Here is a 57671-nt window from a genome sequence, read left to right as displayed (position 1 = left end):
GTGCTAATGGCTTAATCACGATCGATCGGTAGCCCGTGGAACCTAGTGTTTTACGGGCTTTTTTGTTGGTCGTGATTGGCTCTGATTCGTCGCTTACGGCAGAGATGACACCGCCAGTGACACCGCCGGACACCGCCACGCCTTTTATCGCCTCGGTGACAGCTCGCTCCCAGTGTGCGTCGGTCGTCTGTAGATAGTGACGCTCAGCGATCCGGCTCGACTGCCCAAGCCAGGAGTTCACGCAGTGATCGGGGAACCGGTCAGACAAATCAGTACGGCACGATGCACGAAGATTGACAAAGCACTTCTGCCAAGGCACGAGTCCTGCCGCTTCGACGATTCGGTGAAGCTGCGTCCGCAGATTGCTCTCGCTGTCGCGGTGAGTCTGGACACATCGGTGATTGTGCATCAACGCCTGCTCTCCGGCCTCGGTGGCTGCCGTCTCAAGGATTGGGCGAAGCTCCGGGAAAAGCGGGCAGAACCGCAGCCCGGTTTTCGGCGAATCGATCCGAAGTCGGTTGTCGTCCCACTGGATGTCCGACCACCGCAGTGTCGTAACCTCGCTGGGGCACCGGAAACCTGCATATCGACATAGCCCGAAGATCAACGCCCACTCTGTGTCGCACTTCTGGAGAATCTTGACGGCATCTGCACGGCTGACGTAGTGGTCCCGATCTCGGTTCACTTCACCACCGATCTTGGTTTCCGCGCCTGGGTTCGTGGCGATGATCTTTCGCCGCACCGCTTCTTTTAGCATGGTGCGAACCATCTTGGCTCGCTTGTTGGCGGTCGACTGGGCCAAACCATCCTGAGGCATCCAGCGATGCCACTTTTCGAAATCAATCGGGGTAACAGATGCCAGCGTCCGCTCGGCACCGAAGTATTCAACAAATGACTTCGCGCCTTGTCGGTAATTTCGCGCCGTCCGTCCTTCCCACTTATCCTGAATCAATCGTTCAAAGAAGGTGCCGCAGAAGCGGTCCTCGGACTCGACAACAATTCGCGTCTCAACAAGCCCCCACTTCACAAGGGACTGGTGAATGCGTTCGTCGACACCGTTCGCCCACTTAGCTGCCTCGGCTGCGGGTGCGACGTTCGCTGCACTCGCTCTAACAAGCTCATCGATATGTCTCGCAACCGCATCAGCGGCTCTTTTGGACATGGGACCAAGCCATAGCGACCGGCGTTTTTTCTGATGCCTGAACTGCAACCGCCAACCAGTACGCCCGCGGTCAGACTCTTTTCGCAAACTCGCCATCGTGTCACCTCTCACGTCACCCATAAGAAGAAAGAGCAACGGCGGACCGGTGGGTGATGACCGGTTTTCGGGAGCTTACCCCTAGCCGTTGCGAAGTCAGTCTAGCAATCTCGATGCCTGCGTGTATGTAGATTTATCAGGCCCAGTCGGAAGGCCCCTACGCGCACGCGCGCACGCGCGAGCAACATATTTCACGCTTCGGGGCTCCCATCAGGCCCAAAAACGCCTTGTTCGTTGTCGGATTTCACGGGCCTCGGTATCACAGCGAGAGCACCGCCAATCGTCATCCATGCGCTGGGTGTCGCAAACTCTCCGGCATCGTGGACACGTTGGGACGTCGGCCGGATCCATCTCATCCATCGCCAAGTGTCGCTCTGCGTCATCGTCGGCGGCCATGCCCCAAGCAAGCCTACGTGTGCGTTCGTCTGTCGCTGTGATGTCCACCGTCGCACCGGGAACGATGGGGGCGTGAGTGCTGGCTATTGCGTCCATTAGTTGACCTCCCGCGATTGAAACATGGTGTACTTGCCGAGTAGCTCCACCGGGAAAATGCCCTCCGAGTCGTTTCTCATCTTGGCCACGATCATCTCGTAGTCTGTAGAGTGCTCACAGAGCTGATGCAGCATGATGACACCGTCAGCGTCCTGCTCGATCGACCCGCTATCTCGCAGGTCTGACAGCCTCGGGCGTCTTGCCTTGCTAGCTTTCTCGACATCTCGGTTTAGCTGCGACAAAGCGATCACCACGACGCCAAGCTCTCGGGCCAGTTGCTTGAAGGCTTTCGAGTTCGCTGTCACAAACTCGTAATCTGTTTGTCGTGGCGATGACTTGCTCATGAGCTGCAGGTAGTCCACCGCCAACACGTCGATGCCCCACTTTGCTTTGGCGAGTCTCGCTTGCGCTGCAATGGCTTCAATCGTTGCTGCTTTGCCCCTGGGCGCTCCGATGTGTATCACGCTGTGCTGTGTGTCGGTGACGACTTGCCGCAGGCGGGCCAACTCGCCATCGTCCAGCAATCTTTCGCCGCTGTCATCGACCTCCAGCAGCTTGCCATCGATTTGGGCCCGCTCACTCAGTATCCGCGACGCAAACTCATTTGCATCCATCTCCAGCGAGATGCACAGCGATGGCTTTTCTCGGATGTCGAGCGAGTTGAGAATTTGCTTCATTAGCGCCGACTTTCCTCGCCCAGGTCTCGCGGCAATCACGTATGACCCACCGCGTCGCAGACCTCCATACGTCTCATCCAGGCAGGGTATGCCGGTCGGGATCAGCTTGCCGACGTCGGACGTCTCGGGATGCTCTATCAGCGCTAGACGCTGCAGTGCCGCCTGATGCAGACTCATCGTGTCCGTAGTCGTCGATCCGTACGCTACCACGTCATCGATCTTGGCTCGGATGATGTTGGCCGCCTCGATCGGATCGTCGGCCGCCTCGATGTCGTCGGCGAATTGCTTGGCGATGGCTCTGAGCTGTCGGCGTGCCGAGTGCCGCCTGACGTCCGTAGCGTACGCTGTCGCGTTAGCGGATACCTCTTTGTCCGTGTATCGCTTGGTGAATTCACTCTTGCCACCGAGAGCCTCCATCAGCCCTGCATCTCGGATGTGAGCCAATAGCCGCCCAATGTCGCGAGTCGACTCATTAGCGCAGTCCATCGATGTGACGATCTCCCACAGCCGACGATGGTGATCGCTCGCGAAGTCGCTGGCATCGACGATAGCGGACGTCTCCCAAATCGTGTCGGGATCGGAAATGACGGCAGCGAGTAGGCACTGCTCAGTCTCGGTCACGCGTTCTCGGTCGGTCGGACGGTCATGATTGGTCATTGGGGGGTCTCCGTCGTTTGATTGGTTGTGGTGGTGTCGGTGGCTTGTATTGAGCGGCTCCGCTTCTCGATGGCCTTCGCATTTGCGCGTCGAGCTCTGCGAATTTATTGCGTAGCTTGGCGGGGCACAGAATGTTCGCCGACCAGAACCTATCCGCGTTAGCCCAGCCGAATACCTCTCGGATCTCATCGAGCGTCAGAGAGTCCTGCTCTCGCATCAGTCGGATGGTGTCGGCCCAGTTGTTAAGATTGGGCTCTTTGGTTCTGGGCGCGACGTCTTTGATCTTGGTGAGCATCCACCTTGCAAAGTCCAAATCGGAATCGTCGAAGCGCAGCTTGGACTCCGAGGTTTTCTTCCCCTTCTTTACCCTTCTTCTATCCGTGTTAGCTATCGTATCAGCGACCGTATCAAAGTTTGATACGCTCACCCCGGTTACCGTGTCAGAATTTGATACGCTCGACTGCTGATTTTCCCAGTCCAGGATCGTCAGGAGGGTGTACCGAGGCGTGCTCTCGACAGACACGACTCCGAAAGCAGCAAGCGAGTCTATGCGCTTTCGTAGGGTGGTCACGCTCTGCGGTTTGGCCATTGGGCCACGTAGCCGCTCGGGCAGCTCTCGCCACGCGAATACCATTTGCCCAGGCTGGATAATTCGGCCTTTGAATTTGGCGCTTTTCCAATTGACAGAGAGCATCAGCATCACATACGTGTGGAATAGCCCCTCATCAGACATCACGTCTGAATCGAGCACCTCGCGGTAAAGGCGTATGTATCCGGTCCTCATGCCCCACCCCCAGTCAGTCGCTGATAGACGACCGCAGCTAGACTACATTTGCGACCATCAGGCACGCGGTTGTATCGACTCAGCCGCTTGACAAAGTGTCCGGCTCGCGAGCCCTCGACGTGCAGCATGCCGTCATCGATCCAGAGACGTGAGCACTGCCCCATGGCGCACAGCACGTGATAGCTGGCGCCCAAACGCAGGTCCTCGATGCGGTCGATCTCATCGTCCGTACAGCCCTGCTCGGTCAGTAGCTGGCGTCGGCGTCGATGTTCAGCCAGTCGTATCGCCAGACGGTCGGCCGCCGCCATCTCGGCTACCTGTCGTGCGATCTCACCCACGCGTCCGGCGATCTTGTTCGAGCTTGCTCCATTTTCGGACTGGGCTCGGTCTGATCGTCCGCTATGATGTGAGTGTTGTCGCCTGCCAGAGCGATTTTGCTTGGGGGTGTGGTCAGTCAGCATGGCCATCACCCCCTTTTTCGCTTGCGGCGGCGAGTGCCGCGATAACGGCATCAGGCTGATTTAGCCGCCGACTCCCAATCGTGATGCTGGGGATCTCTCCGGCTGCTCTTTTACGATCGACGGTCGGCCTCGACACACCCAGCAGGGCGGCCATGCCGTCACCGTCCTCCAGCGATGGCTTGGACGACTTGGACAGTAGGGGCTGCAGGGCCTCGACGACGCTGGCAGAGATAGCCGCTATCAGCTCATGGAGGTCGACGGATTCGATCACTGTCGCGCGTTTTGGATTAGACATCGTGGGCCACCTCCTTCGACTCGGGGGTGTGTGCCTCTATCTCGATGCGTTCAAGCTCTGCCGCAGTCCTAATCAGTAGCTCAAGCCGCTTTGCCTCGGCGACTATGATCCTGAGTCTGGATCGGAGCGTCTGCTCGCTTGGGATCGATACGATATCGCATCCGGTTTTCTGATTTTTCGCCATTGGTTTCCTCCATTTGTGGCGTGATGGGGGAATGCTATGGCGAGCGAGTTATCAGAATCATCCCATAGAGTTATCAGGACTTTCTTTTCGTTGCTTTTTTCTTCTGATAGCCATGATAGAGCCTCACATCATTCGCGCCGTCTTTGTCGATGTGCATGTTCTTTTTGTTCTCTCGCAGCGCATCGTTGATGACGTTCTTGACGGCAACAAATCGCCTTGTTTGGGCTGATCGATCGACACCCGGGATTAACACATCCAGGATATCGCCGTAGTCAGTCACACCATTCGCTACTGAATTCGCCAGCCGATGGTTGTCTGTACCGACCGACCATTTGTGCCTTGCAAAATCGCGCAATGCGACCAGCCTCTTCTCTTCTGGCGTTTCTGGTGTGGCCTCATCCGGGTCATCGCCGATCGACTCATCCGCCTTGGGCGGCACTTCGCGCTTCGGTCGCATGTCGTACACCGGATCCGTGGCAGGCGGGGGTAGCTCACCAGCCAGCCCGATGGCAAAGCTCTTTCTGATTAGAGCCTGCTCTTTTCGCAGCCTATCGAGAATCAGCTTCTTGATATGGGGGTGGAATGGATTGTTAGATTGGCGGTCTCGGTATCGCTGCAATCGGTCGATCTCTTGCGGTGTTCGCTCTGACTCCGGCTTCTCGGCGATGTAGCTTGCCTCACGATAGTGGTCGGGGGCCAGCAGGTTCCAAAACGCAATGCGACTCTCTACGTCGGCGATTGCCTGCCATGCGGCTCGATATTCCGACTCAGGGACGATGAAGTTTTCCATCCCTGGGTACCAAGAGTAGTAAACGGGGTGGGCCGGAATAGTGAATTCGTCCATGTCGTCTAGCAGTGGTCCCATGCGACCAAACATGCTCTGAAAGTAAGCGTACTGGCATTCCAGCCGATCCAGTTGCTCTTGGAATAGCTCAGCCATCTCGTCGATCGACAACGGCTTACCGTCTCGCGTGCACCTGACATTGGGCTCCAGCATGCAGTTTTTCGACAGCGAGCTCACGACGCGTTCCGCAGTTTTATATGCGTCGGCAGCGAGGTCTCGCCAAGTTAACTGGCGAAGCTCCAAATCTACAGATTTGTCATCAGCCATCAGAATCACCTTGCTTGCTTGAAGGGCCAATCTAACCGAGTGAGCGCAAGGTGTCGCACCACTCGGCTAGATCGCTCGGCCGGGATCAGCGGCTTACCCACATTCGCCGTCGGATCAGGACAGCAATTCGTTTAGATGTGGAGATCAGTCCACAGAGGCAATTGTCTTGACAAAAGAGCCACTGTCCAGGGCATTTTCCCGTTTGATTGGTCCTGATACGTCCTGTCGGCGATTTAACGTATCGGATAGCCAACTCGATAGATTACGCCCGATTGGCCTTTTGTCGCGTCTCGATCGATGACAGAGGTCATCCCGTCGATATGAATATCACGGGGCAATCGCAATGTAACCTGATTTGCGCAGCGGTAAGCTATTGCGATTATTTAATGTCACTGTTTTCCAGGGCTTCTTCGGGGAGCAGATGCCCAAATTTTTCACGAAGATATTCCATACCTTCAGAGTTGTCGCTGACGGTAAGTTCGAGCTTGTCCTGAATCCAGGCGAGCCTGACCTTTGCAGCCTGAATGACCTGTGCCCACGTCAATGCCCAAATTTCATAGTCGGGCGAACTGGTCACGAGTCCTGGTTCACGATTGTGTTGATGGACGTCAGCTTTGGCGTCCTCGGCAATTCCATCGCTGAGAACAACAAACTTCCAGCTTGTCTTATTTTTGTCGAAGTACTTATTGTTGACCACTTTGCTTGCGTATCGCTTAACCTGACCAATTTCGGTCTGTGAAACATTTACGAGCGGTCGCTTTAGCTCTATCACAAAATGCTCGAATTCCTCTTTTCCTCGTCGAAGGTACTGTTGCCAAAGGAGGAGATCAGGAACATCGGCCAACTCGGTAATTCCCTGCTTTGTCTGCTTGTCTAGTGGCGCCAAACCAAGAACGTCACGGTGGGTGTCCAATACTGTTTTTAAGCTGACATCATCGCCGCCGAGTGTGTATTGGTCTCCGAAAAGCCAAAGTTCCTCAACAAGAATTCGATGAAGTTGAGTGCGTTCTTTCAGGCGGGTTCGGATGGTCTTTTTGTGAAGTATCTGCTCTAGACCATTGATGAAGGCAAGTCGATCCGAGACTGTATTGGCGGCGGTAATAATCGCTCCAAGACTGGTCTTTTTCAGCAGCTGGGCCAAATGCTCCTGCTGTTCCTCGGATAGCTTTAACACCTCTTTAAATATGAGGTTTAAATTGGATGGATTGTTCTCTAATGCCTCCTTCAGCAAACGATACGTGAACTGCCGGGAATTCTTGTCCGCATTGTCAAACTGAGGAAGGAATTCGTGAACAGTTGCGGCGCAGATGTCGAATACTTGCTGCTCAACCTTCTCGACGGGATTCTTGGGAACATGGGAATAAGGGTAAATCCCTTCACCACGGATTCTATCGGCTACGTGTTGGGCCTCCTCTGCCTGACGTGTCCGGAAATAGTTCTTCAGATTTCCCCGCGCAAGATCTTTGAATCGACGAACTGTCGGGCTGAGATCCCCCAGCGCCAAACCACCACCATCGCTAAGACTGCGGATCTCGTCTGAAAGAATATAGGCAGTGAATGGAAAACGGACGCCTTTCATTTCGAGAGGGGTTTCATCAAGAGCTACTCCATGTTCATCGCACCAAAAAAGGCTTCCCTTTCTCGCTTTATTCCATTCGAGAATTCGCAATTTAAAGTCCAATGGAGCTTCATCCCCGGTTCCCTTGTCTTTGATTTCCAGTAACTCGTTTCGAGTAACGGCATTTCCAATATCAAGCGACTCGCCGTCGTACTTGATACGGATGCCGGAATTAGCCATCAAAAAAGGCGCTAGCCGGTGCGTGAGACTCGACAGCCTTGACTGATTGTCTAGGCCAGAAACCGCGTTGTGAACTTGTCTGATGACTACTTCGCAACCTGTTTGACCATCCACACTGACAGGCTGGCCTATCCTGGCAGACTTCAATTGTCCCTTCTCAAGAATAACTGAAAATGCTTGCACACTCCCATTCCGCAACGTGCGACTCTTCCACTCAATCTGCCCCCCAAGCGAGAAAGCCTTGTATCTTCCTTGTCCTTCCTTTCCATGGTATGGGCGGTCAAGTTTCGGACTTCGACGTCGCAACCGTTTAGAAGATCCACCTATGCTTCCGAAGATTGCTTCGGTGTCATCGACTGCAATCCCGTGTCCGTCATCAGACACGATGATTTCGGTGATACCGTCTATTTCATTACGGGTAAAAGCGACGTCGATTTTTGACGCCTCTGCATCAATCGCATTCCAAATCAGCTCCTCGAGAGCCAAGTCTACCGAAACCCTTGTGATTTTCTCCAAAGCATCCGGTTCGATCCCTACTTCGATCGTTTTCAGCGGTACATTCATTTAGTGTACCCAATCGAGTAAATTCCCTGTCCCTCGCCCTGATAACTGTCGTAGATGTGTTGGTATACGGTGTCGCATTTCTGCTCATACAGCTCTGGTGTGTAGGCTCGCGGCAGTTCGTCGAGGATCGTTTTGACAGTCGTGTAGACGTCGGCTCGGGTCCGCTGCTTCTTTCGCCAATCGAGCACGAGCTTGGCTTCCTTCAAGGTTTGCAGCAGCATCCGAGCTACCTTTTTCACTTCCGCCTTTTCCTTTGGCGTGATATCGAATTCAGGCTTGGTCAGAAGGTCAAATAGAGCCAACTCTTCCTCGGATAATTGCTCTGCAACGCCACGCTGCTCTTCCATGCTAAGCTCCTTCACAAAGTCGGTCAGCTTCGCGAAGAAACCATTGACGTCGAGTCCCTTGTTGTACTCGTCGATCAGCTTCTTGAACTTCTCCATCAAGTCCGTGCGGGTCCTGTTTAGCGTGACCATATTAGTCAACTTGGCACCGACGGCGCGTTTCAGATTCTCGGCTTCGGTCCGCTTTCGGCCTTTTTCAAAGTGAGCTTTCAGCGCATCAAAATCAATCTGGCTCAGGTCGAGCAATGACGTGGCTTCCGTCGCATGGATGACATAGCCCTTGGTGGCAATCGAATCGTCCAGCAGATCCCCCACCGCTCCCATGATGTCATCAATATTGGCTTCCTCGCTGAAGCTGCGAATCTTCTCCGCCAGTACGGCCAGACACGTCTTGATCGGCGAGAACTCATTTGCCGATGGATCCGGTAAGATCGCCTTGAAAAGTCGGATGACCTGATTGGCGAGCGACAGGTACTTTTTCTTTAAATCATCATTCACGATGACCTGTTCCACCGCGTCGTCGATGGCATCGGCAACCTTTCGGTCAACCAAGCTCGTCGCCGCCTCATCCAGGAACGCGATTTTCTGGAAGCCTTCTGCTTTGAGAATCGCTTCGAGATCCACGCCTCGTTCTTTGCAGAAATCGACCGCTTCGGCGATGGCGAGTCGCAAGTCTTCGACCAGTTCCTCTTTCTTCTCGATCGGGCATTCTCCGGGCTCCACGCCTCCACCTGAGGTCGAACCGTAGATTGCCAACGCCTTTTCCAGATTGCGGAACACCCCCACATAATCGACGATCAAACCATTGTGTTTGTCTTTGAAGACGCGATTTGCACGTGCGATTGTCTGCATCAGCGTGTGGTTCTTCATCGGCTTGTCAAGATAGATCGTCGAGACCGATGGCGAATCAAACCCCGTTAACCACATCGCACAGACAAAGACCAATCGGAACGGATCGTCGGGTTCTTTGAACTTAGTCTCCATGTCCTCTTTGACCATCCGTGTTCGGTGCGGCTCGATGTCGAGCCCCTTCGCCTTGAAGTCCTCAATCTCGTTCTGCTGCGACGACACGATCACGGCCATGTCGGTCTCTTCCATGAAATCAATTTGTCGCTGCAACTCCTGACGCTTGGCGGCGTTGAAATCGGCAGGGTGTTCCGCGGCCAGCGAAAGCCCCTCGCTTCGTCCCGTGACGGTCGCTCCGGAGGCGGTGCTGGCTAGACCGGGCATTGCTGCTAGCTGGGCCTTCAGTCCGCCAAGATACGCCTTCCAGTACTTCTGCACCTTGTCGTACATCTTCACGGCGGTCACCTTATCGATGCAGATCACCATGCCCTTGCCGCTTTGTTTGCGGCCCATGAAGTGCGACACCAGATCTTCGGCAACCTTTTCGAGTCGGTCGTCGCGAGTGATTAGGTGATACTCGCGGGCAAATTCTCGTTCCAGCTTCTTCTGTTGTGATTCGTCCAGTTCCGCCTTCTCGACCAACGTCTCCAATTCCTCCTTGAAATTCTCGTTGGCCAGCTGTAGTTCGGGTATCCGGTTTTCGTAGAACAGCGGTACCGTCGCACCGTCCTCGATGGACTGTTGGAAGTTGTAGATGCTTACGTAGTCACCGAAGACTTCTTTGGTTTTCTCTTCGCCCGCCATCAAGGGTGTTCCAGTGAAGCCAATGAACGCGGCGTTGGGTAACGCGTTCCGCATGTTCAGCGCCAGTGTGTCGTACTGGCTACGATGGGCTTCGTCCGTCATCACGATAATGTCGCTGCGGTCCGACAGCTTCGGGAACTTCTCGCCCGGCTTTACTCCGAACTTTTGAATCAGCGTGAAGATGAAGCGATGATCTTCACTGAGAAGCTGTTTCAGGTGGGCGCCGCTTTCGGCTTGGCAGTCTTCGGTCACGACGCCTGTACTGGCAAAGTTCTTGTAGATCTGTTTGTCGAGGTCCTGCCTATCGGTGATGACCACGAACGTCCAATTGCCGGTGAGCTTGCGTAAGACCTTCTGAGCAAAGAACGCCATCGAAAAACTCTTGCCGCTACCCTGGGTGTGCCAGAACACGCCCAGTCGGCCTTGGTTTTCTTTGATCTCCGCCAGCGCATCGACAGCATTGTTCACCCCGAGGAACTGGTGGTTCTTGGCGGTGACTTTCGTTACGCCCCCCTTGGATTCGTCGAACAGCGTAAAGTTCTCGGCCAGATCAATCAGTTGCTGTTTGCCGCAGGTGCCTCGGATCAGCGTCTCCAGCGAGATGACGCCGTGTTCGCCCTCGGAGTTGATGCGTTTCCAATCGGCAAAATGTTCCCAGCCTGCCGTCATGCTGCCGACCTTGGCCTGCGAGCCGTTGGACAGGATGACCAGCGCGTTGTACCAGAAGACCTGCGGAATCGTGGTCTTGTAGTCTTTCAGGTTGTGTTTGTAGGCATGTTCGATCTTGCCGTGGCTCTTCTTGAGTTCGATGAAGATCAGGGGCAGACCGTTGACGAAGCCGATCAGGTCGGGACGTTTCTTGTAGATGCCGCTCGGTGATGAGATCCAGAACTGCGAGGCGAGAAAGAAGTCGTTGTTCTCGGGATCGTTCCAGTCGATGACGCGTACCGTCTCGTCGGTCTCTTCGCCCTCGTCGTTCTCGAAAGTGACTTTCACGCCATCTTTGAGCAGCTTGTAAACCTCACGATTCGCCTGCACCAGACTCATCGCCCCGCGATCACGGGTCAGTTCCTCGATGGCTAGATTGAGCGCCTCGCTGTCCAGATCGGGATTCAGCTTCTGCAAGGCACTTCGCAGCTTCGGAACCAGCACGACCTCTTCGGTGGTTTCCCGTCCCAGCGTCGACTCGCTGGCGCCGACTTTTTCGTAGAAACAGTTAGCCGTTTCGTAGCCGAGTTCTGAGAACAGGGCGATGGCCGGTTGTTCGACGAGCGTGTCTTCGGAGTAGTCGGTACTCATAGTCACCCAAACCTTAATTTCGCTTTCGGATTCTGATTACTCAAAACCGCCAGAATAAAACCACTTGTTGGAAGACAGCTCGCAATAAAGTGCAGTTTGCCAAGAGTTTGTCCGTGCGTTGAGTCGGCTTTCCCATTCTTCGTGTAGATGTGTCTTAACTCCGCATGTTCCCGCGATGCGTTTAATGTTCTTGAGTCGAGGGATAATTCCCTCGATTTCAACAGCAGCATGCGACGAATACAGAACGCCCAATTCGAAAGTCTGGAAGTGTTTCTGAAGTCTCTTCTTCGCTATGCTCGTCCATTTATCCGGCGGGTCAGTCGAAAAGCGCACTGTGTACGGATCATCCTCTTTATGCGAAGCAACCAACCATCTGTCATCCTCGAAATTGTCGAAATACGGATGAATTGTTTGCTCGCTTGCTTTTCTGGGTACTTCGTCCGACTTTAGTTTGTTGCAGTCGATACAAGCTGGAATTAGGTTGATTGGTAACACCGAATAGATGGGAAACTCAGCTTTCGGTAGGTAGTGGTCCAACGTCCCAACGGTTCGCTGCCAACACAACGGGCACCGCCCGTGTGCCGGTGCATTCTTTAATCGGTCGTAGATATGCCTACCTGGCGATCCTTTCAAGGCGAATCGTGATGTGTAAACGCTTGTAAGTTCGTCTTTTTTTACATCGCCCGCACAGTGCATAGGTTTTAGCCTAAAGAGCTTGGTTGCTTCCGCTTTCTTGCGATACTCCGCTGCGGTTTTGGCAATCAGATATTCGATTTCTGACAAGCGATTTTTAAGGTCTTTGTCACGCACTTTGCTGATACACGTCCGAAAGACGTCAATCGCGTCGTCATCTGGAATTGCGAGCGTTGTCAACTTAATCTTCCTTAGAATCACGTAGAGCCGTTAAGGACATTGCGATTGCTCTCGCCTCACCACCAAGTGAATCATCAAATTTCCGAAGTATTGCCTTGTAACTAAGCCCTTTATCAACAGCTTCGCGAAGCATTTTGTGAAAACCAGAGTGCGTAACTTCGAGTCCGAAAACTTCACTTGTTAACACTCCTACATTCTCACCAAATGTTTCGCATTCCGGTCTTTCAGCTTTTAGGGCGAATCCAGTGCGTTGTAGCTTCCAAACACAGTTGCTTGGAACTTCCTGAAGGATAACTGGTGAGTGAGTCGCAATAATTGCGACGCCATTTTGATTAGTCAAAAGATCAGACAACGCTCGGATAAAAGCCGATAGAAGCGGAGGATGCAGATGCGCCTCTGGTTCGTCCAGTAAGATGAGTGTGCATTCACTGACAGTTTCAACGAGTCTCGTCATAGTCAATAAGACGATTTTGTGACCCGAACTTAGTTTTTCAAACAGTTTTTCGGCCAGACTCTTGAAAGACTCCTGGTCTTCGCTAAAAGTAGCGAGAGACGCGACATCTGCTTCTTTGAAGATTGGGTCTGCTTCAAGTGTTTGGAGTGCATTTTGCCAACGCTCCTGCCTTGCACCCGTCATGCATTCAAAGATCGCTTTGACAAATTCGTTTGTAAGCATCTGCGGACTCTTCGGACGACCTGAGTACTTCCCTCCAGTCGATCTCTTGAGCCCAATGTAACAATATTCAGTCTCACTCTCTTTTTCCTGCGCGTTCGTTGGTGGGATAAACGAATCGAAGGCACTGAATGAAACTGAAACTAAGTTTGCAAAGCTGTTTGAATATGAACCAAAGTCTTCATTGAATATAAATGCACCCGAAGATTTGCCAGATGAATTCCCAACAAGACAACTCGTCATTTGCGAGAGCGTGTGCGTCTTGCCAACGCCGTTTCTGCCAATCAATACGTGGATATTGCTCGGAGGATTTGATTCAGGAACTACATTAAATTGCAAAGCAACTGGCAATGGTCTGGTTCCTGCTCTCGTGGCGGGCGTGTATGCAAAATCGTATCTTGTAAGTCGGGCCCCTCCCTTTGTCATGCGGTGAAATTGGTTCCTTACAGTTGCAACTGGGATGGACCGAAGCAACGACCTAGTTGTGACTCTTTCTCGTTTTGCCCGATTAATTTCTGTGGGATTCAAGGCTAAGTCGTTCAAATCGATTAGAATTTTGGTCCGAACTTCTGGCTTGAGCGTGTTTAGATTTTCGTAATAACTTGCATCTTGACCAAGTGAAAAGAACCGTTTGTCAAGGCTGTCAAATTTCGAGCTGATATTGGGACGCCGTTGATCTTCTTTCATTCGGTATTGACCGATCTTGACGTCCCCAATTTGATGACGTTCTGATTTAGAATCGAAGACATACAATCCGTATTGAGTCGAAAACTCGAACCAGTCATCCCATGTGTCTTCTACAAGGTAAGCGTAATTAGGCTTTGGCTTGATGCCTTTGAATGAACTTATGACTTGATATTTCATTGCTAATTGCCTAACTACTTACTGCAAATTCCCATCGTTTTTCCCGGTTCACCGTTACGACGCAACTAGTCCGGCGTGGAGTCGACGCCCACGTCGATGTCGAGGTCTTCCACGTCCAGCTTGCCGGAGATCAGTTTGGGGAGCAGCAGGTCACGGGTCGTGCGGAGGTTTTCGTTCTTTCGGTGCAAGATTTCCCGCTCATCAAACATCTCGCCTACAATCTTGCCGAATGCTGCAACTATTTTTGCAGTGGGAAGGACCAACTCGAAATTCTGTATTGTTGATTTCGTTAGTGCTTCCCGTGTTGCTCCGCCCTGAGCAACCGAGAGGAGTTGCTTCTTGTGCCGGTCAGAGTTAATAGCGGTTAACACGTAAAATGGATCGGCAATTTCTTTGTCAGTACGAATGATCGCAACGTGTTGATTGACCCTTGCCGGAAGTAGGTGAAAAGGCACCATGCAGCAACGTGCGACGGACGCACCGGTGATGTTCAGCAGGATGTCGTGTTTCTCGACGGCAACATTGTCAAGTTGTGCAGCTTGGTCGTCGTCGATGAATGCCAGCCCGTTTTCTTGGAAGTTGTAGTCATACACATTCAAGCTGCGGATGAGAGTCATTCCGCTGTCCTTGTAAGCGTTTTTTCCGCCCCTCGGTGTCGCCCCACTACCGATCTTTGTCGTGATGTCCTTTAGCTTCGTTGGTTCCCATCCCTCAGGAATCTGGCCGAGTGGTGAATCGACGAGCTTGACGTTTTCGTGGCCGGGGAAGCGGAAGTTGACGAACCATTCCCGGTAAATCGCCTGAGCCATCTCTTCCAGAATGGCAATCCGACGAGTGTTGTTCTCAATCAGATCGTCGTACGCCGACAGGATCGAAGCGATCTTCCGTTGAATGCGAATGGGCGGAACAGGGACGGGTATGGTTGCGATCGACTGAGTATTCAGCACACCTTGTGCAGAGCCAGTCGTTAACGAACTGAGAAGCGACTGTCCAAAACCACTATTGAAGTAGAACCCCAGAAATGGGTTCGGTATCAAAGGTCGTGCGAATACAATGTTCGCACAGTTTAGTGAGCCAACGCCGTCCGGCACGACACAACAATCGCCACGGTTCGCTCCCACTCGCACGATTAGAATGTCCCCAGATTTAAGCTGGGACTTCTTTAGCTTGTCATGAAAAGGCTCGACGACGTGAGCAACGTTGGCCAACGTGAGTTTACCCGGACGCACATCTTGAGAACGGATAAACGGAATGCCATCAGGGGGTTCACAAAAGAACTCTGACGTTGGACCAACATGCCCGACCGACACTCGCTCACAGAGCGAGGACAAGCTCGTCCACGTCCACGACTCTGGCAGGTCGGGCAAATCCAAAGGCATCATCGGGACGGGCTTCTGAACTTTGCGGCCCGTTATCCCCTGCCGCAGTTCGTGACATGAATCAATGAATTCTTGCCCTGTCGCCATCACGTCGCCTCCTCCAACAACTTGGCGACGTTGTTCGCAATTCGCTCTTCCAGTTCCCCCGCTTCGCTGTTCAAAACCTCCAACTCTTCGTTCAGTTCTTCCAGTCGCTCGGCAAAGACAAAATCGTCTTCCTCACGATCCGCTACGCCGACATACCGACCGGGATTCAGACTCCAGCCCTGTTCTTCGATCTCCGCCAGCGTGGCGACTTTGCAAAGTCCCGCCACGTCCGCGTACTTCAGCTTCGGGAAGGTGGCTTTCAAATCCGGGTCGTCGCCGGGAATGTCTTCATCTTCACCCGCCACGAACTCCGGCTTCTCACCCCGATACAGCCGCACGATGTTGGCCAGATACTCGATCTGTTTGGGGCTGAACTTGCGGTGTGCCCGGTCCACCTGCCGAAACGTGTGCCGGGCGTCGATGAACAGCACTTGGTCCTTTCGCTTGGTCTTCGCTTTGCCTTTGTCAAAGAACCAGAGCGTGCAAGGGAGCGTCACCGTGTAGAAGAAGTTCGGACCAATGGCAACCATTACATCGACGGCGTGCGACTGGAGTAGTTGCTTGCGAATCTCCATCTCCGACTGGCGAGCATCGGTGGCAGAGTTCGCCATGACAAAACCGGCTCGGCCCGTGTCGCTGAGGCTGCTGTAAAACCGTTGGATCCAGAGGTAGTTAGCGTTGTCGGCCCGTGGCATCCCGAACGGGTAGCGGGGATCGTCTTTGATCTTCTCCTTATCCACCTTGTCCACGTTGAACGGGGGATTGGCCATCACGAAGTCGAATTTGCCGAGACTGTCGTGGGGGTCTTCGTAGTAGCTGTTCCCCAAGCGAATGTCGCCGGACAGCGAATGCACGGCGAGGTTCATCATGCACAGTTGCCGCGTCTCCCCGACTCGCTCCTGACCGTAGCAGGAGATTTCCACCGAGGGATTGTTCTGGTGGGCTTTGATGAACTCGGCACTCTGAGCGAACATACCGCCCGATCCACACGCCGGGTCGTAGATGCGTCCGTGGTACGGCTCGATGATCTCGACGATCAGCTTGACCAGCGAGGTCGGCGTGAAGAACTCACCACCCCGTTGTCCTTCGGCACGGGCGAAGTTGCCGAGGAAGTATTCGTAAATCTTGCCGAACGTGTCGCCTTCGGCATCCATCGCGATCTGCGAGAAGTTCTTCAGCAGCGAGACAAGAATGGCGTTGTCAATCTTGGTGTAGGTTCGCGGCAGGACGCCCTTGAGGTCGACGTTCTCGGCCTCGACCGCCTTCATCGCTTCGTTGATCGCCTTGCCAATGTTCTCCCCTTCCGGCAAGGAGAGCAGGTGCGAGAACCGAGCCTCCGGCGGCACGAACATCACGCCTTTGGCCTGATAGTCTTCCTTGCCGATCTTGCGGCGCCCGGTGCCTTTGCCCTTGAGTTCCTTTTCGGCGATCGTGAATCGATGATCGGCATATCGCAGGAAGATCAACCCAAGGACGGGGACCGCGTATTCCGAAGACTTGAGATTGGAGTTGGCACGAAATTCGTCGGCGGCCTCCCAAAGTCGTTTTTCGGTGTCGGTGTGGTTGTTTGCCATGTTATCTTGCTAGTTCCATCGGTCACACATTCCGCAATTCTGCGGGGCTTGTTGCCTAAATACAGCAAACAGTCTACGACCGGTGAAATCGACCAGCAAGCAGAGGGAGATACAAACGATGACATTCGGGCAAAGAGTGCGAGAACTACGTAAAATCCAGGGTTTCACACTTCGAGAGCTAGCGCCCGAGGCAGGAGTTAGCTATACATATTTGAGCAAAGTGGAAAACGAACGGCTCGATTTCGGAGAATATCCCTCCGAGGCACTGATTCGTCGCTTAGCATCGGCCCTGAAAGCCGATGAAGAGGAGCTAATGCTTTTGGCTGACAAAGTCCCAGCGTCGATCCGAAAGCGGTTACGCGAGCGTCCAGACGCCTTCCGCAGGCTCGCAGAACTCAACGACCAGACCCTGGATCAACTGATCGCCTCTTTGTGACCTCAATAGGCTATTCCCTACTAATGGGGACGGCAAAGGGAGCCTGATGCGGGCGTATTGCTTCCAGAAGCGTTGCGTTGAGTAACTCTAGTTCGATCGACTCGCCAGTTCTCTCGCCACCTCCATCAAGTTGTCGCGTGATGGTACGTCCAAACCTTTCCAGATGGCTAATAGCTCGTTCGATTTTTCGCCGTCCCCGTGCGTGAATGACACCGCCACGGACACCGCCGAGACGCCGGACTGCGTTTTTCCCCGTGTTTTAGGCGATTGTTCTACGCCTACTGGGCGTGCTCCCTGTTCCCTCGTCGTGCCGGTAGTGGCCTTCCGCTACCGAATTCACCCGCCCGGCGAAGCGGGGAGGGTCGGAAAACGAGCTTACCGCGAGTTTTCCGGGGAGGGCTTCGTGGCAGCTAGATTGAACCTTGTATCTTAAACACCCCGAGCAAGCTGTCGCTCGCGCGGACCTCGCCAAGACATGTTTGCGAATTAGCGAAACGCAGCGTCAATGTCGTTTCAAAACGTCGCCTGCGAGACCCGGCCGCTTACGCGTCGCGGCTCAGGACGCGACGAAAGTCTTGACGACTTCCGCTACCGATTTTATCCGCCCGGCGAAGCGGGGAGGGTCGGAAAACGAGCCTTCAGCAAGTTTTCCGGGGAGGGCTTCGTGGCGGCTAGATTGAACGTTGTATCTCAAACCCCGAGCAAGCTGTCGCTCGCGCGGACCTCGCCAAAACATGTTTGCGAATTAGGGAAACGCAGCGTCAATGTCGTTGCAAGGCGTCGCCTAAGAGACCCGGCCGCTTACGCGTCACGGCTCAGGACGCGACGAAAGTCTTGACGAATTCCGCTACCGAATTCACCCGCCCGGCGAAGCGGGGAGGGTCGGAAAACGAGCCTTCAGCAAGTTTTCCGGGGAGGGCTTCGTGGCGGCTAGTTTGAACGTTGTATCTTAAACCCCGAACTATCTGTCGCTCGCGCGGACCTCGCCATATCATGTTTGCGAATTAGGGAAACGCAGCGTCCATGTCGTTTCAAGGCGTCGCCTGCGAGACCCGGCCGCTTACGCGTCACGGCTCAGGACGCAACGAAAGTCTTGACGACTTCCGCTACCGAATTCACCCGCCCGGCGAAGCGGGGAGGGTCGGAAAACGAGCTTACCGCGAGTTTTCCGGGGAGGGCTTCGTGGCGGCTGGATTGAACGTTGTATCTTAAACACCCCGAGCTATCTGTCGCTCGCGCGGACCTCGCCATATCATGTTTGCGAATTTGGGAAACGCAGCGTCAATGTCGTTTCAAAACGTCGCCTGCGAGACCCGGCCGCTTACGCGTCACGGCTCAGGACGCATCGAAAGTCTTGACGACTTCCGCTACCGAATTCACCCGCCCGGCGAAGCGGGGAGGGTCGGAAAGCGAGCCTTCAGCAAGTTTTCCGGGGAGGGCTTCGTGGCGGCTGGATTGAACGTTGTATCTTAAACACCCCGAGCAAACTGTAGCTCGCGCGGACCTCGCCAAAAGATGTTCTCAAATTTGCGAAACGCAGCTTCAATGTCGTTTCAAGGCGTCGCCTGCGAGACCCGGCCGCTCACGCGTCACGGCTCAGGACGCAACGAAAGTCTTGACGACTTCCGCTACCGAATTCACCCGCCCGGCGAAGCGGGGAGGGTCGGAAAACGAGCCTTCAGCGAGTTTTCCGGGGAGGGCTTCGTGGCGGCTGGATTGAACGTTGTATCTTAAACACCCCGAGCTATCTGTCGCTCGCGCGGACCTCGCCATATCATGTTTGCGAATTTGGGAAACGCAGCGTCAATGTCGTTTCAAAACGTCGCCTGCGAGACCCGGCCGCTTACGCGTCGCGGCTCAGGACGCAACGAAAGTCTTGACGACTTCCGCTACCGAATTCACCCGCCCGGCGGAGCGGGGAGGGTCTGAAAACGAGCCTTCAGCGAGTTTTCCGGGGAGGGCTTCGTGGCGGCTAGTTTCAACGTTGTATCTCAAACCCCCGAGCAAGCTGTCGCTCCCGCGGACCTGGCCATATTATGTTTGCGAATTAGGGAAACGCAGCGTCAATGTCGTTTCAAGACGTCGCCTGCGAGACCCGGCCGCTTACGCGTCACGGCTCAGGACGCGACGAAAGTCTTGACGACTTCCGCTACCGAATTCACCCGCCCGGCGAAGCGGGGAGGGTCGGAAAATGAGCCTTCAGCGAGTTTTCCGGTGAGGGCTTCGTGGCGGCTAGATTGAACGTTGGATCTCAAACCCCCGAGCAAGCTGTCGCTCGCGCGGACCTCGCCAAAACAAGCTAGGAAGGAGAAAAACGCAGCGTCAACGTCGTTTCAAGACGTCACCTGCGAGACCCGGCCGCTTACGCGTCACGGCTCAGGACGCAACGAAAGTCTTGACGACTTCCGCTACCGAATTGCCTGCCCGGCGAAGCGTCAAGTTCCTGACTTCATCGCTGCGCACGGCCGGATTGCAGTAGGTGAAGCGGTTCGGCCAACCCGGTTTTGAACGCAGGCCACAATGCGGCCAAAACGCACAGCGTGATCGTCATGGCGAACCCGATCGACAACTGACCCCATGGGATCAAGAACGAAGGCGGCCCGGCAAACCATCCGCCGAATTGTGCCATGCCGACGCCACACCATCCCGCGATCAGTCCAAAGGTCAAACTCAGACAACAAGCCGCCAACGCGATCAGCAGGCTTTCTGCCAACACCAGCCGCATCAATTGCCCACGGGTAACGCCAATCGAACGCATCACGCCAAATTCCCAGGTGCGTGAACGAACCGATGCGATGATGGTGTTGACGATCGCCAGTGACATGATGGCTAACGTCACCAACGGCAGGTAGCTCATCCCCCAAATCATCCCGTCGGCTCGCATCTTGATCGCTCGCTCGACGTTCTCCGTCACAGTCATTCGAGCAAACGGCCGATAGGCTTTGACGTCGCCAACCGCGTCCGCAGTAAAAGTTTCTCCGCTGCGTCGCTCGGCAATCGCTTGGAACTGGCGTTCGACCGCGGCCAGCTTGGCTCCTGGCTCGAGGTTCACCCAAAAGAATTCACTGCGATTCAGATGAAAGTCGCGATGAACGTCACTGTAATTCGCAAACAACAGCGTTCCCGTGCGGACAAAGTGCCGACGCACTCCGGAAAACTTAGTCACCCATTGCCAACCGGGCAGCGAGACGACGCCCGCGATTCGATAGGCCACGCGTTCTGTTTCCGCCGCAGGCGGGATAAAGGTCACGACGTCGCCGAAATGCAGCCCGGTGGCCATCGAAAAATCTTCCGAAACGACGCAGCCTCGTCCACTGGCGATAGCTTCGATCGCCGCAGCTTTGTCACCCGCGACGAAGGTGACCGGTAACATTGGATTGGCGGTGGCAAATGCTTTATGCGGATCAAGCCCGCAGATGATTCCGTTGTCGCCAAACCGTAAACGGCTCGGCGGTTGGTCGTCACCCCAGTCGAATTGTGCTTGTTCGATCGCAAGTCGCATCACCTGGTCAGACTTTACCCCCTCGACTTTTGCGACCATGGGTTCATCTTCCGCTGCCAAACCAAGGGGATGAAACGCGACAATCGCGTCAGGCAACCAATCACCAGGAGTGAACGGGACCAACATGGAATAGCCCCAGGTTTGTGTCGAGGCATACAGCCCCAAGCCGACCGACAATGCCAGCGTCGCGCCGACGCTGCGCCATAGATTGCTGGACAATTGCGTCTTCAACATTCGCCCATCCAACCTGAGTATCATCGTGATGAAGCGGCCGAAGACGTGTTCCGATCCGACCACGATCGCGGGCGCTAGCAGGATCATGCCCAGTAGCAGCATCGGGTAAGTGACGAACGAATAACACCAACTTCGCCACGAGTCTGACATTGGCAATGCAAACACCGTGATCGGCGTCGCGGCCGACAGTGCGACTCCGATGATGTCCATCGTAACGCACCAACGATAGCGAGGCAGTTCCCTAAGCGTTGCCATCGCACCGAGTGGTTCGATTCGGATCGCACGCCACAACGGTAGGATCGCCGCGGCAAAGCCGCCGACCACCACCGTCAATCCGGTCAAACCGACCGTCGTCCACCCCAACACCGCTCCTGAGCTGAACAGTCCTGGCAAAATGCGGCTGCCCACCATCACCATCACCCCACCGGCAAACAACCCGCCGACCCAGCCGATCATTGCCAACAACACACATTCGACTGCGATGACGCCAGCAACCTGGATGCGGGTCAACGCGACCGCACGAAGCATTGCAAGCTCGCGAGCCCGCTCGGTCACCCCCATGCTGAGCGTCGAAAAGATGATAAAGATCGCGGCCAAGGTGGCCATCCCGGTGGCGGCCCAGGCCTGCGATTGCTGTCCCGACACCGAGCGACTCGAAGCCATCCCGCGACGCACCGCTTCGAAGTCAACCAATCGTAGCGGAGGATACTGCAAGGCCAATCTCTCGCTCCAAACCTCTCGAAATTGCGAGATCGTGACGGCATCACGCAAGGCGACTTGCAGCACCCGCGGATCCGCCGGATAACCATTGATCTTCTCTGCGATCTCGGGGCGAACGTAGATGGCATTGGTGGCGACGCCCATGCCAAATCCGCTGGGGATTCCGATTTGGTTCTGCGGATCGGGTTGCGTTCGGCTGGACGTCGCCGTGTCACGGGGCGGGCGTAACGATACCAATCCCGATTCCACCTCATCGGACTCGCTTCGCCCACGTTTGTTGCCATCACGTCCGCCGCCGAGCGCTGGCATCTCGGTAACTTGCTGGACAATGCCAACGACACGCAATCGCACTTGATTGCCAAACGTGGTGATTTGGACCTCGTCGCCGACCGACAGCTGCATCTCTTTGGCAACCTGTTTCGCGACCACCGCTGATTCGGTCTCGTGATCCGCCCCAAGCCACCGTCCGCTGGTCATTTCGTACGGCGATTCGGCTGCGGGCGTGCTGACGAGGGTCGGTCCGATCGGGGGTGCGCCATTGACCGGCGGCCGATCGCCGACCAACAACCCCAGCGACGTTTTGGCAACCTCGGCATCGGAGTCACGCGAAACCCGAGTCGCTGTCACTCGATAATTGCTGACCGGGTTCACTTCCAAAACACCCGCGTCCTGCTCGAGGGCTTTGATCAATTCACGATCAATCACGGTCGCAGGTGCCCCCGGCGGACCATCGCTGGCGATTACCAATACGTCGTAACGCCCGAGATACTTGTCGGCATTCTCATCAAAGTTCGAGACGAGCGCGTCGTAGCCGCTGACCACCCACACGACGGCGCAAGTCGCTGCGATCACGCCGAGTGCGGTGACGATCGCTCGACCAGGAGAACGTCGCATCGGTGCGACGACAAGTTTGACAATCAGCCGAAAACTGCTCATTCGGTTGCTTTTCGTATTGTGCGGTGCTTGAAAAAAAGTGCGTCGATATCGTGATCATGATCACTGCGTCGCAGGTTTCGCTTGCGAAACATCGCCGCTGGACACGACGATTACCGCGGCAATGCAAACGCCGGGCCGCGCCATCGATGACGGCTGGACTCCGTGTAAACGGCGTTCAATCCATCGCGCCGAGGCTGCCTCGCCGGTGAATTTACCACCGTGCCTGGCGAATCTTTCGTCGCTTGTTGATGCGTTCCCTTGCTGCGTCTATGTTCTCACGCTTCGCCAAACAAACCCCAACTATTTTCAGGTCGGTGGATCCATGAACCACGATTGCCAATCGGCTCCGTTGCTTGTCGAGCGCGTCTCAAAGACGTATCGTCAGAGTGCAGCGGAGGTGCATGCCCTTCGCGATGTCAGCCTCTGTGTCGAGTCCGGCAAATTCGTAGCCATCATGGGAGCAAGCGGTTCAGGCAAAAGCACCTTGCTGCATCTGATGAGCGGACTGACTCGGCCGACCAGCGGTTCCATTCGTATCGACGGCCAAGACCTTGCGTCGCTTTCGGATCGTCGCCTGACACACTTTCGTCGCCAGCGGATTGGGATCGTTTTTCAAGCATTCAACCTGATCCCGTCGCTCACCGCGTATGACAACATCCTGTTCCCACTGTACGCCGCCGGCATCAAATCCATCGATGACGCGGCGGTGTGTGAGTTGGCGGACCAGCTGGGGCTGTCCGACCGACTCGGCCAGCGACCCGATGCGCTTAGCGGCGGCGAACAGCAACGTGTCGCGATTGCCCGATCGCTGATCACAAATCCCGCCATCCTGTTTGCGGATGAACCGACCGGCAGTCTCGATTCTGTCACCGGCGAATCGCTTTGCAAGCTGCTGCGTGATTTGTGCGACCAACAGCAACGGACGATGGTCATCGTGACCCACGAGCCGAGCGTGGCGGTATGGGCCGACGAGGTTGTCGTATTGAAGGATGGGATGTTGGTTCAACGGTTTGCGACGAGTGGTCACGAGGATGCCCAGTCGTTGGCAGCCCACTACCAAGAAATCGTCCGTCAGCCACCCCTGCTGGTCGAAACAGGGGGCACTGTATAGACCAGAGACGAAACGACCGCCAATAAGTAAGTACGCAGGTGTTTTTCGGCGTGTTAGCCGTTTTGGCTAACGCGATGAAGGATTATGGAGTCGAGTCTTGCCAGGAGATCACAACCCGAACGCGTCAGTTTTGAAGTTACGCATATGTATTTAGGGGCAAAGCCCCGGAAGTTTACCTAGCCCAGCCCAACGGTCTGGGACCAGGAGTATTAATGAATGGTAGGGCTAACGCCCGGCCGCCGGCTCGGACTTAATGAGGACGGCTGGCAACCCGGGGAACGACTAAAAGTGCAACTTCAAAGCGTTCGCATCGGGTTGTGAAAAACGCTTCACCGCGTTGGCCACAGCGGCTAATGGGATCTCCCGTTTTAATTCCCATCGACCCGCTCCGCTGAATTCAACAGCAAAGTGTCGCCCGGCCAGGCTTAGCCCGGGGGCCCCCGTTTGAAACAAAATTTTTGAACCGCTTCAACACATCCCCACTTGAACTTCCGCGAATCGGCCGCTACCGTACTGAGAATGATTCGCATTAGCAGCAGATCATTTCGACGAAGCAAGCGATGGGCATTGAATGCTCGCTAGCCAGCCACGGTCGATCCATCCCTGAGAAACGCGTTGCCATGGTGGCAATCCAGACGGTTTTCAGGGCCGATCCTTCACACGTGAGCCATTGGGCTGGAGAAATTTCATGTTATTTCGCTCTCAACGTCACTCGATCCACCGCATCGATATGCAGGCCAATCGTTTCCAGCGCCGCGGATCGCATCCCGCCTCTTCGATCCCCAAACGGGATGCGTTCACACTTGTCGAGCTGTTGGTGGTGATCGCGATCATTGGCGTATTGGTCGGGCTGCTATTGCCTGCGGTTCAAGCCGCTCGCGAAGCCGCACGTTCGATGCAGTGCAGCAACAACTTGAAACAGATTGGGCTGGGGCTGCACAACTACGCGTCCACCTACAACGGTGTGTTTCCGAACAACGGCTACTCGTGGCCCAATGGCTATCCAAGCGATTACTCGCCGTTTGCTAAAGTGCTGCCGTTCCTCGAGCAAGCGAGCTTGCAAGATTTGATCGATTTCGACATCTACATGGGGCACCCAGCGGTGGCCGACTTGCCAGCGGGACTTCACGAAGCGGCCAGCACCCGTGTGCCGACCTACGAATGCCCCAGCGACATCAATGCGACTGAGCATGGATTGACGATGCCCTCGGGTGCATCGATTCAGATCGCCGGCACCAGCTATGCAATGAATCAAGGCAGCGGACTCGATGGCATCTTTCACCCAGGCAACGGTACAAAGTCAGACGGATTGTGCTGGATCGATGCCAAGGTGGGATTCCGAGACATCTTGGATGGAACCAGCAACACGATCGTGTTCGCTGAAACGCTGATGGGCGGTGGGATTGATCAAGCCACTGCGACTCCGCTGATGGATCCCGACTTTTACCGCGCAGCCACATCGGCGGCGGACACCACCGTGGCGGAGCTTTCTGATTCGGGAAACATCGCCGACGTGCAAAGCTACATCACCGCATGGAACGGCGACCGGAATCATTATTGGCTGCGAGGCAGCGTTCCCAACGGACCGGTCATTAACGGCCGGTTGAGTCCCAATAGTCCAATCCCAGATATGGTCCGCGGTTCGTCAAAGATCACGGCCGCTCGCAGCAACCACACCGGATTGGTGAAGGTTTGTTTGGCCGATGGCAGCGTTCGCACCGTCACCGATTCCATCGATCGCACCGTCTGGCACGCCAGCTGGACGCGCTATGGCCGCGAAGTCAAAACGGTTTCCTCGGAATGAATATCGCAACAACGGATCGACCGCCTACGGACGTGGTGCTGAAGCAGCCACCTCGCAAGAAACGAAGCCGACGCTCAGCGTGGCTGCGGTTGCTGATCCATTCGCATTGGATGAGTTCGGCCATCAGCTTGGTCGGGATGGTGTTGTTCGCCATCACCGGCATCACGCTGAATCACGCCTCGCAGATTGAAACCGAGCCGAAGATCCGAAACGAATTGTTAGAGCTGCCACCGCGATTGCAATCCATCCTTCGCGCTGTCCCGGATACCGAATTAGCCGCGTCGGAATCTGCAGTGCTTCCCGCTGAAGTCGCCGATTGGTTGAGCGATCGGTTCACGGTGTCCGTCGCTAACCGCGAGGCCGAGTGGTCCGGCGACGAGGTTTACCTTTCGATGCAGGGCCCGGGATCGGACGCATGGATCGCGATCGATCGCGACAGCGGCGAAGTCGAGTTTCAATCGACCAGCCGTGGATGGATCGCCTACTTCAACGATTTACACAAGGGCCGGCATACCGGCACGGCTTGGATGTGGTTTTTGGACGTGTTTGCGATCGCGACGCTGGTGTTCTGTATCACCGGCTTGCTGTTGTTGTATGAACGCGCTGGAAACCGCCGGTCGACTTGGCCGCTGGTCGCGTTTGGTTTGATTGCCCCTTGGATTCTGATCCTGTTGTTCATTCACTGAGAATTTCGATGAAGCCCCGATACTTGTTCTTCCGTCTGACTGTCGCCGTGATGCTCGTCATCCTACTGCTGGCCGTACAATTGCTTGTCGGCGTGGACGCCGTAACCGCCAGCGAACCAGATTCGGCCAAGCTTGAAGTCCGCGTCCAGATTCCGCAGCTGAGTGTGTCCGAGTACCACCGCCCCTACGTTGCCGTGTGGGTTCAAGATAGCCAACGCAACGTCGCGGCGAATCTAGCCGTGTGGTACCAGATCAAAGGCAAACAAGAAGGCGAGGGCACAAAGTGGCTTCCCGATCTGCGTCAATGGTGGCGACGTTCCGGCCGCAGCCTTGAAATGCCCGTCGATGGCGTGTGCGGGGCAACCCGTCCAGCCGGAGAGCACACGCTGCAGTTCTCTGGAGACGACAATCGATTGGCCTCGCTAAAACCAGGCGACTACGAGCTTGTCGTCGAAGCGGCCCGCGAAGTGGGAGGACGTGAACTGCTGCAAATCCCATTCACATGGCCTGTCGAATCTCGGTTCCAAAAGAGCGTCACTGGCGAAACCGAGCTTGGTGAAGTGTCACTCACGATCCATCCGTAGCCGCAAGAAATTACAAACCACTCAGGAAACGAATGAGGCCTCCCCGAATTTGCGTGGCTTGTGTCAATTCCGTTCTAAGTCCGATTCCTTAGCCCAAGTCCTCAGTGCGAGTTCAAGCTCGCAGAACAAAATCTGCCCTCACCTTCTTTGGAGAAACCAAAATGTTCCGTTTGTTGCTTTCGACCGCGTTCATCCTCACGCTGGCGGTGCCCAGTTTCGCGCATAAAGTCTGGCTGCGTCCTTCGCAAACCGTATTGTCTGGTGCCGAACCATGGGTCACTGTCGACGCAGCCGTTTCGAACGACCTGTTCTATTTCAATCACTTCCCATTGAAGCTTGATGGACTGGTCATCACCGCTCCCGATGGACAAACGGTACAAAGCCAAAATCAATCGGTGGGCAAGTATCGCAGTGTTTTCGACTTGCCGCTGACGCAACAAGGCACGTATCGAATTGCGGTGGTCAATCACGGTGCGTTTGCCAGTTATGAACAAGCGGGCGAGCGTCATCGGTTGCGAGGCAGCGCGGCATCGATCGACAAGGAACTTCCGGCCGACGCCACGAATGTGCAAATCACCGAAAGCCTCGGACGCATTGAAACGTTTGTCACCAATGGCGCTCCTTCGACCGAGTCATTGCAACCGACGGGAAAAGGCATCGAATTAATCCCGATCACCCATCCCAATGATCTGTTCACGGGAGAAGAAGCGAAGTTTCGCTTGTTGGTCAATGGAAAACCGGTGAAGGGTTTGGCGATCGAAGTGATTCGCGGCGAGACACGCTACCGCAATTCGCAGGACGAGCAGCAACTATCGACCGATGCTAACGGTGAATTCACCGTGACGTGGTCCGAACCGGGAATGTATTGGCTGGAAACCAGCACCACCGACGAGCAAACGAGCATCCCCCGCGCGAAAACACGTCGGCTGAGCTACGCGGCCACGCTCGAGGTTTTGCCCGAGTAAGCATCCCCGTTCGGCAAATCCCAAAAAGCCGCGTCCGTCGCTTCAGAAACCACTTGCCGCCGAGGCAACACGGCAAGTGGCCCGGGGCTGGATTGCATAAACGAGCAGACGGGAACTTGCGATGATAGCTGCCTCTTCGATCTGCAGATCCGAAGATCGGTTCGGATGGTGTGAAAGCGTCCTTCCCTTTCAGTCGTTACAGGGGGCGGCAATGGTTAACGGTTTGTTGAATTAATGAGCCGTGACGCGTCAGCGGCCGGGTCCCGCGCACGCCCCGGTGCCTCACGGCCCACCATTGCGAATTACCTTTGGATTAAATCAACAAGCCGTTGAGCTATTTTTCATCCGGCGAGAATGCGTTTCGCGGTCCTCGCACGTATTGCGAAGTTCGATTCGGGCCTGGGAGGCTCGCTTGCGGCTCGCGTTGATCTACTTGACTAGCTTGGTCGACTCGCCTTCAAGCGGTTCGATTGGGACGCACTCCATCACGTAGCCTTCGGCGGCGGGCCAGCAGTTCGACATCGTGGCGACGGCCCGCAAATCGCGTCCGTTCGTTGTCGGCCAATACGATTATGGTGTTGTCGGCTTTGGCGGTTCGTGATCATTTCAATTAAACATGTCAAATTCACAGTGGCTCGTGTGCAGCTTGGGGTGGACCTTGATCCAAGTACGTTTATCGGGCTCGTAGATCGCCTTGTAACCGGGCGTAACCGGTTGCAATCCAGCATCGAAGCGGCACGAATCGTCTGCGTGTCGGTAGTTTCGCAACTGAAATGCCGCCAGCCTTCAACTGTGATCTGAGCCGCCCAGCACGCCTGCGCGTTTTGGATGCATCAATTGGATGGTCCGGCCGAAACAGACAAACGTGTTGGTCTGCACCGACTATGGATGCCGGTTGGTTGACTCTCATCCAAAAGCGATCCGGGGCTGGGAATCAAATACAGCAGCCATCCGGAGAATTTCGCCGCGTCATCATGTGGCAACATTGCCACAAACTGTTGACACAGAGTATTGCCCCGGCAATAATCGCACCTTCGCAAGTCCTCAGCAAACGGTGAGAACACCCTATTGCGACACTCATTGCGGGAGCAACCGGCGATAATTGCCTCGTTATGCGGTCGATGCGCAGCATGCACGCACGGCAAAACTCTACACAGTCCCAGGAACCAGTCGCGATGTTACGAGTTGCTCAATTGTCCGCAATCGTGTTGGCACTCTACGTTGGTACCGCACACGGATTAACCGTCGACGAAGTCGTTACCCCGCAATATGTTAACAACCACAAGGATACGATCTCTGTCAGCGCAACTCCCTCTGATGACCTTATTGAATTCTCGGTAACGCTCATACTAAAAGACTATCAGTATGCCGTATTGAATACGGTCGTCAGCGACGGAAAACGCACGCTGTCCAAGAACCACACAAGTGTCTTCTCTAGGATCCCTAAGGCTACTTTTCGCCTCTCCGTTCCGCGAGACTTGGTCGCAACGTCAACGTTTTCGGTTGCAGCTTGCACATTTGTTCAAAGGGAGAATGGAATGCGAACTCCTATTCCGGGAACAATCAACTACATGATTCAAATCCAAGAGTTCGTTCCACGCCTAAGTCCCGATAGACAGTAACGCATAACCATGTGATGGTACGGCGTGTCGGTGGTCGCCGAATTTACATGGTCGGTCAACTGCCGACACCAGCACATCACAACCGTCATCCGACTGGCCCCCGCAAACCGACGTCTGTTTACTTAACTCAAAAATTGAAAAGCCGAAGAGGATAACAATGGAAGGGATATTCGCCGTCGCTGGCTTCATTGCATTTGTCGTGATTGTGCTTCCGCTATTGTTCAAGTTAAAACGCAAGTACATCGAGAAGGCCATCAGGCAATACAACGAAATCAATGGAACCACGGTGACTGTTGAAAAGACGGGGATGCCACCACTCAAATACTGGTTAAAAAATCGCAAAGGCGATTGCTGGGCTCGCGTTATCTTTCCCGACGGATCAAGAAAATGGGCTCGTCTCCGCGGTGGCTTGTACACGGGCAATCAGCCGCTGACGTTTCTGGATGCCTAAACCTGATGCAGTCCTGACACCCGAGGTCAATCCAAAACGGTTGGATCAAAGGTCTGTGCAGACGGAACACGGCAGGCCCATGCTACTTCAGCTCCATTCGCTAGCCCGACGCTTCGGTGATGCCGAACGTGGGTTGTGCTGACTCATGCTCCCTCTCGAAATGGAAAAACCGCTAATGGTTTGCCATTAGTCTCGATCGGAGAATTGGGATCCGCCCGGTTCGTTCTGGGTTCACCATTTTTCTAGAATTTCCACTAGCAACGGCTCGGTTTCTCCCGCCGCAGTTTCCGCGTCGGGAGGTCATCGTCGGCCAGTTCGATGACGACATCCGCTACGTCTGAGAATGACCGTGCCAGCGTTGCCAGGAGCGTTCGGCTAAGCCGAGTGACATCGTCATGCCTGCGCCGCCAGTGCCGACGAACACATGGACGCCTTCGTCGGGTTGCGATTCAAATACTGGCAACGTCGGATGCTTGGCGTACACGCCGTGCCAGCGTTGGCAAACGGTCCAATGCGGCAGACAAATCAACTTGCGTAACTCGCGAAGCATCAACTCGTCGATCTCGCGTTTGTCAAACGGCGTGATCGCGTCACCGTATTCGTGCGAATCGCCCATGATGATCCGTCCCGAGCGAAACGGAGATGCCATCACGTGGATCCCATAGCGATCCAGTTCGGGATGGTTCGTGGCGATTCGGTCTTGCAGTGCCGCAAGCGAATGACACTGGGTGAACGACGCGTAGTGCCGCAGCGTCAATCCGCCCGCGAGGTGCGGCGACATCCTCGAGATCGGTTCCTGTTGGACTTTCATCATCTGCAATTTGCAAAGTTTAAGATCGGCTTCCGCCAAACACTTGGGGTACAGCGTTTGCAAATCGCTGCCACTACAAACCACGATGCGGTCCGCAACCCATCGATCGCCAGCCGAACTGAGTAGATGTCCCTCTTTGACATGGGTGATGGTGGTGCCGAAATGGCACTCGGCTCGCCCGCTGGCTTGCAACCACGCCGCGATCCGAGCGGATGCCGTTCGCGGATCCACCCGCAGTTCAGTCGGGCTGTACATCCCGCCCAGCAAACCGTCACTGTTGACGATTCCGGCACGTTTGAGCACCTCGGCCGGTTTTAACATTTGCACTTGATGCGTTCCCAGCTCGCTGAATTCTTCGAGGACATCCAGTTCATCGTGGTGCTTGGCCACGTGGATCGAGCCACACGGTTCGAGATCAAGCACCCCTTGTTGCTGCAGTTCGAGCCACAGTTCACGCGAACGAAGGGCCAGCTCGTACCATTCGCCTGCGGGTTGTCCAATCGGCCAAATCATGCCGAAGTTGCGAACCGAAGCCGCCTGGGCAACATGAGACCGTTCAAACAAAGCGACACTCAAACCGCGACGCGATGCTGCAATCGCATGAGCCAACCCCGCGATCCCAGCGCCAATGACGGCGACATCAAACTGTTTTGTCATGATCGGTTCCTAAGCATCAAAGTGGAATCGTTCGCTGCAGCGTCGGTGAACACGCGGCGGAAATACTGGTAAGCGATGGCCAAGGCCACCATGGATGCGGCGGCGACGATCGTGAGCGTCACCGTGAAAAACGACAACGCCGCTCCGGATTGCTGCATCGATTCGTGCAGCGTTGTTTGCATGATCATCACGACCGCATAGCCGAGGTATCCCATCGCGTCGGCAAAGTACATCAGGAACCCTAGATTGCTGGGTAGTTTCGACGATGCAATCAAACGCTCGAACACCGTGGTGTGAAAGGCGACGTAGGGGATGTATAGCCCCACACCGCAGGCGACCATGAACACGAAGGGAGACAACATCCCGCCGCTTTGTCCCAAAGCCGAGGCGACCAGCAATGCAAACGCGATACCCATCCCAACAAGCGTGATTCGCATCGCAACCACGTTGTTGCGAAACGTGATGGCCAGTGCGTTCAGCGCGGTCACCAACAGCGCGACCGCAATTTCGCAGCTGGCAAAAACCGAGGGGGTTTCGTTAACGCCCATGTCTCGCCAAATTTCGACCGCAAAGTCGTCTCGAATGGTGCGGACAATCGTCAAGACGACATAGACAAAGACCAAGCACGCCAATCCCGGCCAATACTTGACCAGAAAGTCGCGTCGGTCGGTTCGATTCATCGATTTGCGTTCTTGCCGCAACCGACGATCCTCGTCACTTGGCGGTGGCGTTTTTTGAAGCGCCCACACGGCCACCAACAACGGTGGAAAGAAGATCAATCCGACCATCATCGGCATTTGGAATTCGCTGATTCCATAGTCTTGAATCAGCCATCGGCCAACCGATTTCACGACGCCCGAAGCGATAATAAAACTGGCGCACAACGCCGCCGATAACGCTTCGGTTTGTTTGCGTCCTTCCAAATAGCCCAGCACCAGCCCGAACACCATCCCCAGCGGCAATCCGTTTAGAAACAGTGATATCGGTTTGATCTCCGGCGGCAGGAACGCGAAACCGACAAGCGACAGCTCGGCGAATGCGATCAGCCCGATGATGGTGATCGTGCGATATTCGCTTCGCATTTCTGAGACAACTTTGATGCCAATGAATTTCGACAACATGTATCCGAGCAACTGCGACACCACCAGCGTGGTTTTCAGCCCGAGTCCGTACACCGTTTGCCCTTCGAATGTCCCCGCGGTGAACGGTTTGCGAAACGCGTACATGCAAAAATAGACACTGAACGCCGCACAAGCGGCCACGCACAATCGAGCTCGAGGACTCCAATCGGTCCAAGAGTGGCTGGAGATTGGTGCTTCGGAAAAGGATTCAAAATCCGACGTCGTTTGCTTCATCACGTGCCGCTGCGTCTAGACAAACCGACCGTGACGACTCGTACCGAGAGCGTCGAACAAGAAGCGGCCAGGGAAAGGGCACGTTTGTCGCACGGTAACGTTAGCAACACCGTGTCGCTACGATTAAGTTTCCGTGAAAACGCATGCGGACTGTGTTGATCTAATGAGCCGATGGTGGGTAGGCGGGGATTGCGTGGATCACCCGGGCGATAAAAGGGTTGATCGTCTAGGTTGGCGGTTGGACAGCTGGCACGAGTTCAAATCGTGGCAGTCTGCGGTCGGATTGAAAAAGTTAAATTGACAATTGTAAATTGAAAAATGAGGTTGCCCCCGGCTTCGCCGGGAACGTGGATCCCGTAGCGGAAGTCGTCAACGGCTTGTTGTTTTAGTCGTACGATGGACTTCCTAGTCCGTCGAATCCACCATTGACGGACTAGGAAGTCCATCCTACACCCTTTGCCGCAGGAACCTTCACTAAATCAACAAGTCGTCAAGACTTTCGTTGCGATATGAGCCGCGACGCCTAAGCGGCCGGGTCTCGCAGGCTACGTCTTGCAAACGACTTGGTTGCCGCGACTGCGTCCTCGAAACATGTTTGAAGCGGTCTCTGCAAGCGGAACGAGGTCGTTGGTAAGTCGCCGGAGTGTTGCGTTGGAACGTTCGACTTAGCCACCACGATGCCCTTCCCGGAAAACTCGCTGAAGGCTCCTTTTCCGACCCTCCCAGCGAAGCTGGGAGGGTGAATTCGGTAGCGGAAGTCGTCAAGACTTTCGTCGTTCCATGAGCCGCGACGCGTAAGCGGCCGGGTCTCGCGCAGGCTACGCCTTGCACCCGACTTGGTTGCCGCGACTGCGTCTTCGAAACATGTTTGAAGCGGGCTCTGCAAGCGGAACGAGGTTGTTGGTTAGTCGCCGGGGTATTGAGCTGGAGCGTTCGACTTAGCCGCCGCGATGCCCTCCCCGGAAAACTCGCTGAAGGCTCCTTTTCCGACCCTCCCGGCTTCGCTGGGAGGGTGAATTCGGTAGCGGAAGTCGTCAAGACTTTCGTTGCGTCCTGAGCCGTGACGCGTAAGCGGCCGGGTCTCGTGCGGCTACGCCTTGCACACGCCTTCGGTGCCGTGACTTGCGTCCTCGAAACTTGTTTGAAGCGGGCTCTGCAAGCAGAACCGCGTCGCTGATAAGTCACCGGGGTGTTGAGCTGGAGCGTTAAATTTAGCTACGACGATGCCCTCCCCGGAAAACTCGCTGAAGGCTCCTTTTCCGACCCTCCCGGCTTCGCTGGGAGGGTGAATTTCGTAGCGGAAGTCGTCAAGACTTTCGTCGCGTTCTGAGCCTCGACGCGTAAGCGGCCGGGTCTCGCACGGCTACGCCTTGCACACGCCTTCGGTGCCGCGACGGCGTCCTCGAAACTTGTTTGAAGTGGGCATTGCAAGCGGAGCCGCGTCGTTGGTAAGCCGCCGGAGTGTTGCGTTGGAGCGTTCGACTTAGCTGCCACGATGCCCTCCCCGGAAAACTCGCTGAAGGCTCCTTTTCCGACCCTCCCTGCGAAGCTGGGAGGGTGATGTGTTTGGCGAATGCGTACCACGCCTCGTTGGGTTAGTGACACCTGACGCCGCAAAAACGCGTTCTACAACTTCCCGGCGTAGGCGTCTCTGAGAATTTGCACGGTGTGGCGGACTTGCACCGACGATCCGGCTGCCGCGAGATGCGATTGCAGCTGCGTCATGCATCCAATATTGCCGGTCGCCACCAAGTCGGGCTCGGTGCTTAGCAAGTGACGGACCTTGTCTTCGCCGAGTGATTTGGCGATCTCGGGTTGGTCGACGTTGTACGTTCCGGCGGAACCGCAACATAAATGCGATTCAGGAATCTCGAGCAACTCGACCGCTGGGATACGGCTCAGTAGTTCGCGTGGTTGCATGCGAACCGATTGGGCGTTCGCTAGATGGCATGCATCGTGATACGCGACTCGCAACAACTCACTTCGCGGGGGCATCGCGGTTGGATCGCCTAGTTCCGCCAACACGACCGAGACGTCTTTGACTTTACTGACAAAGGCTGCCGCCGCGGCTTCGTATTGTGTCCCTTTCAAAATCAGACCGTATTCGTGCATCCCCGACCCGCATCCTGCGGCGTTTGTCACGATCGCGTCGACATCGTCGGGAAAGGCATTCAGGTTGGCGATCGCAAACCGTTTGGCTTGCTTCCAATTTCCGACGTGCCAACTGAGTGCCCCGCAACACGTTTGCGATGTCGGCACAACCACTTCGATACCACTGCGTGTCAGTACGTCGATGGTTGCCGAATTGATGTCCGGCGCAAGAACCGATTGGGCGCAGCCGGATAACAAGGCTACTCGAGCACGACGTTTTCCGATCGCGGGATTCGTCGCCGCCCACGTTTGTCGCGGTGGTAATCGGTCGGGCAACAAGTTCAACATCGCACCGATGGAACGAGGCAAGAACGGAGCGAGCGGCCGAGCAAGGCGGCCCATTTTCGCGGCGATCCGAAACCGCCGCGGGTACGGCAGCGTCGAACTGGTCATCATGCGTGTGATCCGGTCGATCAGTGATCGCTTTCGCACTGGTTCCATCGTTGCCCGATACGGACTGATCAAATCACGATAGGGGACACCGGACGGACACGCGGGTTCACAGGCCAAACAGCCGAGACAACGATCGATATGCAGCGAAGCTTCGTCGACCGACAAATTGCCTTCGAGCACATCTTTCATCAACACAATTCGGCCCCGCGGCGAATCCGGCTCTTGCCCTAATTGATCATAGGTGGGGCAGGCTGCCAAGCAAAATCCGCAATGCACACACGTACTCACCGCCGAGGCCATCTCGTCGCCTAGCGGACCGAGTTTCGAAATGGGAATTTTGTGTTGCATACGTTTGATTCAGAGGTGAGCAGGGACCGCCGAAGTGTAATCACGACGATCTTAGAAGGAAGGCGTTACGACGAAACGGTGCCATGAGGGTGCGAAGCAAATTGACGCTTGAATCGACCGCTCGGATCAAACGCCCGCTGGACCGCCATTTCGATCTTCGTCGTCGAGGGTCGATTCAAATGCAACGACTCCGCTTTTCCGCGGACGCATAACCCGCGATGACTCTGCTGCGTCAGAACGGTTTCGAGCGTTTGCAGCGAATCCGGCGACTCCACTGCGGCCCAAACGACGGAACCGCAGCCGCTGACGTGCAAGGAGGCGGGGATTGCCTGATCGATCGCATCGCATAGCGACGGGAATTGCCGAGGCGTACTGGGAATTTTGACGATCACCGCAGCCGGGGCGTGCCAATCCAATTCGTTGATCGAACTCCAAAACGTTTCTGCGACAACATCGTCCACGGGTTGCAGCTCGGCGTACTGCGTCTTCATGTCGGCTGCGATGGCTTGGTTCGTATCGCGCGGACCGCGTTGGCGAAAGTAGATCGTTGAAGTGGCGTGATGGTAATCGATTGCGTCGAGTTCCCAGCGACGGATCGCCGCCGTCGCCATCCACTGCGACGCTTGCTCGGCCGAGTCGCAGCGAAGACTCAGTGTCGCCGAGTCGATCGGCTTGGGAAAGACTTTAAACGTGACTTCGGCCATCGCACCAAACTCGCCACAGCATCCGACCAAAAACTTGGGGATATCAAAACCGGCAGCATTCTTCACGACTTTCCCGCCGACATTCACGATCGTCCCGTCGCCCAGGATCATCTTGGCGCCGAGAAAGAAATCCCGTATCGATCCGTAACGAAATCTTCCGGGCCCTGATAAACCCGAGGCGATCGTACCGCCCAGGGTCGCACCGGCACGCACCAACATCGGATCAAACGGCAAGTATTGGCCTCGCTCGCTTAGTACCGATTGAACATCGGCAACTGGGGTTCCGGCGTATGCTGTGAACGTGAACTCGGACGGTTCGTACTGCACCACCCCCGATAACCCACGGACGCTGACCGTAGTGTGAGGTTCGCCGGACATGCATAGAGGCGATTTGGTCTGGTTGCCAACGACCACCGCTTTGTCACAGCAAAGTAACGCATCGCGGAGTTCGTCGATCGAAGTCGGCTGGGAGACTGTATCGTTATTCACGCGAAATCACTCCTGCCTTTTCCAACGGATGCAATCCGGACATCGACAATGAGGGTGCGTCGGCCCCAGGGAACATTTTTCCTCGGTTGGCGATTTCCAGCGGATCAAACGCGCGGCGAATCCGATGAAACAATTCGACGGTGGCTGGATCAAACATATCGGGCAGAAACTCGCGTTTCTCCATCCCCACGCCATGTTCGCCTGTGATCGAACCGCCCATCTCGATGCAGACCTTAATTATCCGACTGCAAACCTCTTCGGCTTTGTCGAATTCACCGGGGACATTTCCATCGTACAGGATCATCGGATGCAGATTGCCGTCGCCCGCATGAAACACGTTGGCGACACGGATGCCGACATCACGCGAAATCTCTTGGATACGCACCAGCGCCTCGCCGAGCCGGTTGCGGGGTACGACTCCGTCTTGAACAAGGAAATCGGGGCTGATGTGACCGACCGCAGAGAACACGCACTTGCGACCTTTCCAAATCGACAATCGCTCGGCCAACGTCGTGGCCACGTGTTGAGCATACGGATCGGTACGAGCGATGACGTCGGCTAATTGCTGCGTCTCGTATTCGACTCGTTCGCGTGGCCCTTCGAGTTCAACGATCAGCACCGCAGCACAGCCTTTGGGATAACCGCATTTCACAGCAGCCTCGGCGGCTTCGATCGACAGTGCATCCATGATCTCCATCGCCCCGGGCAGTAGACCCGATTCGATCACAGCGGAAACTGCATCTCCGGCGGCCTGCAGTGACCGGTAACCGACAAGCACGGTGTGAAAGGTTTCGGGTTTCGGCAACAACCGCAGCGTGATCTCGGTGGCGATCCCGAACAACCCTTCGCTGCCAGTGAACAAACCAGGGAAATCGGCGCCAATCGCATCGGTGCTGGGCGATCCCCAACCGACAACGTCGCCGTTGCCGAGCACCGCCTTGATCCCAATCACATGGTTTGACGTCATGCCATATTTCAAACAGTGGGCGCCGCCTGAGTTGAATGCGACGTTGCCGCCGATCGTACAAACGGTTTGGCTCGAGGGATCGGGGGCAAAATAGAGTCCGTCTTTCGAAGCGGCTTCGGTGACTTTGATGTTCACCACCCCCGGCTCGACCACGGCGGTTCGATTGACCGGATCCAGATCGAGAATCTTGTTCAATCGGTTCAGGGCGATCACGATGCCGTCGGCCACCGGCAGCGAACCACCGGAAAGACTCGTTCCGCTGCCACGAGCGACAAACGGGATCGCTTCATCATGGCACCAGCGAACCGTGGCAATCACTTCCTCGGTCGACTCGGGGATCACGACGGCCAACGGTTTCTGATGAAACGCGGTCAACCCATCCGATTCAAATGCCGCATTAAAGGCAGCATCTTGCCGCACCCGGTCGGGAGGCAATCGTTGGGTTAAACGTGCGATAGCTTGCTGCATGGAATTCATAACCGCATTGTAGCAAACCGAACCGACGAGCGAGCGAGGCAACAACTAGCAGGCAGGCGAGTAAACGGACTGGCGAGAAGACGCGGGGGGCAGGAAAAATGACCGAGCATAAGTTCGGTCTATAGATTTCCAGAATTTAGGAAGCAAGTGGAATGGAGTCAACGCCGAGTGGCTTCCGCACCGCGGGAGCCAACAGTGAGCTGATCACGGGCAATGATCCCATTGCGGTCTTTATCGATCTTTCCAATCAATACCTGACATCTCGGCCAGGGCCAGCGTGAGTGCGTGGGTGCCCAAACGACCATAGCCTTTGGCTTTGACGGATTGATAAAGTTGTTCCGCCAACGCAAGTCCCGGCATCGAAAGTCCCATGCGGCGACTTTCACTGAGCACGATGCCCATGTCTTTGATGAAATGTTCGACAAAGAAACCAGGGTCAAAGTTGTTTTCGATGATCCGCGGAGCGAGGTTGCTGAGAGACCAACTTCCGGCTGCTCCCGAGCTGACCGATTTCATGACCGTTTCCAAATCCAAACCGGCGCGATGTGCATAGATCAGAGCTTCGCAAACTCCGATCATCCCCGTCGCGATCAAGGTTTGGTTCACCATCTTGGTGTGCTGGCCTGCTCCGGCGGGCCCTTGGTGCACGATCGTTTTTCCCATCGCTTCGAAACAGGGCTGAAGTGCGGCGACCACGTCCGCATCGCCACCGATCATGATTGACAACGAAGCGTTGCGAGCTCCGAGATCGCCGCCGGAGACGGGTGCATCGAGCGAATGGACTTGTTGCTGCTTGGCGTTTTGATAGATCTCGACCGCCAGTGACGGTTCGCTGGTGGTCATGTCGACAACGATGCTGCCCGCTTTGGCTCCCGCCAATACCCCGTCGTTCTTGCACAAATACACTTGCCGAACGTCTTGGGGGAAGCCAACGATGGTGAAGATGACGTCCGACTGTTCGGCCACCGCACGAGGCGAATCCGCCCACGTCGCGCCGCGATCGATCAATGGTTGAGCCTTGCCTTGGCTGCGGTTGTAGACGGTTGCCGCAAAGCCTTTGTCGATCAAATGACCGCACATACTTGCTCCCATCACGCCGGTACCAATCCAACCGATACGTGTTTGGTCCGCAGAGATCTTTGTAGCGAGCGTCATCGGCAATGGCCTTTCGAATCAACAGAGTACAGAGTGAAGGAAGGATCGGGGTGCAAACGCCAAATGCGACCTCAGGTTGACCAAGCGAAGCCGCCGGTGGTGGTCCAGAAAACCAGCAACATGCACAACCAAACAAGATCAAGGAAATGCCAATACTGGGCAGCAAAATCGACCGGCCAATGCCGTTCGTGATCGTAGCGGCCTTGTAGCAACCGAACCGACACCAACCCCAACGCGATGATCCCTCCGGCAACATGCAGCGCGTGCAGGAATGCCAACACGATCACCATGCCAACCAACCCCTTGCCGTTGCCCTGCTGGACCGCAGGCCCCGACAACATGGTGTACATCGATAGGATTTGGAATCCGGTAAACACGATCGCTAACACCGCGCTGCCGCCGATCAAGATGGCGGTGATGCCGCGACGTTCGCGGCGAATCATTCGCGTGGCAATGTGCACCAAAAAACTGATGCCCAACAAACAGACCGTGCTGACCAGAAACGTCATTGGGATCGGCAACGCCGACAACGCATCACCGCGACGCGAATAGGCGTAAAACCCGTACAGCAGAATGCTGGAGACGAAAAAAACCAACAGCGATCCCAGGAACAACCATCCGCCTTGTTGAAAACGACGGTCGGTCGGCAATCGGTCAATGGGAGGCTGAGTCGCGCTGGATGGCATCAGAAATCTTGCAGAGGGGATTTCACGCCAGTGTAACGGAATCAACGAAAAAATATTAGGGGCGAGCCGGCTTCGGGTTATTGCAAAAGTAGCACAAAACCAGCGATCGCGGCGGCTTCCAACATCACCGCCTTGGGCTGAAGCGGAAACGGATCGATCTGTTTTGGCATCACTTCACAACTGGAACAATCTCCGGGCGAAGCGACGCACTGGCACGGGGGTGTGGTGACGCAGTGGTACGGCAGGGTTTTGACATTGCACAAGAATTCCAACCCCGAGACGGCGTTCTGAAACACCCCATAGTGGTTTCCACACCGCTCTAGATTGGCTTGTTCAAAATAGAGCGGTTGATGGCAAAAGCCGACGGTGTACCGCTGCGGTTTGGCAACGGTCGATCCCGTGGCCATCACGACAAACGAGTCTGACGTGGCAGCGACCGCGGCGATGCTTTCAGGCACCTTCTTTGCCGCATCCCCCAGGTCGACAGCGACATTGGTAATCGGCTTCATCAACGCTTGCATTTCGCGGGCAAGCGTGTCGTCCGGCGTGCCGTTCTCGCCGCTACGTTCCGGCGGCAGTGTCTCGCCGCCAAGCAGGGCGTCAGTATCAGTGTCGGTCTGTTGGGTCAACGATAGCGGATCGGCATCGGGTCGGACAAAAACCACCACGGCATTCTCGGATGCCGCGGTTGTCGGAAAGGTCGCTGGATTTGGCCCCAAAAGTTGGATTTCCGGTGCCATTTCGATTCGCTGCGTGAAGGGTTCCCACAACGAGGCGTTTTCTGCGGCAAGCGGGTGGTCGGCATCGGGGGCTTCGGCCATCGCCATGTGGGTCAGCCAAAGCGAGACGACTGCGACCGCCAGCGAGTGAAGGTGAAATCCGCGATTTCCGCGGTTTAACACGTTTATTAGGTGGTTTGCCATCGGTTCGCCGCTTGCTTGGAGGAACGTCCGGATCGAGAACAATGCCAGAACGACTTCATCGAATTCATCGAACCATGGCATTCCGAAACCGCAGCAAAATCGCGACAAGGCTCAGTTTCGCTACGACCGCTACAGATTGTCGGCGATTCGCGTCGCGAGACGGCCGCGAACCACCGACAACTTCCGCTTCTCAGCCGGCTTTATCATTCAGATCTCGTTTCGCTTCGGATAAAATGGCACTGCAACTATGATATGCCTCATCGCCGTTTTGTAAAAAAGCCCCTGTTTGCCCTCTCTAGTTGATCCGCATGAAATCCGATCGTTGTCTATCTGCTGCTCGGCATGCGATCGATCGCCTGCGTCGTTGGACATGGCCGCTGCGATCTCGGGGCATTTTGTCGTACCGCGAAACCGCGATGACACCGCTGCCGATTCGTGCCGCTCGCGGATATCGTCCGACGCTGCGACCGCTCGAACCTCGGTTGGTGCTGAACGCGACGGCGGAACTCAGTGGACTGGGGGAATTGTTGATCACCGGGACGGCCGCGTCCGAAACCGTGCAATTGCAAGTCACGGCGGACGGATCGCTCCAGCTTCGAGACGAAGTCAATCAGATCATTCCGATTGCGAATCATCCGGGCAATCCAAACGATCCATTAGCTGCGTCTGCGGTCACGTCGGGCCAGATCATTGTGCGTCTGGGAGGCGGCGATGACACGTTCGTCGCCGAGTTGCCATCAAGTTTGAATGTTAATGTGATTGACGGGGACGGCAGCGACACGAGCGAATTAACGCTGACCCATCGGGGGCCGATCGGAGCCGCGACGCACAACATCCATTCCGAATCGATCACACTGAACCAAGACGCCTCGGAAATTTCATTGTCTGATGATTCGCTGCTTTTAACAGGCAGCGTTTCGATCGGGACCGCCAATGCCGACTCGGTCATCAACGTCGGCACGGGCCGTTTCGACGTTGATGGCCAAATGATTTTATTAGGCTCGGTCGACTTTATTGGCACCGGTGGCAGTGTCGACTTACAAGACGCCACGACGACGTCCGCCTCGGACAATGTCGATCTACGATTTGATCTGGGGACGCAATCGACCGCGACGTTGGCATTTGGCGATACCGACGCCAGCGGTGGACGATTGTTAGAGAATCTTCAGTTCATCGATGCGGACTCCGATTCGCTGCGAAATAGTTCGATCGAGATCTCAGGCAATTTGACGGTTCAAAACCAGTCCAATGCGATCCAGATTGGCGCTGTCATCGATGCGGAAAACATCGACCTCGAAACCAACAACGACGTGTCACTTGGATTGGTCGATGCAACACTCGATAGGTTGACCGTTTCATCGACTGGCAATGTGTTGGTCAGCGGCACTGCCACCGTCGACGATGCAGTGTTGATCAATGCAACCAGCGGCGACGTTGACCTTGGCATGCTGACGTTGACGACCACATCCTCCGGTGACGTGGTTACGATCCGCAGTGCCGCAGCGGTCACGCTGGGTCAGATCGATGGCCCCGATTCGAACGTGTCGATCGGAGAGAACGGGGGCGTGCAAGGCGACGTCACTCAAGCCGATGGAACGCGGCTGAACATCAACGAACTCAGCATCCGCACGTCTGGGCGGATCGACTTGGCATCGACCGACAATGATATCGCGGTAGTGGGATCCCTTGTTTCAAACGGCGACATCACGCTCGTCGACTCGGCCAACGGATTGGATGTCCGTGACATCCGCTCGGCCGATGGCAACGTGCAACTGCAAAGCACCGCGACGGATTTTGCGGTATTAGTCAGCGGTGCGATCGCAACCAACGGAGGTGACGTCCGCATCACTGCGGCGGAACAAGTACGGATGCAAAACGGCGCCACGATCACCGCCGGTGACGGGACCATTGAAATCGACGCCGAAGGTGATGTTGCAATTGCTTCGTTAACGACGAGCAACACGAGCGACGACGCGGTGCGAATTCACTCAAACAGCGGTGCTGTGAGTGACGCCAACGATAACGCACTGAATATCGATGCCAATCTTGGCCGCGCCACGATCACAGCGGCCACCGGAATCGGCGACGGCAATCCGATCGAGATTCGTGTTGCCGAGTTTGCAGCAAGCGTTATCGGCAGCGGAGCGATCCAAGTCGACGAACAAGACTCGTTGCGATTAGTACAGCTCGAAACGACCAATGGCGAAATCGTGGTCAACGCAGCCGATTCGATTTTCATCGACGACGAGCGGCCGGAAGAGGCCAACGGCGAGTTTCAAGTCACGGCAAGATTGGTCGCCGGCGGTGAGGAGGGGCGAATTCACTTGGACGCCGGCAATGACGATGGGGATCGGCTGCGTATCGGTAACGGAGTCGGCTTGGTCGCCGCTCAATCGAGCCTGGGTGCGGTGCAGCTAGACGCCCACACCGTGGAGTTTGGCGAGCAAATCGAAATCCGCACCGGTGGTGACGTCGGTGTGGCCCGCGTCTTTGCACCTCGACCGATTGGACCGGCGGATTTGATGAACATGGATCCCAACGATCCAGCCATCCCCGACGACGCAGTCTTCGATTCCATCGACGCGGCGTTCTATGACACCGCATCTGTCATCACCAATCGGTTGACTCAAGCACTCGGCAACGGCGGTGCTGGCTTCTTAACCATCCGCGTCGGTCACTTCGGCGAACAAGGAATGACGTTGAACGTGGATTGGGGTGGTGAATTCGAGCGTTACCAACAAGTCGATCAGTTGGCCGGTGGCGAGTTGTACTCGATTGAGCATGCCTATACCGAACAAGACATTGTCGAATCGCGACTGAACGGACGCGGTTCGGCGACCGATCCCTTGGAAGTGCGTTTCTCGGTACGCCACCACCAGTCGATTGTGGTGACGGGTAGCTCGGTGACGCAAGGTTCTGCACCAATCGAACAGGTTGCCGGCGGTGTCATTTCGGCGACCGACAACGACAATCCGCTGCGGCCTGACTTGGGCGAGACGATTCTCGAAAACACCGTTGCGGATAATGCTTCGTTGTTGCACGTCAACGGGCAAGCCCAATTCATCATTCCTTCGCTGACGATCCCCGTTGCCTTTTTCCCGGTTCGCAACGTCATTCCAGAACCGGAACCTCTTGAAATCTTTGTGCGAGTTGAGAGCAACGTCGACCAAATCAATACCAACCTGCAAACCAGTGAAGCGGCGACGGGAGCCGCGGTGGTGCGTGACGAATACTTTCAAATTCGCGTGATCTCGCCCGATCCCGAGGGCAATGATTTGGCCCCCCCCAAACGACTCGACGACACGATCCTCGAAGGCGACAACTTGAAACGTTTGTTTGCGCAGTTGCCGGACGGCCGGTACGTGATCGAATACGTGCTCGGTGACGGCAACGAACGGACGATTATTCAAGCGGATGTGCGTAACGGAGAAGCGATCGATCTGGGTGATGAACTTGACGGCGGCTATCTAAAACTAAAGATGCTGGACTTGATGCCCGAGGAGGCTGCGGAGCCAGAGAATACGGAAGCACCCGAGCGTGACGCAGCAGAAAAGACGGATCCTCAGGCTACCGATGACGGCGACGACGTCTCGAGGTTGGATCGAAAAGCCGCGGACGACCACGACAACGAAGATGCGATCGTTCACGATGCCGGGCGTCCTGTCTCGTCGCCACCATTCTCAGAGATTGCTACCGTAGCGGATGACCGACTCACCAAAGTTGGCCGCTTCGCCCGCCTCGCTCGATCGCAATCGTAGAACCATTATGGCTAAGCAACCTTCACCACCGAATCCCGACCCGGGCGACGACACACCGCATGCCCCCACGCGGCAAACCGATCACGGTCCGTCGCAGCGATCCCCTGCGAATCAAAAAAACGCTGCGAGTCAAAAAAACGCGGCGAGTCACGAAAACCCAGTGAACCAAAACAATGCTGCGGGCGATCCGCCACCTCGCCGAGAGCCCGCGGTCGATGAAACGATTCACATTGACGATCCTCCCGCAGCCAACCCGAATCCGCTGAAATCGCTTGATGATACCGATGCAAATGTCGACTTAGACGCGACCATCATGGTTCCAAGCAACGCTGCGCCCAGGAACACAGATTCCAGCGACCCCGAAATTTCCCGCGACAGTGCCTCTGCAGCGGACGCGTCCAAAACGCTTCCCAATGTTGATCCCACTGCGATCACCGAACCGTTAGATCAAACCATCGACATGGACGCGGACGGGTCATCGTCTGCGGCAAATCAAAAGACGCGTTCCGATGAACTGGATCGAACGCTTTCTGCGGCCGACTTGGAACAAACGCCTGAAATTAATGAAGACGGCAAACGTGGCAGCGGTCCGTCACCGCGGCCCCGGTCGCCGGATCCTTCGCAGCCTCCGGATCACACCGTGGCGATCGGATCGATTCCACCACCGATTGGCAAAGAACCAGCGACCGAGAAACAGTCCGAAGCAGAAAACGAGTCGGCGGAACGTCCCGCTGTGTCCGTGATGACAAGTCGCGAGATCGGAGCGACGATCAATCCGCGAGAATTGTCCGACGAAGACGCGGTCCAATGGGAATCGCTGGCCAAATCCGCAACCCAACGCAACGAGCCGAGCCAGTTAGCTCCGGCGATCCAACGTTCGCTGCGTGAAACCAACTTGCGAATCGTTCCCCGCAACGTCAGCAAGGGGACAAGTAGCGAGGCAGACGCATCCGATTACCAGTTGGTACGACTGCTTGGCAAAGGTGGCATGGGAAATGTCTACGTTGCCAAACAAGAGTCGCTCGACCGCATGATCGCCGTCAAAATCATTCGTCCACTGGATCGAGAAAAACGAGAAAAGCTGCAATCGTCTGGGCGTTTGGCGGACGTGGAACAAAACCGACGCCAGCAATTCCTGTCCGAAGCGGTGGTCACCGGCGACCTCGACCACCCCAACATTGTCCCGATTCACGACATCGCGGTGATGGGCCAGGACACGCTTTTCTATGCCATGAAGCGGGTGGTCGGCACGCCTTGGAATAAGGTCATTGCCGAGAAATCTCGCGACGAAAACCTTGAAATCCTATTGAAGGTCGCTGACGCGGTCGGCTTTGCTCACACCCGAGGCGTGGTGCATCGCGACATCAAACCCGAGAACATCATGCTGGGCGACTTTGGGGTCGTGATGGTGATGGATTGGGGTTTGGCGTTGCCAACCGAAGCGTTCGAGAAACACGAATCGGTCTTTCCCGTAACCGGGCTGGGCGGCACCCCAGCGTTCATGGCGCCCGAAATGGCGACGGGGCCCATCTCGCGAATCACTCAGCGAAGTGACGTGTATTTGCTTGGTGCAACATTGTTCATGATCATCACGGGCGACGCGCCGCATCACGGACCCAACGTACGCGAATGTCTCAAGGCGGTCGCCAACAATACCATTCGTGACGTCGCGGACAAGCACAAGGGCGAATTGATGGATATCGCACTCAAGGCGATGTCGACCAACCCGTTGCATCGGTACCCGGATGTGCCTGCGTTCCAACAGGCGATTCGTGACTATCGCAGTCATGCCGAAAGCATTGCATTGACGAGTCGTGCGGCCGAAGATTTGGCCAGCGGGGTCGCATCCAAGCGTTACGCCGATTTATCGCGAGCGATCTACGGATTCGAAGAAGCGATCGCGTTATGGGACGGCAACCGCCGCGCCGCCGAGGGACTTGCCCAATCGACGCTGCAGTACGCGAAAATTGCCTTTGAAAACGAAGATTATGACAACGCCATCCAGCTGCTCGATCCTGACAACGCAGATCACACCGAACTACTTTCCAAAGTCCATACGGCCGTCCGTGAGCGTGCGAACCGGCAACGTCGCTTCCGCTGGCTCCGCCGACTCGCCGTCGCGATGCTGATGTTCATCTTGATTGGCAGCGGCGTAGCGACATGGATCATCCATGGACAAAAACAAATTGCCATTCGTGCGATGGATGTGGCCAATCAAGAAAAAGAGCTGACCAAACAAGCAAACAAAGAGCTCGCCGCCACAACGAAACTGGCGATGGAGAGCAAAGACGAAGCTGAGCGTCAAGAAGCGATCGCGAAAGCCAAAGCTGCGGAGGCCCGGGAAAAAACCGAAATAGCCAAACAAGCATTGCAAGCGGAAAAAGAAGCCAAACAAGCAGAGATTGAGGCTCGTAATCAAGCCATCCAAAACGCTGCCGAGGCGGTGGCCGCGCGTGACGAAGCCCGTCGCCAACAACAGATTGCGGAATACGAAAGCTACGTTTCCAATATCGGATTGGCCAAAGCACGTATCGATCGCAACAATTTCGACAAGGCACGCGAAACATTGCAGCATATCGCACAGCGGCATGCCCAGACGACAAACGACAACGACACGAATCTTGATCCCGCCACAAAGACCGACTCTCGGCCGTTGCCTTGGGAATACCGCTGGTTGATGCGTCAGGTAGCGCCATCGCGATCCTCGCTTAACACCTCGGCTCCGGTCGTCAGTTTGGCAATCGATCCCTCCGGCCGCGTCGCCGTTGCCGCATTGGGCGACGGTACGGTCGTCCGCGCTGTTGTCAACCAAGCCGGAGAATTTGTCTCGCATCAACCTCGGCGTGTTGCCAGTGGATCGGTGGTTGCCGTGGCAATCTCGGCCGATGCAAACCGCATCGCACTGGGGATGGCGTCGGGCGATATTGAGCTTTGGGACACGTCATTACAAAACACCATCGGCAAACTTCGCGGCCACAATCGCGCCGTTTCAGATCTTCAGTTTTTCGGCGAAGCAATGCTGGTTTCCGGTTCCCAGGATCGTACGGTTCGCATTTGGGATCTAGACTCGCAGACAGAGCAAATCGATTGCTGGCACATCACCCCGGTACGGCAAATTGACATTGCGGCGGTGGACGGCGGCGCGGCCTGGGTTTTGGTCGCTGCATCGGCCGATGCGTCGTCCGGTCATGTCGCGGTGTGGCGTGTCCGCAAAACCGACGATCAATGGAAGGCGGAAGGTCCCGGCATTTTCGAGCACCACAATCGCCCCGTGTCCTCGGTCGCGTTAAGTCCCGATGGTCGACTGGCCGCCTCGGGCGACGACCAGGGGCGTGTTTTGATTTGGCGGCCCCAGACGGTGACACCGATTGATTATGACGCTGCAATCTCTTCAGCGATCCAGCAACTTGAATCGCCGGACACGCAGTCCAGTTCCGATGGACGTGTCAAACGATCTCAACCCGTCGCGTCGGTGCCGCTATCCGATCCTTCGCTGCAGCCATCGGATCTCGGCGATGCCGAAGATTCGCAATCGGATGCATTGGCACTGGAACCGATCGATGCAGCCCACCGCGACGTCGTTCGCGCGATCGAATTTTCGCGCGATGGCAACACGATCCTTACCGCCGCCGACGACTACACGATCAAACTATGGCAAACCCAAACACGCCAGCTCGAATTGGCATTGCGTGGGCATGGTGGCTGGGTTACCGAAGCCACGTTTTTGAATGACCAAGCAGACCAAATCCTATCATCATCGATGGACCGTTCGTTGCGAACATGGAAACCCCACACCTACGTGGGCGATTCCGTTGCAACCAACCTGATCGCAACCCGATCCGATGCCACCGCCGCCAATGGAACCACCACCGAAGATGAACAGAGCGGTTCAAACCGAGGGCTAACACAGCGACAAGCTCACGCCGACGAAATCTGGGCATGTCGCTTTAGCCCCGATGGCCGCCGATTGGTCACATCAAGCCGCGACCGGACTGCCAAAGTGCTGCGAATCGATCGCGAAACATTGGATCTCGAAGCGATCGGCAGCGTCGTTACCGATCCCATCGACGATGCCCAAACCACCCTTCGCGAAGGCACCACGTCGATTGTGATGTCGATGGCGGTCGATGCGCCGCGGCGGCGTCTGTATGTCGGCGGTGCCGATGCGGTCATTCGCATTTGGGATATCGACCGGGGAACCGAGTTAGGAGAATTGGTTGGAACCGGACTGAATCAATCATTTGCGTTATCAAAGAGTGGTCAGTACGTCTTGACCGGTTCGAGCTCACCCGACCAAAAGGGGTGGCTATTCAAAGTAAACCTCGATGGACGTGCCGCGCCAACCCGCGTGCACCCGTTGGGCAAGCACACCGAAGCGATCACCGCGTTTGCGATTTCCGATGACGACAAGCGTTTGTTTACTGCCGACCGAGCGGGACGCGGCTTCCTATGGGACCGAGCATCCGGGCAAACCATTGGCGATCCGATTGACCTATTGCGTGGCAACCGCATCAATGACGCACGTTTCACCTCGGACGGCAACCATATCTTGGTCGCATCGGACGACCGTCTTCTTTCATTGATCGATCTGCGGTCGCGTACTCGTGTCGCCGAGATGAATCACGAAGGGTTCGTCACGTCCATCTCGCTTTCGTCCGATGGCAAGTTCGCGTTGACACTAAGCGAATTGAGCACGGTCGATCGGTTGCAAACCTCGGTCCATCTTTGGGACCTGAATTCGGGGCAAGGTCGCCAATTGCAGCAGAGCACGCTCGTGCGATCCACGCGGGGCAGCGCAGATGAGCCAGCGGCAACTCCGAACCCACGTCAGCAGCAGCGAATCGCTTCAGTTGCATTTGCGGACGAGGGAAATACCGCGATGGTCGCGGTCGTTTCCAAGTCAAACCAACCGACGCGGGTAGACGCTTGGCGGATCGCAAACGACTTGGACTCTGCGACCAAGATCGCATCGATGGAGCTACCGGCGGAACTGGGTAACGCTGCCGCGATCAAACCGATCGATGAATCGCGATTTATCAGCTTGAACGGAGATGGCGCGTTTTTGTGGGACGTTCAAAAGGGTACCCACGTTCGCAGCTTTCGCGGCAACGCCGCGGTGGTCCAGTCAAGTTTTTCTTGCGATGGAAACTACATTGCGACGGGAAGTCGATCGATCAAGATTTGGGACGGTGCAACGCTGCAACCGCTTGGCAAGCTCGAAGTGGCGCACGACGGCCCCGTTCGCTCGGTCGAATTTGCACCACGGTACCGGACCGATGGATCACCGGATTACCGACTGGTTTCCGGCGGCGACGATGGCTTTGTGCGTTTGTGGCGTTGGGATCCTGATACGCAACAAGTCACGGCATCAAGCGAATTCGACTTTGGTGCTCCTGTGCGTGCGGTCACCTTTTTGGCTGACGGAACCTCGCTGCTCGCTTGCGGTGCCGGTGGCGTGGCAAAGCTTTGGCGAATCGACACTCCAGCCGATCCGATTGTGTTCCAGCAAGCCAGGGCGGGCAGCTTCGTTTGCGTTACCGCATCGGAGGACGGCCGCTGGATCGCCGCAGGAAGCACCGAATCGGTTGCGTATTTGTGGCAAGTACCTGAGCAACCACAGCCGTCGCCAACATCGCCCATTGAGCTGCGTGGTCATTCCCAGCGAATCGAAGATATCGCGATCCTGCAAGACGTCAGCGGATCCATGCGGATCTTCACCGCGGGCGAAGATCAAACGGTCCGTGTTTGGGATCCGCGAATTGACCAGCTTGATGATGCCAAGAAGGTGTCAGCCCAAAATCCCGCCGAGGCGTCTCTCGCCCGCGAGCTTTTATTACTTCAGCAACATACATCGAGCGTGACCGCGGTGGATCTCACCGCCAGCGGCGAGCTATTGATGACGGCCAGCCGCGATGGCACCGTCATCCTATGGCCCGCCGAAATCACCCCGCCGTAAGAAATGGAATGAGGGGGGAATCGTGTGCTGGGAGATACGAATGAACGCCGGGTTTGGGAACGAGTTTATCGCTGGTCTCCACTCCAGCCACCTCTCCACCGACGAAGTCGGGGGAGAGGTCGAGCACGCCCTAAAGGCGTTGCTCGGGTGAGGGGGCGTCCGAGCAATTGCCCGAGCAAGTCCGGTGCAATCGGTGGCTTCGTCAGCATGCGGCTTGCTCGGTCAGCCCCCTCACCCGAATGTCGCTGAAGGCTCCATTCGACCTCTCCCCCAACGAAGTTGGTGGAGAGGTGACTTGAAACTATCTCACCTCAAAAATCACAGCATCACCCCGCCACGCTCATGCTCCTGCTTCGGGAGTGGCGCGTTCCTCGGCTAATTCCTCGTCGCTGAGTTCGACCGGAGCCAGCTGTTGATTTTCGTTGTTTCCGCCGCATCCAGCGAGTGTTACTGCGCCAAGCATGGACGCCCAAAGCAAGAGAGTCGATGCAAAAATGTGTTTCATCATCATGTGAACCAATCAAAGAATTAGAAATGGAAAAAGGGCATGTGCCACTGAAACTGGTGCGAGACACCTTCGTCGTGCGATTCGCCCGTACGGCGAATCGCACTGACAACATCAGAACGAGACAACCGATGCCGAAATCAAAGTAGCACCGCATCGGTCGTCTCGGTTTTGACGGATTTAGAATTCGCCGTCGATGGTTTCCTTGTTCGCCCGGGTTCCCAACGCCCCAAACAATCCGTAGGGACTTTCGGCTCCGGCAGGAAGCATCGTCGAATCACCAGGCATCACTGCGGGCGACGAAACATCGCCACAATCGACCGAGTCGGTGATGAATTTGACCGCACCGTCGCCCATCAACACGTGGGCACCGCCTTGATGATGGCTGCCGGTGGGGGCTTGGCCCGAGTTTTCCCAGTTCGCGCCAAAGCACAATTCACTATTGGGCGCCGTCGAATAGCTGGTGCCGGTGAACAGCGGCAATGAGTAACTCCACCGTGCCCCACGCGATCGTGACGATGCCGTTTCCAGCGACGTCAGCCCCGGTTTCCAAAATTGCGGTCGTTCGGGGTCGAGGTCCTTTTTACAAACGTCCGCGCGGCTGCGAACGCCCGTGCCGCCCCAACCATGATTTTGATTGACCACCGTTCGCGCGTCGTTGTCACCGAGACCGTTGACGATTTCGCCCATCGCTACGGTGTTGGCCAATCCATCCAAAACATCGCGAAACTTGCTGTTGTGTCGTGGAACAAAAAAGCCGCGTGTGCACCCACGTCGTTTTTCGATCACGTCTTGCTTCCAACTGGTTCCCGAAAACTCCCACACACCAGCATGCGCATAGCTCGGAGAATCACCGATGCAGTTGCCTGCGTAGTTGGTCGTCGCGATGCCCCAGGTCGATTGCGCCGGGTCACTTGGACAACGCAACCCAGCAACCTGCGTCCCCCACGGCTCGTACGCTGATTGCCAGCCGGTTGGTCCCATCGCGGCCCAACCTTGGTACGGGTTACTGATTTGTTCCCACAAACCTTGTTGTTCCATGAACGGCAGCATCCCGACCAAGAAACTTAACCGCCGCGCGTTGTGGCCGGGTTTGACATCACCGGTGCCCTTGTCGGCTGCCGGATCAAACGTCCCCGTGCCTTGCATGGGCAACTGTTGGTAAGCCGAATGATAGTTATGCAGCGCCAAACCCAGCTGTTTGAAATTGTTGCTGCAACTCATCCGCCGCGCTGCTTCGCGAGCCGCCTGCACTGCCGGAAGCAATAATCCTACGAGTACCCCGATGATCGCGATGACCACCAATAATTCCACCAACGTGAAACCACGTTGTCGCCGAGACGTTTTCATGCTGACACCTTTCAAAAGAAAAAAAGAAGCTGAATCGTCACAAAAGAAAAAAAGACGAGCAAACATTGCGGTTGCAAATAAACACATGCGACGTATTTGATAGAAAAGTCGTCGCGAATGAAGTCAATAGAACCAACTGTTCTTCACCGCTATGGCAGCCAAACCGACAGCACCCCCGCTCTAACGCATCCACATGCACCGCTGCAAAATCTTACCAACCGGGGGGCCAGAAAGCAACCAACTTTATTGCGTCGTCAGATTGAGATTTTTTTCTTCGGATATCGATGCGGCAGTACCATATCGATGCGGCAGAACGTCGATCGTCAGCGGCATTGGTATTTGTTGCAACACACAGTTCGACTGTCTGTCAATCTAACTGGCTGTCAACGAAACCATCCGCTACCTAGCGGCCTACGGAATTTGGTGGAGCGAATGTTTGAAAACATGCGCAACCAAAAATCACGACAGGGCTAAGGTATTGGCCGTCGCGCGTTACGGCTTGCCGGACACTGCGTCACCGATCGCGGTGCGGCTCCCCGAGCGCTGCTATGCTAAGAGTACAGACGATCAGTACCTCGTCATTCTCTTCATGCCTTGCTGGAATCGATCGATTTGACGACGCCTAAAATGCAATCCGACAGCAATCAAGACAGTTGCGTGTTTTGTGTTCGTGGTGTCACCAAGATTTATGACATGGGCGAAGTCCAAGTGCAGGCGCTGCGAGGAATCGATCTCGAACTGTACGAACATGAATTTGTTGTGATGCTCGGAGCCTCTGGAAGCGGAAAATCGACACTACTGAACATCCTAGGCGGATTGGACGTGCCCACCGCAGGCAGCGTCCATTACCACCGCAACGAATTGACGACGGCTAGCGATACGGACCGCACGCGTTACCGCCGCGACCACGTCGGGTTTGTTTTCCAGTTCTACAATTTGATTCCGAGTTTGACGGCACGCGAAAACGTCGAACTGATCACCGAGATTGCCAAGTCACCGATGGATGCGATGGACGCATTGGAGATGGTGCGGATGAAGGACCGCGCGAATCATTTCCCTGCTCAGTTGTCTGGCGGAGAGCAGCAGCGAGTTGCGATCGCACGGGCGATTGCCAAGAATCCAGCCGTGCTGTTGTGTGATGAACCGACCGGGGCGTTGGATGTCCAAACCGGAATATTGGTCCTGGAAGCCATCTCGCGAATCAACCGCGAACTTGGCACGACCACAGCCGTCATCACGCATAACGCGGTGATTTCGCAAATGGCAGACCGTGTCATTTCATTGTCGGATGGAATGATCGCCGGCATCACCGACAACCCCGATCGAATCCAAGCATCTCAATTGCGGTGGTAATCGATGCGAAAGCTGGATCAAAAATTGCTGCGAGATCTGTTCCACATGAAGGGGCAAGTGTTTGCCATCCTCGGTGTGATCGCCGCCGGGGTGGCAACGTTTGTGATGTCGATGTGCGCGTACCACTCGCTTGAAACCAGCAAAGCGACATTCTATCGCGATTTCCGCTTTGCCGACGTGTTTGCCCAAACAAGCCGCAGCCCTAACGCCATTTTGCCTCGCATTCGCGAAATCGACGGCATCGCGGCGGTCGAGACGCGATTGGTTTTCGATGTGCTGTTGGATGTGCCGGAGATGTCGGAACCCGCGACCGCACGATTGATTTCAGTCCCCGATTCCGGCGAGTGTTTGCTGAACAAGATCTACATTTCGCGTGGCCGGATGATTGAACCCCAGCGCACGGGCGAAGTCGTGGTGTCCGAGGTGTTTGCCGAAGCACATGGATTTGTTGCCGGCGACACCGTCAGCGCGGTCATCAATGGCAAACGACAAACGCTAAAAATTGTCGGCGTTGCGATGTCGCCCGAATACGTGATGCAGATTCAACCGGGCAGCATCATGCCCGACAACAAACGCTTTGGCGTTTTCTGGATGAACGAGCGAGATCTCGAAGCGGCCTTTGATATGGCGGGAGCGTTCAACAGTGTGTCGCTAAAACTTGCTTATGGCAGCAACGTTGACGAAGTGATCGATCATCTCGATCGGTTACTAAAGCCGTATGGAAGTGTAGGCGGCTACGATCGCAGTGAGCAGATTTCGCATCAATACATCTCGGACGAACTGAAGCAACTACGTGTCATGGCGATCATGTCGCCGGCGATCTTTCTATCGGTCGCCTCGTTCCTGCTAAACATCGTTGTCTCGCGGATCATCATTCAACAGCGCGAACAAATCGCGGCGCTCAAAGCATTCGGGTACAGCAATGCTCAAGTCGGCTTTCATTACTTAAACTTCGTGCTGCTCATTTCCGTCAGCGGAACCATCGTCGGCAGCGGATTCGGGATATGGATGGCGTCAGGGATGACGAAGATGTACGGCGAGTTTTACAAATTCCCGTTTCTGACGATCCAGATCGACGCGATGTCGATTGCATTGGGTTTTCTTATGACGACGACCGCCGCCTGCTTGGGAACATGGATCTCCGTTGGCAAGGCCATTCGGTTGCCGCCTGCCGAGGCAATGCGTCCTGAGCCGCCACCCCGATTCAAACCGACGCTGCTAGAGAGGATCGTGCCGCGAGACAAATTGCCCGCGGAAATGCGAATGATTTTGCGGAACATCGCTCGCTACCCGATCAAGGCCGGCTTTTCCGTACTAGGAATCGCGATGGCGGCGGCGGTGATGGTGCTGGGAAGCTTCTCGCTTGATGCGATGAACTACATGATGGATTTCCAGTTCCGATTGGCACAGCGGCAAGATTTGATGGTCACGTTTATCGAACCGGCAACGGCGTCGGTGATGTACGAGGTCCGCAACTTGGACGGCGTGTTGGACAGCGAAACATTCCGCAGCGTGGCGACTCGGATTCATTTCCAGAATCGATCTCGACGCGTCGGATTGATGGGGCTCGAGCGTGATGCGTCACTGTATCGTTTGCTTGACAAAAACGAGAAAGCGGTGGTGGTGCCCGAATTCGGAGTGATGCTGAACACCAAACTTGCTCGTTTGCTTGGGGTAAATCGAGGCGACTTTGTTACCGTCGAAGTGCTCGAGGACAAACGGCCGACCTTGACGATCGAAGTCACCGCACTTGTCGAAGAATACGCGGGCATCAATGCCTACATCAACAAGCAACAAATGCATGCGATGTTGAAAGAATCCAATGTTGCATCCGGAGCGTTTTTGAAAGTCGATTCGAATCGAATCGATGATGTTTTTAAAGAGCTGGAACTTCGCCCGGGCGTCGCCAGCGTGACGATCAAGGACGCGGTGCTAATCAGTTTCCGCCAAACGGTAGCGGAAAACATTCTCGTGATGAGGTCGTTCATCATTTTCTTTGCCGCTGTGATTGCGATGGGGGTGGTTTACAATAGCGCTCGCATCGCGTTGTCCGAACGCAGTCGTGACCTTGCGACGATGCGTGTGATCGGGTTCACGCAAGGCGAGGTTTCGATGGTGTTGCTAGGCGAAATTACTTTGTTCACGCTGGTGGCGATTCCGCTTGGATGTGGGATTGGCTACGGTTTGGCCGGGTTGATGGCCAGCGGGCTGGACACCGAAAACTACCGCATCCCTTTGGTGGTCAGCCGCGATACCTACGCACTGGCCTGCGGCGTTGTCATCATCGCAACGTTTTTATCGGGGTGGGTGGTCCAGCGACGCATCTTCCATCTTGATTTGGTCGGCGTGCTCAAAACACGAGAATAACATGAAGTTTTCACTAAAGACGCTGCTGTGGGGCATCTTGATCGTGGCCGCGGTGATGGCATCGATTTTCGCGATGTTCCCCGAGCCAATCGAAGTCGATGCCGCGACGGCGTCGATTGGAACGCTGCAGGTCACGGTGCAGGAGGACGGCAAGACTCGCATTCGCGAAAAATACATTGTGTCTGCGCCCGTGATGGGACGCGTCTCGCGAATCGAACTCGATGCGGGTGACCATTGTAGCGAAGCGACGCTGTTGGCCGTCATCTTGCCGAGCGTCCCGGCGTTTTTAGACGCCCGCAGCCAAGCCGAAGCCACGGCGCGAGTCCAGGCCGCGCAGGCGGCACTGCGGCGAGCCGAATCCGCCAGCGAACAAGCGGTGATTAATCACGAATTGGCAAACACCAAATTCGCACGCGCTGAAAAACTGCGTCCCTCGAATGCGATTTCACAGAGTGAATATGACATTGCAAAAACCGAACAATTGGCAACCGCACAAGCGATTCAAACCGCACGCTTTGACGTGGAAATTGCAAAATACGAATTGGCGATGGCCGAAGCCGCCGTCGAGCAGTTTGCTGAAACGAATGACGACACTGCCGTCGAACCGTTTGAAATCATGTCCCCCATCACCGGCCGCGTGCTTCGCGTGATCCAGCAAAGTTCCGCTGTGATTCCGGTGGGGACGCCGCTGATCGAATTGGGAGACCCACGCAATCTCGAGATTGAGATCGACGTGCTGTCCACCGACGCGGTGCGAATCAAACCCGGGGCCAAATTGACCATCGAACATTGGGGAGGCGAAACACCGCTGAACGGTTATGTGCGAGTGATTGAACCGGGGGCGTTTACCAAGGTCTCGTCGCTCGGCGTGGAAGAGCAGCGAGTCAACGTGATCGCCGACTTCAACGAGCCTCCCGAACGCATCGCGTCACTCGGTGATGGCTACCGCGTCGAAACGCGAATCATCGTCAACGAACTATCAGATGTTTTGCGGATCCCCAACAGCGCACTGTTTCGTCATCAACGCAAATGGCATGTGTTGACCATCGTCGGCGGCAAGGCAACGCTTCAGCCCGTCGAAATTGGGATGCAAAACGAATCGCAAACACAAATCATCGAGGGGCTGAACGTGAATGACCAAGTGATCGTCTATCCAAGCGACACCTTAACGCCAGGCACGGCGGTGCGAGC

General features: G+C 55.7%; 36 protein-coding genes and 1 tRNA gene (3 of these 37 running past the window's edge). 13 read left to right on the top strand and 24 right to left on the bottom strand.

Annotated elements, in window-relative coordinates; translation table 11 throughout:
- A tRNA-Arg gene (locus ABEA92_RS23100) sits at positions 1 to 3 on the top strand (it extends 71 nt beyond the left edge of the window).
- On the opposite strand, the gene ABEA92_RS23095 is transcribed toward ABEA92_RS23100, so the two are convergent.
- From ABEA92_RS23095 to ABEA92_RS23035, 13 genes are all read right to left on the bottom strand, one after another.
- A protein-coding gene (locus ABEA92_RS23095; protein ID WP_345686651.1) for a tyrosine-type recombinase/integrase crosses the window boundary here: on the bottom strand, positions 1 to 1162 show its 5' portion. 32 nt of this gene lie to the left of the window's left edge; 1162 of the gene's 1194 nt are visible here — the first part of the coding sequence; it begins with the start codon at positions 1160 to 1162; the stop codon falls past the left edge of the window. The two genes, ABEA92_RS23100 and ABEA92_RS23095, sit on opposite strands and share 35 nt — an antisense overlap.
- Positions 1163 to 1749: 587 nt before the next feature.
- Complete coding sequence (locus ABEA92_RS23090; protein WP_345686649.1) at positions 1750 to 3084, bottom strand: replicative DNA helicase; 1335 nt, start codon at positions 3082 to 3084, stop codon at positions 1750 to 1752.
- Positions 3071 to 3820 (bottom strand): hypothetical protein, encoded by a 750-nt coding sequence (locus ABEA92_RS23085; protein ID WP_345686647.1) that lies wholly within the window; start codon positions 3818 to 3820, stop codon positions 3071 to 3073. The genes ABEA92_RS23090 and ABEA92_RS23085 overlap by 14 nt, the downstream gene beginning before the upstream one ends.
- Positions 3821 to 3864: 44 nt before the next feature.
- A complete protein-coding gene (locus ABEA92_RS23080) occupies positions 3865 to 4335 on the bottom strand; it encodes a hypothetical protein (RefSeq protein WP_345686645.1) in 471 nt (156 codons plus the stop codon).
- The gene (locus tag ABEA92_RS23075; RefSeq protein WP_345686643.1) at positions 4319 to 4624 is read right to left on the bottom strand and encodes a helix-turn-helix transcriptional regulator; all 306 of its coding nucleotides are present in this window, start codon (positions 4622 to 4624) and stop codon (positions 4319 to 4321) included. The genes ABEA92_RS23080 and ABEA92_RS23075 overlap by 17 nt, the downstream gene beginning before the upstream one ends.
- Positions 4617 to 4808 carry a hypothetical protein gene (locus ABEA92_RS23070; RefSeq protein ID WP_345686641.1) on the bottom strand — a complete coding sequence of 64 codons (192 nt, stop codon included), beginning with the start codon at positions 4806 to 4808 and terminating at the stop codon, positions 4617 to 4619. Before ABEA92_RS23070 ends, ABEA92_RS23075 begins: the two co-directional genes overlap by 8 nt.
- A gap of 73 nt (positions 4809 to 4881) precedes the next feature.
- A complete protein-coding gene (locus ABEA92_RS23065) occupies positions 4882 to 5919 on the bottom strand; it encodes a hypothetical protein (RefSeq protein ID WP_345686639.1) in 1038 nt (345 codons plus the stop codon).
- 379 nt (positions 5920 to 6298) lie between these two features.
- Complete coding sequence (locus ABEA92_RS23060) at positions 6299 to 8281, bottom strand: ATP-binding protein (protein ID WP_345686637.1); 1983 nt, start codon at positions 8279 to 8281, stop codon at positions 6299 to 6301.
- Entirely contained in the window at positions 8278 to 11574 is a 3297-nt protein-coding gene (locus tag ABEA92_RS23055) for a type I restriction endonuclease subunit R (protein ID WP_345686635.1), read from the bottom strand. Before ABEA92_RS23055 ends, ABEA92_RS23060 begins: the two co-directional genes overlap by 4 nt.
- Positions 11575 to 11610: 36 nt before the next feature.
- The gene (locus tag ABEA92_RS23050; RefSeq protein ID WP_345686633.1) at positions 11611 to 12447 is read right to left on the bottom strand and encodes an HNH endonuclease; all 837 of its coding nucleotides are present in this window, start codon (positions 12445 to 12447) and stop codon (positions 11611 to 11613) included.
- Position 12448: 1 nt separating this feature from the next.
- The gene (locus ABEA92_RS23045) at positions 12449 to 13984 is read right to left on the bottom strand and encodes an AAA family ATPase (protein ID WP_345686631.1); all 1536 of its coding nucleotides are present in this window, start codon (positions 13982 to 13984) and stop codon (positions 12449 to 12451) included.
- Positions 13985 to 14049: 65 nt separating this feature from the next.
- Complete coding sequence (locus ABEA92_RS23040; RefSeq protein ID WP_345686629.1) at positions 14050 to 15450, bottom strand: restriction endonuclease subunit S; 1401 nt, start codon at positions 15448 to 15450, stop codon at positions 14050 to 14052.
- Positions 15450 to 17024, bottom strand: a complete 1575-nt coding sequence (locus tag ABEA92_RS23035; protein WP_345686627.1) for a type I restriction-modification system subunit M — start codon at positions 17022 to 17024, stop codon at positions 15450 to 15452. The genes ABEA92_RS23040 and ABEA92_RS23035 overlap by 1 nt, the downstream gene beginning before the upstream one ends.
- 118 nt (positions 17025 to 17142) lie before the next feature.
- Between ABEA92_RS23035 and ABEA92_RS23030 the strand changes: the two genes are divergently transcribed.
- Complete coding sequence (locus ABEA92_RS23030; protein ID WP_345686625.1) at positions 17143 to 17460, top strand: helix-turn-helix domain-containing protein; 318 nt, start codon at positions 17143 to 17145, stop codon at positions 17458 to 17460.
- A gap of 2449 nt (positions 17461 to 19909) precedes the next feature.
- Here ABEA92_RS23030 and ABEA92_RS23025 read toward each other — a convergent pair.
- Positions 19910 to 22852 carry an ABC transporter permease gene (locus ABEA92_RS23025; protein WP_345686623.1) on the bottom strand — a complete coding sequence of 981 codons (2943 nt, stop codon included), beginning with the start codon at positions 22850 to 22852 and terminating at the stop codon, positions 19910 to 19912.
- Positions 22853 to 23174: 322 nt separating this feature from the next.
- Here ABEA92_RS23025 and ABEA92_RS23020 point away from each other — a divergent pair, with 322 nt between their 5' ends.
- The 6 genes from ABEA92_RS23020 to ABEA92_RS22995 all read left to right on the top strand — a co-directional run bounded on the left by ABEA92_RS23020 (position 23175) and on the right by ABEA92_RS22995 (position 30075).
- Positions 23175 to 23963, top strand: coding sequence for an ABC transporter ATP-binding protein (locus ABEA92_RS23020; protein WP_345686743.1), 789 nt, complete (start codon positions 23175 to 23177; stop codon positions 23961 to 23963).
- A 730-nt stretch (positions 23964 to 24693) separates the two neighbouring features.
- Positions 24694 to 25767, top strand: a complete 1074-nt coding sequence (locus ABEA92_RS23015; RefSeq protein ID WP_425572484.1) for a DUF1559 family PulG-like putative transporter — start codon at positions 24694 to 24696, stop codon at positions 25765 to 25767.
- Positions 25764 to 26453, top strand: coding sequence for a PepSY-associated TM helix domain-containing protein (locus ABEA92_RS23010; protein ID WP_345686619.1), 690 nt, complete (start codon positions 25764 to 25766; stop codon positions 26451 to 26453). Before ABEA92_RS23015 ends, ABEA92_RS23010 begins: the two co-directional genes overlap by 4 nt.
- An 8-nt stretch (positions 26454 to 26461) precedes the next feature.
- The gene (locus ABEA92_RS23005; RefSeq protein ID WP_345686617.1) at positions 26462 to 27037 is read left to right on the top strand and encodes a DUF2271 domain-containing protein; all 576 of its coding nucleotides are present in this window, start codon (positions 26462 to 26464) and stop codon (positions 27035 to 27037) included.
- Positions 27038 to 27198: 161 nt separating this feature from the next.
- Positions 27199 to 28002 (top strand): DUF4198 domain-containing protein, encoded by an 804-nt coding sequence (locus ABEA92_RS23000; RefSeq protein WP_345686615.1) that lies wholly within the window; start codon positions 27199 to 27201, stop codon positions 28000 to 28002.
- 1779 nt (positions 28003 to 29781) lie between these two features.
- Positions 29782 to 30075 (top strand): hypothetical protein, encoded by a 294-nt coding sequence (locus ABEA92_RS22995; protein WP_345686613.1) that lies wholly within the window; start codon positions 29782 to 29784, stop codon positions 30073 to 30075.
- 331 nt (positions 30076 to 30406) lie between these two features.
- On the opposite strand, the gene ABEA92_RS22990 is transcribed toward ABEA92_RS22995, so the two are convergent.
- The 8 genes from ABEA92_RS22990 to ABEA92_RS22955 form a co-directional block, all read right to left on the bottom strand.
- Positions 30407 to 31543, bottom strand: coding sequence for a TIGR03364 family FAD-dependent oxidoreductase (locus ABEA92_RS22990; RefSeq protein WP_345686611.1), 1137 nt, complete (start codon positions 31541 to 31543; stop codon positions 30407 to 30409).
- On the bottom strand, positions 31540 to 32898 hold the full coding sequence (locus tag ABEA92_RS22985; RefSeq protein WP_345686610.1) for a DUF5690 family protein: 1359 nt from the start codon (positions 32896 to 32898) through the stop codon (positions 31540 to 31542). Before ABEA92_RS22985 ends, ABEA92_RS22990 begins: the two co-directional genes overlap by 4 nt.
- 1626 nt (positions 32899 to 34524) lie before the next feature.
- Positions 34525 to 35790: a glycolate oxidase subunit GlcF gene (gene glcF / locus ABEA92_RS22980; RefSeq protein WP_345686608.1), complete on the bottom strand. Its 1266-nt coding sequence runs from the start codon at positions 35788 to 35790 to the stop codon at positions 34525 to 34527.
- 65 nt (positions 35791 to 35855) lie between these two features.
- Positions 35856 to 36983: an FAD-binding protein gene (locus ABEA92_RS22975; protein ID WP_345686606.1), complete on the bottom strand. Its 1128-nt coding sequence runs from the start codon at positions 36981 to 36983 to the stop codon at positions 35856 to 35858.
- Complete coding sequence (locus tag ABEA92_RS22970) at positions 36976 to 38418, bottom strand: FAD-binding oxidoreductase (protein WP_345686604.1); 1443 nt, start codon at positions 38416 to 38418, stop codon at positions 36976 to 36978. The genes ABEA92_RS22975 and ABEA92_RS22970 overlap by 8 nt, the downstream gene beginning before the upstream one ends.
- A gap of 240 nt (positions 38419 to 38658) precedes the next feature.
- Complete coding sequence (locus tag ABEA92_RS22965; protein WP_345686602.1) at positions 38659 to 39582, bottom strand: NAD(P)-dependent oxidoreductase; 924 nt, start codon at positions 39580 to 39582, stop codon at positions 38659 to 38661.
- Between the two features lie 71 nt (positions 39583 to 39653).
- The gene (locus ABEA92_RS22960; RefSeq protein ID WP_345686600.1) at positions 39654 to 40268 is read right to left on the bottom strand and encodes a cytochrome c oxidase subunit 3; all 615 of its coding nucleotides are present in this window, start codon (positions 40266 to 40268) and stop codon (positions 39654 to 39656) included.
- A gap of 77 nt (positions 40269 to 40345) precedes the next feature.
- Positions 40346 to 41272 carry a hypothetical protein gene (locus ABEA92_RS22955; protein ID WP_345686598.1) on the bottom strand — a complete coding sequence of 309 codons (927 nt, stop codon included), beginning with the start codon at positions 41270 to 41272 and terminating at the stop codon, positions 40346 to 40348.
- A gap of 227 nt (positions 41273 to 41499) precedes the next feature.
- On the opposite strand from ABEA92_RS22955, the gene ABEA92_RS22950 reads away from it, so the two are divergent.
- Together ABEA92_RS22950 and ABEA92_RS22945 are read left to right on the top strand one after the other, a co-directional pair.
- Positions 41500 to 44949 (top strand): hypothetical protein, encoded by a 3450-nt coding sequence (locus ABEA92_RS22950; RefSeq protein WP_345686596.1) that lies wholly within the window; start codon positions 41500 to 41502, stop codon positions 44947 to 44949.
- A gap of 7 nt (positions 44950 to 44956) precedes the next feature.
- On the top strand, positions 44957 to 50905 hold the full coding sequence (locus ABEA92_RS22945; protein ID WP_345686594.1) for a protein kinase domain-containing protein: 5949 nt from the start codon (positions 44957 to 44959) through the stop codon (positions 50903 to 50905).
- A gap of 340 nt (positions 50906 to 51245) precedes the next feature.
- Here ABEA92_RS22945 and ABEA92_RS22940 read toward each other — a convergent pair whose 3' ends face one another.
- Positions 51246 to 51416, bottom strand: a complete 171-nt coding sequence (locus ABEA92_RS22940) for a hypothetical protein (protein ID WP_345686592.1) — start codon at positions 51414 to 51416, stop codon at positions 51246 to 51248.
- Between the two features lie 174 nt (positions 51417 to 51590).
- Positions 51591 to 52760: a DUF1559 family PulG-like putative transporter gene (locus ABEA92_RS22935; RefSeq protein ID WP_345686590.1), complete on the bottom strand. Its 1170-nt coding sequence runs from the start codon at positions 52758 to 52760 to the stop codon at positions 51591 to 51593.
- A gap of 612 nt (positions 52761 to 53372) precedes the next feature.
- Between ABEA92_RS22935 and ABEA92_RS22930 the strand changes: the two genes are divergently transcribed.
- The 3 genes in view from ABEA92_RS22930 to ABEA92_RS22920 are tightly spaced (at most 3 nt apart) and all read left to right on the top strand, a layout consistent with a single transcriptional unit that may run on beyond the window.
- Positions 53373 to 54113, top strand: a complete 741-nt coding sequence (locus ABEA92_RS22930; protein WP_345686588.1) for an ABC transporter ATP-binding protein — start codon at positions 53373 to 53375, stop codon at positions 54111 to 54113.
- A gap of 3 nt (positions 54114 to 54116) precedes the next feature.
- Entirely contained in the window at positions 54117 to 56480 is a 2364-nt protein-coding gene (locus ABEA92_RS22925; protein WP_345686586.1) for an ABC transporter permease, read from the top strand.
- 1 nt (position 56481) lies between these two features.
- Positions 56482 to 57671 carry the 5' portion of an efflux RND transporter periplasmic adaptor subunit gene (locus ABEA92_RS22920; RefSeq protein ID WP_345686584.1) on the top strand. It continues 16 nt past the right edge of the window, so only the first 1190 of its 1206 coding nucleotides appear in the window; the start codon lies at positions 56482 to 56484; the stop codon falls past the right edge of the window.

The organism is Novipirellula caenicola (genome assembly GCF_039545035.1).
Taxonomy (GTDB): Bacteria; Planctomycetota; Planctomycetia; order Pirellulales; family Pirellulaceae; genus Novipirellula; species Novipirellula caenicola.
This window is presented reverse-complemented; position numbering and strand designations above follow the sequence as displayed.

Bases quoted from the DNA above. Each gene is read 5' to 3' on its own strand.
- ABEA92_RS23090 (WP_345686649.1), bottom strand. From the start codon at position 3,084: ATGACCAATCATGACCGTCCGACCGACCGAGAACGCGTGACCGAGACT.
- ABEA92_RS23080 (WP_345686645.1), bottom strand. From the start codon at position 4,335: ATGGCCATGCTGACTGACCACACCCCCAAGCAAAATCGCTCTGGCAGG.
- ABEA92_RS23075 (WP_345686643.1), bottom strand. From the start codon at position 4,624: ATGTCTAATCCAAAACGCGCGACAGTGATCGAATCCGTCGACCTCCAT.
- ABEA92_RS23070 (WP_345686641.1), bottom strand. From the start codon at position 4,808: ATGGCGAAAAATCAGAAAACCGGATGCGATATCGTATCGATCCCAAGC.
- ABEA92_RS23065 (WP_345686639.1), bottom strand. From the start codon at position 5,919: ATGGCTGATGACAAATCTGTAGATTTGGAGCTTCGCCAGTTAACTTGG.
- ABEA92_RS23060 (WP_345686637.1), bottom strand. From the start codon at position 8,281: ATGAATGTACCGCTGAAAACGATCGAAGTAGGGATCGAACCGGATGCT.
- ABEA92_RS23055 (WP_345686635.1), bottom strand. From the start codon at position 11,574: ATGAGTACCGACTACTCCGAAGACACGCTCGTCGAACAACCGGCCATC.
- ABEA92_RS23045 (WP_345686631.1), bottom strand. From the start codon at position 13,984: ATGAAATATCAAGTCATAAGTTCATTCAAAGGCATCAAGCCAAAGCCT.
- ABEA92_RS23040 (WP_345686629.1), bottom strand. From the start codon at position 15,450: ATGGCGACAGGGCAAGAATTCATTGATTCATGTCACGAACTGCGGCAG.
- ABEA92_RS23035 (WP_345686627.1), bottom strand. From the start codon at position 17,024: ATGGCAAACAACCACACCGACACCGAAAAACGACTTTGGGAGGCCGCC.
- ABEA92_RS23030 (WP_345686625.1), top strand. From the start codon at position 17,143: ATGACATTCGGGCAAAGAGTGCGAGAACTACGTAAAATCCAGGGTTTC.
- ABEA92_RS23025 (WP_345686623.1), bottom strand. From the start codon at position 22,852: ATGAGCAGTTTTCGGCTGATTGTCAAACTTGTCGTCGCACCGATGCGA.
- ABEA92_RS23020 (WP_345686743.1), top strand. From the start codon at position 23,175: ATGAACCACGATTGCCAATCGGCTCCGTTGCTTGTCGAGCGCGTCTCA.
- ABEA92_RS23015 (WP_425572484.1), top strand. From the start codon at position 24,694: ATGCAGGCCAATCGTTTCCAGCGCCGCGGATCGCATCCCGCCTCTTCG.
- ABEA92_RS23010 (WP_345686619.1), top strand. From the start codon at position 25,764: ATGAATATCGCAACAACGGATCGACCGCCTACGGACGTGGTGCTGAAG.
- ABEA92_RS23005 (WP_345686617.1), top strand. From the start codon at position 26,462: ATGAAGCCCCGATACTTGTTCTTCCGTCTGACTGTCGCCGTGATGCTC.
- ABEA92_RS23000 (WP_345686615.1), top strand. From the start codon at position 27,199: ATGTTCCGTTTGTTGCTTTCGACCGCGTTCATCCTCACGCTGGCGGTG.
- ABEA92_RS22995 (WP_345686613.1), top strand. From the start codon at position 29,782: ATGGAAGGGATATTCGCCGTCGCTGGCTTCATTGCATTTGTCGTGATT.
- ABEA92_RS22990 (WP_345686611.1), bottom strand. From the start codon at position 31,543: ATGACAAAACAGTTTGATGTCGCCGTCATTGGCGCTGGGATCGCGGGG.
- ABEA92_RS22985 (WP_345686610.1), bottom strand. From the start codon at position 32,898: ATGAAGCAAACGACGTCGGATTTTGAATCCTTTTCCGAAGCACCAATC.
- glcF (WP_345686608.1), bottom strand. From the start codon at position 35,790: ATGCAACACAAAATTCCCATTTCGAAACTCGGTCCGCTAGGCGACGAG.
- ABEA92_RS22970 (WP_345686604.1), bottom strand. From the start codon at position 38,418: ATGCAGCAAGCTATCGCACGTTTAACCCAACGATTGCCTCCCGACCGG.
- ABEA92_RS22965 (WP_345686602.1), bottom strand. From the start codon at position 39,582: ATGACGCTCGCTACAAAGATCTCTGCGGACCAAACACGTATCGGTTGG.
- ABEA92_RS22960 (WP_345686600.1), bottom strand. From the start codon at position 40,268: ATGCCATCCAGCGCGACTCAGCCTCCCATTGACCGATTGCCGACCGAC.
- ABEA92_RS22955 (WP_345686598.1), bottom strand. From the start codon at position 41,272: ATGCCATGGTTCGATGAATTCGATGAAGTCGTTCTGGCATTGTTCTCG.
- ABEA92_RS22950 (WP_345686596.1), top strand. From the start codon at position 41,500: ATGAAATCCGATCGTTGTCTATCTGCTGCTCGGCATGCGATCGATCGC.
- ABEA92_RS22945 (WP_345686594.1), top strand. From the start codon at position 44,957: ATGGCTAAGCAACCTTCACCACCGAATCCCGACCCGGGCGACGACACA.
- ABEA92_RS22940 (WP_345686592.1), bottom strand. From the start codon at position 51,416: ATGATGATGAAACACATTTTTGCATCGACTCTCTTGCTTTGGGCGTCC.
- ABEA92_RS22935 (WP_345686590.1), bottom strand. From the start codon at position 52,760: ATGAAAACGTCTCGGCGACAACGTGGTTTCACGTTGGTGGAATTATTG.
- ABEA92_RS22925 (WP_345686586.1), top strand. From the start codon at position 54,117: ATGCGAAAGCTGGATCAAAAATTGCTGCGAGATCTGTTCCACATGAAG.